Annotated in this window: 60 protein-coding genes and 1 tRNA gene (2 of these 61 running past the window's edge); 39 read left to right on the top strand and 22 right to left on the bottom strand. The window is 67.3% G+C overall.

Annotation, left to right across the window (positions count from 1 at the left end):
• A protein-coding gene (locus ACWZHB_RS23550; protein WP_427904000.1) for an FAD-dependent oxidoreductase crosses the window boundary here: on the bottom strand, window positions 1–387 show its 5' portion. 981 nt of this gene lie to the left of the window's left edge; 387 of the gene's 1,368 nt are visible here — the first part of the coding sequence; it begins with the start codon at window positions 385–387; its stop codon lies beyond the left edge, outside the window.
• 242 nt (window positions 388–629) lie between these two features.
• Here ACWZHB_RS23550 and ACWZHB_RS23555 point away from each other — a divergent pair, with 242 nt between their 5' ends.
• From ACWZHB_RS23555 to ACWZHB_RS23570, 4 genes are read left to right on the top strand one after another with little or no spacing between them, the layout of a single operon-like run.
• Entirely contained in the window at window positions 630–1,412 is a 783-nt protein-coding gene (locus ACWZHB_RS23555) for an IclR family transcriptional regulator (protein ID WP_427904001.1), read from the top strand.
• Window positions 1,409–2,248 carry an HpcH/HpaI aldolase/citrate lyase family protein gene (locus ACWZHB_RS23560; protein ID WP_427904002.1) on the top strand — a complete coding sequence of 280 codons (840 nt, stop codon included), beginning with the start codon at window positions 1,409–1,411 and terminating at the stop codon, window positions 2,246–2,248. The genes ACWZHB_RS23555 and ACWZHB_RS23560 overlap by 4 nt, the downstream gene beginning before the upstream one ends.
• The gene (locus ACWZHB_RS23565; RefSeq protein ID WP_427904003.1) at window positions 2,245–3,084 is read left to right on the top strand and encodes a cyclase family protein; all 840 of its coding nucleotides are present in this window, start codon (window positions 2,245–2,247) and stop codon (window positions 3,082–3,084) included. Before ACWZHB_RS23560 ends, ACWZHB_RS23565 begins: the two co-directional genes overlap by 4 nt.
• A complete protein-coding gene (locus ACWZHB_RS23570; RefSeq protein WP_427904004.1) occupies window positions 3,081–4,508 on the top strand; it encodes an MmgE/PrpD family protein in 1,428 nt (475 codons plus the stop codon). Before ACWZHB_RS23565 ends, ACWZHB_RS23570 begins: the two co-directional genes overlap by 4 nt.
• A gap of 178 nt (window positions 4,509–4,686) precedes the next feature.
• On the opposite strand, the gene ACWZHB_RS23575 is transcribed toward ACWZHB_RS23570, so the two are convergent.
• Complete coding sequence (locus ACWZHB_RS23575; RefSeq protein WP_427904005.1) at window positions 4,687–5,307, bottom strand: alpha/beta fold hydrolase; 621 nt, start codon at window positions 5,305–5,307, stop codon at window positions 4,687–4,689.
• Window positions 5,308–5,393: 86 nt separating this feature from the next.
• Here ACWZHB_RS23575 and ACWZHB_RS23580 point away from each other — a divergent pair, with 86 nt between their 5' ends.
• The gene (locus ACWZHB_RS23580; protein ID WP_427904006.1) at window positions 5,394–6,179 is read left to right on the top strand and encodes a helix-turn-helix domain-containing protein; all 786 of its coding nucleotides are present in this window, start codon (window positions 5,394–5,396) and stop codon (window positions 6,177–6,179) included.
• 114 nt (window positions 6,180–6,293) lie between these two features.
• Here ACWZHB_RS23580 and ACWZHB_RS23585 read toward each other — a convergent pair whose 3' ends face one another.
• Entirely contained in the window at window positions 6,294–6,869 is a 576-nt protein-coding gene (locus ACWZHB_RS23585) for a Fic/DOC family protein (RefSeq protein ID WP_427904007.1), read from the bottom strand.
• Window positions 6,870–7,455: 586 nt separating this feature from the next.
• Here ACWZHB_RS23585 and ACWZHB_RS23590 point away from each other — a divergent pair.
• The 8 genes from ACWZHB_RS23590 to ACWZHB_RS23625 all read left to right on the top strand — a co-directional run bounded on the left by ACWZHB_RS23590 (window position 7,456) and on the right by ACWZHB_RS23625 (window position 15,399).
• Window positions 7,456–8,658, top strand: a complete 1,203-nt coding sequence (locus ACWZHB_RS23590; protein WP_427904008.1) for a transcriptional regulator — start codon at window positions 7,456–7,458, stop codon at window positions 8,656–8,658.
• 87 nt (window positions 8,659–8,745) lie between these two features.
• Entirely contained in the window at window positions 8,746–10,263 is a 1,518-nt protein-coding gene (adh, locus tag ACWZHB_RS23595; protein ID WP_427904009.1) for an aldehyde dehydrogenase, read from the top strand.
• Window positions 10,263–10,640, top strand: coding sequence for a DUF779 domain-containing protein (locus tag ACWZHB_RS23600; protein ID WP_427904010.1), 378 nt, complete (start codon window positions 10,263–10,265; stop codon window positions 10,638–10,640). The genes adh and ACWZHB_RS23600 overlap by 1 nt, the downstream gene beginning before the upstream one ends.
• A gap of 163 nt (window positions 10,641–10,803) precedes the next feature.
• Window positions 10,804–12,231 (top strand): ethanolamine permease, encoded by a 1,428-nt coding sequence (gene eat, locus ACWZHB_RS23605; RefSeq protein ID WP_427904011.1) that lies wholly within the window; start codon window positions 10,804–10,806, stop codon window positions 12,229–12,231.
• 72 nt (window positions 12,232–12,303) lie between these two features.
• On the top strand, window positions 12,304–13,716 hold the full coding sequence (locus tag ACWZHB_RS23610) for an ethanolamine ammonia-lyase subunit EutB (RefSeq protein WP_427904012.1): 1,413 nt from the start codon (window positions 12,304–12,306) through the stop codon (window positions 13,714–13,716).
• 62 nt (window positions 13,717–13,778) lie between these two features.
• Complete coding sequence (eutC, locus tag ACWZHB_RS23615) at window positions 13,779–14,660, top strand: ethanolamine ammonia-lyase subunit EutC (RefSeq protein ID WP_427904013.1); 882 nt, start codon at window positions 13,779–13,781, stop codon at window positions 14,658–14,660.
• A gap of 75 nt (window positions 14,661–14,735) precedes the next feature.
• On the top strand, window positions 14,736–15,134 hold the full coding sequence (locus ACWZHB_RS23620) for an NUDIX hydrolase (RefSeq protein WP_427904014.1): 399 nt from the start codon (window positions 14,736–14,738) through the stop codon (window positions 15,132–15,134).
• Between the two features lie 70 nt (window positions 15,135–15,204).
• Window positions 15,205–15,399: a hypothetical protein gene (locus ACWZHB_RS23625; RefSeq protein ID WP_427904015.1), complete on the top strand. Its 195-nt coding sequence runs from the start codon at window positions 15,205–15,207 to the stop codon at window positions 15,397–15,399.
• Here ACWZHB_RS23625 and ACWZHB_RS23630 read toward each other — a convergent pair.
• Together ACWZHB_RS23630 and mca are read right to left on the bottom strand one after the other, a co-directional pair.
• Entirely contained in the window at window positions 15,396–15,644 is a 249-nt protein-coding gene (locus ACWZHB_RS23630) for a hypothetical protein (protein WP_427904016.1), read from the bottom strand. The genes ACWZHB_RS23625 and ACWZHB_RS23630 overlap by 4 nt on opposite strands.
• Entirely contained in the window at window positions 15,644–16,510 is an 867-nt protein-coding gene (gene mca / locus ACWZHB_RS23635; protein ID WP_427904017.1) for a mycothiol conjugate amidase Mca, read from the bottom strand. The genes ACWZHB_RS23630 and mca overlap by 1 nt, the downstream gene beginning before the upstream one ends.
• 120 nt (window positions 16,511–16,630) lie before the next feature.
• Here mca and ACWZHB_RS23640 point away from each other — a divergent pair, with 120 nt between their 5' ends.
• A complete protein-coding gene (locus tag ACWZHB_RS23640; RefSeq protein ID WP_427904018.1) occupies window positions 16,631–17,092 on the top strand; it encodes a DUF4307 domain-containing protein in 462 nt (153 codons plus the stop codon).
• A gap of 225 nt (window positions 17,093–17,317) precedes the next feature.
• Entirely contained in the window at window positions 17,318–17,809 is a 492-nt protein-coding gene (gene greA, locus ACWZHB_RS23645; RefSeq protein ID WP_056813695.1) for a transcription elongation factor GreA, read from the top strand.
• 90 nt (window positions 17,810–17,899) lie between these two features.
• Here greA and ACWZHB_RS23650 read toward each other — a convergent pair whose 3' ends face one another.
• Complete coding sequence (locus ACWZHB_RS23650) at window positions 17,900–19,042, bottom strand: cystathionine gamma-synthase (protein ID WP_427904019.1); 1,143 nt, start codon at window positions 19,040–19,042, stop codon at window positions 17,900–17,902.
• 98 nt (window positions 19,043–19,140) lie between these two features.
• Here ACWZHB_RS23650 and ACWZHB_RS23655 point away from each other — a divergent pair, with 98 nt between their 5' ends.
• Window positions 19,141–20,322, top strand: a complete 1,182-nt coding sequence (locus ACWZHB_RS23655) for an acyl-CoA dehydrogenase family protein (RefSeq protein ID WP_427904020.1) — start codon at window positions 19,141–19,143, stop codon at window positions 20,320–20,322.
• 1 nt (window position 20,323) lies between these two features.
• Here the strand turns inward: ACWZHB_RS23655 and ACWZHB_RS23660 are convergent, their stop codons facing one another.
• Together ACWZHB_RS23660 and ACWZHB_RS23665 are read right to left on the bottom strand one after the other, a co-directional pair.
• Complete coding sequence (locus tag ACWZHB_RS23660) at window positions 20,324–20,626, bottom strand: hypothetical protein (RefSeq protein WP_427904021.1); 303 nt, start codon at window positions 20,624–20,626, stop codon at window positions 20,324–20,326.
• A 112-nt stretch (window positions 20,627–20,738) separates the two neighbouring features.
• Window positions 20,739–22,040 (bottom strand): NtaA/DmoA family FMN-dependent monooxygenase, encoded by a 1,302-nt coding sequence (locus ACWZHB_RS23665; protein ID WP_427904022.1) that lies wholly within the window; start codon window positions 22,038–22,040, stop codon window positions 20,739–20,741.
• 158 nt (window positions 22,041–22,198) lie between these two features.
• On the opposite strand from ACWZHB_RS23665, the gene ACWZHB_RS23670 reads away from it, so the two are divergent.
• Entirely contained in the window at window positions 22,199–22,543 is a 345-nt protein-coding gene (locus ACWZHB_RS23670) for a DUF6401 family natural product biosynthesis protein (protein ID WP_427904023.1), read from the top strand.
• A gap of 55 nt (window positions 22,544–22,598) precedes the next feature.
• Here ACWZHB_RS23670 and ACWZHB_RS23675 read toward each other — a convergent pair whose 3' ends face one another.
• Entirely contained in the window at window positions 22,599–23,432 is an 834-nt protein-coding gene (locus tag ACWZHB_RS23675) for a mechanosensitive ion channel family protein (protein WP_427904024.1), read from the bottom strand.
• 196 nt (window positions 23,433–23,628) lie between these two features.
• Between ACWZHB_RS23675 and ACWZHB_RS23680 the strand changes: the two genes are divergently transcribed.
• The 3 genes from ACWZHB_RS23680 to erm all read left to right on the top strand — a co-directional run bounded on the left by ACWZHB_RS23680 (window position 23,629) and on the right by erm (window position 26,497).
• A complete protein-coding gene (locus ACWZHB_RS23680) occupies window positions 23,629–24,294 on the top strand; it encodes a TetR/AcrR family transcriptional regulator (RefSeq protein ID WP_427904025.1) in 666 nt (221 codons plus the stop codon).
• The gene (locus ACWZHB_RS23685; RefSeq protein ID WP_427904026.1) at window positions 24,291–25,469 is read left to right on the top strand and encodes an NAD(P)-binding protein; all 1,179 of its coding nucleotides are present in this window, start codon (window positions 24,291–24,293) and stop codon (window positions 25,467–25,469) included. Before ACWZHB_RS23680 ends, ACWZHB_RS23685 begins: the two co-directional genes overlap by 4 nt.
• Before the next feature lie 203 nt (window positions 25,470–25,672).
• Window positions 25,673–26,497, top strand: coding sequence for a 23S ribosomal RNA methyltransferase Erm (gene erm / locus ACWZHB_RS23690; protein ID WP_427904027.1), 825 nt, complete (start codon window positions 25,673–25,675; stop codon window positions 26,495–26,497).
• Window positions 26,498–26,579: 82 nt separating this feature from the next.
• On the opposite strand, the gene ACWZHB_RS23695 is transcribed toward erm, so the two are convergent.
• Complete coding sequence (locus ACWZHB_RS23695; RefSeq protein WP_427904028.1) at window positions 26,580–27,962, bottom strand: cystathionine beta-synthase; 1,383 nt, start codon at window positions 27,960–27,962, stop codon at window positions 26,580–26,582.
• A 160-nt stretch (window positions 27,963–28,122) separates the two neighbouring features.
• Between ACWZHB_RS23695 and ACWZHB_RS23700 the strand changes: the two genes are divergently transcribed.
• Both ACWZHB_RS23700 and ACWZHB_RS23705 read left to right on the top strand, forming a co-directional pair.
• A complete protein-coding gene (locus ACWZHB_RS23700) occupies window positions 28,123–28,992 on the top strand; it encodes an SGNH/GDSL hydrolase family protein (RefSeq protein ID WP_427904029.1) in 870 nt (289 codons plus the stop codon).
• A 62-nt stretch (window positions 28,993–29,054) separates the two neighbouring features.
• Entirely contained in the window at window positions 29,055–30,275 is a 1,221-nt protein-coding gene (locus ACWZHB_RS23705; protein ID WP_427904030.1) for an acetyl-CoA C-acetyltransferase, read from the top strand.
• Between the two features lie 188 nt (window positions 30,276–30,463).
• On the opposite strand, the gene ACWZHB_RS23710 is transcribed toward ACWZHB_RS23705, so the two are convergent.
• The gene (locus ACWZHB_RS23710; RefSeq protein WP_427904031.1) at window positions 30,464–31,321 is read right to left on the bottom strand and encodes a Bax inhibitor-1/YccA family protein; all 858 of its coding nucleotides are present in this window, start codon (window positions 31,319–31,321) and stop codon (window positions 30,464–30,466) included.
• Between the two features lie 141 nt (window positions 31,322–31,462).
• Window positions 31,463–32,611, bottom strand: coding sequence for a class I SAM-dependent methyltransferase (locus ACWZHB_RS23715; protein WP_427904032.1), 1,149 nt, complete (start codon window positions 32,609–32,611; stop codon window positions 31,463–31,465).
• A 402-nt stretch (window positions 32,612–33,013) separates the two neighbouring features.
• Between ACWZHB_RS23715 and ACWZHB_RS23720 the strand changes: the two genes are divergently transcribed.
• From ACWZHB_RS23720 to ACWZHB_RS23760, 9 genes are all read left to right on the top strand, one after another.
• Entirely contained in the window at window positions 33,014–33,595 is a 582-nt protein-coding gene (locus tag ACWZHB_RS23720) for an AMIN-like domain-containing (lipo)protein (protein ID WP_427904033.1), read from the top strand.
• Between the two features lie 24 nt (window positions 33,596–33,619).
• Complete coding sequence (locus ACWZHB_RS23725) at window positions 33,620–34,180, top strand: hypothetical protein (protein WP_427904034.1); 561 nt, start codon at window positions 33,620–33,622, stop codon at window positions 34,178–34,180.
• Between the two features lie 65 nt (window positions 34,181–34,245).
• Window positions 34,246–34,845, top strand: a complete 600-nt coding sequence (locus ACWZHB_RS23730; protein WP_427904035.1) for a DUF305 domain-containing protein — start codon at window positions 34,246–34,248, stop codon at window positions 34,843–34,845.
• A 156-nt stretch (window positions 34,846–35,001) separates the two neighbouring features.
• Complete coding sequence (locus ACWZHB_RS23735) at window positions 35,002–35,541, top strand: hypothetical protein (RefSeq protein ID WP_427904036.1); 540 nt, start codon at window positions 35,002–35,004, stop codon at window positions 35,539–35,541.
• A gap of 81 nt (window positions 35,542–35,622) precedes the next feature.
• Entirely contained in the window at window positions 35,623–36,930 is a 1,308-nt protein-coding gene (locus ACWZHB_RS23740; protein ID WP_427904037.1) for a serine hydrolase domain-containing protein, read from the top strand.
• A gap of 107 nt (window positions 36,931–37,037) precedes the next feature.
• Window positions 37,038–37,769 (top strand): GntR family transcriptional regulator, encoded by a 732-nt coding sequence (locus tag ACWZHB_RS23745; RefSeq protein WP_427904038.1) that lies wholly within the window; start codon window positions 37,038–37,040, stop codon window positions 37,767–37,769.
• A gap of 86 nt (window positions 37,770–37,855) precedes the next feature.
• On the top strand, window positions 37,856–38,128 hold the full coding sequence (locus tag ACWZHB_RS23750; protein ID WP_427904039.1) for a hypothetical protein: 273 nt from the start codon (window positions 37,856–37,858) through the stop codon (window positions 38,126–38,128).
• 148 nt (window positions 38,129–38,276) lie between these two features.
• Window positions 38,277–38,432, top strand: coding sequence for a DUF6131 family protein (locus ACWZHB_RS23755; protein ID WP_427904040.1), 156 nt, complete (start codon window positions 38,277–38,279; stop codon window positions 38,430–38,432).
• Between the two features lie 35 nt (window positions 38,433–38,467).
• Window positions 38,468–38,680 (top strand): hypothetical protein, encoded by a 213-nt coding sequence (locus ACWZHB_RS23760; RefSeq protein ID WP_427904041.1) that lies wholly within the window; start codon window positions 38,468–38,470, stop codon window positions 38,678–38,680.
• Window positions 38,681–38,803: 123 nt separating this feature from the next.
• Here ACWZHB_RS23760 and ACWZHB_RS23765 read toward each other — a convergent pair whose 3' ends face one another.
• Window positions 38,804–39,250 carry an SRPBCC family protein gene (locus ACWZHB_RS23765; protein WP_427904042.1) on the bottom strand — a complete coding sequence of 149 codons (447 nt, stop codon included), beginning with the start codon at window positions 39,248–39,250 and terminating at the stop codon, window positions 38,804–38,806.
• A gap of 164 nt (window positions 39,251–39,414) precedes the next feature.
• Between ACWZHB_RS23765 and ACWZHB_RS23770 the strand changes: the two genes are divergently transcribed.
• From ACWZHB_RS23770 to ACWZHB_RS23780, 3 genes are all read left to right on the top strand, one after another.
• Window positions 39,415–40,902, top strand: a complete 1,488-nt coding sequence (locus ACWZHB_RS23770; RefSeq protein ID WP_427904043.1) for a peptide MFS transporter — start codon at window positions 39,415–39,417, stop codon at window positions 40,900–40,902.
• Window positions 40,903–40,956: 54 nt separating this feature from the next.
• Window positions 40,957–42,468 (top strand): APC family permease, encoded by a 1,512-nt coding sequence (locus ACWZHB_RS23775; protein ID WP_427904044.1) that lies wholly within the window; start codon window positions 40,957–40,959, stop codon window positions 42,466–42,468.
• Between the two features lie 116 nt (window positions 42,469–42,584).
• A tRNA-Leu gene (locus ACWZHB_RS23780) sits at window positions 42,585–42,658 on the top strand.
• Window positions 42,659–42,697: 39 nt separating this feature from the next.
• On the opposite strand, the gene ACWZHB_RS23785 is transcribed toward ACWZHB_RS23780, so the two are convergent.
• Both ACWZHB_RS23785 and ACWZHB_RS23790 read right to left on the bottom strand, forming a co-directional pair.
• Complete coding sequence (locus ACWZHB_RS23785) at window positions 42,698–43,405, bottom strand: histidine phosphatase family protein (protein WP_427904045.1); 708 nt, start codon at window positions 43,403–43,405, stop codon at window positions 42,698–42,700.
• A 229-nt stretch (window positions 43,406–43,634) separates the two neighbouring features.
• Window positions 43,635–44,387 carry an IclR family transcriptional regulator gene (locus ACWZHB_RS23790; RefSeq protein ID WP_427904046.1) on the bottom strand — a complete coding sequence of 251 codons (753 nt, stop codon included), beginning with the start codon at window positions 44,385–44,387 and terminating at the stop codon, window positions 43,635–43,637.
• Window positions 44,388–44,512: 125 nt separating this feature from the next.
• On the opposite strand from ACWZHB_RS23790, the gene ACWZHB_RS23795 reads away from it, so the two are divergent.
• The 3 genes from ACWZHB_RS23795 to ACWZHB_RS23805 all read left to right on the top strand — a co-directional run bounded on the left by ACWZHB_RS23795 (window position 44,513) and on the right by ACWZHB_RS23805 (window position 46,944).
• Window positions 44,513–45,328 (top strand): SDR family NAD(P)-dependent oxidoreductase, encoded by an 816-nt coding sequence (locus ACWZHB_RS23795; protein ID WP_427904047.1) that lies wholly within the window; start codon window positions 44,513–44,515, stop codon window positions 45,326–45,328.
• Window positions 45,329–45,357: 29 nt separating this feature from the next.
• Window positions 45,358–46,272 (top strand): NAD-dependent epimerase/dehydratase family protein, encoded by a 915-nt coding sequence (locus ACWZHB_RS23800; RefSeq protein WP_427904048.1) that lies wholly within the window; start codon window positions 45,358–45,360, stop codon window positions 46,270–46,272.
• A 123-nt stretch (window positions 46,273–46,395) separates the two neighbouring features.
• A complete protein-coding gene (locus ACWZHB_RS23805) occupies window positions 46,396–46,944 on the top strand; it encodes a carboxymuconolactone decarboxylase family protein (protein WP_427904049.1) in 549 nt (182 codons plus the stop codon).
• Window positions 46,945–46,993: 49 nt separating this feature from the next.
• Here ACWZHB_RS23805 and ACWZHB_RS23810 read toward each other — a convergent pair whose 3' ends face one another.
• Genes ACWZHB_RS23810 through ACWZHB_RS23820 form a run of 3 tightly spaced genes read right to left on the bottom strand, consistent with a single transcriptional unit; the run spans window position 46,994 to window position 50,121 of the window.
• Complete coding sequence (locus ACWZHB_RS23810) at window positions 46,994–48,214, bottom strand: acyl-CoA dehydrogenase family protein (protein ID WP_427904050.1); 1,221 nt, start codon at window positions 48,212–48,214, stop codon at window positions 46,994–46,996.
• A 52-nt stretch (window positions 48,215–48,266) separates the two neighbouring features.
• Entirely contained in the window at window positions 48,267–48,845 is a 579-nt protein-coding gene (locus tag ACWZHB_RS23815) for a TetR/AcrR family transcriptional regulator (protein ID WP_427904051.1), read from the bottom strand.
• A 43-nt stretch (window positions 48,846–48,888) separates the two neighbouring features.
• On the bottom strand, window positions 48,889–50,121 hold the full coding sequence (locus ACWZHB_RS23820; protein WP_427904052.1) for a cytochrome P450: 1,233 nt from the start codon (window positions 50,119–50,121) through the stop codon (window positions 48,889–48,891).
• A 96-nt stretch (window positions 50,122–50,217) separates the two neighbouring features.
• Here ACWZHB_RS23820 and ACWZHB_RS23825 point away from each other — a divergent pair, with 96 nt between their 5' ends.
• Together ACWZHB_RS23825 and ACWZHB_RS23830 are read left to right on the top strand one after the other, a co-directional pair.
• Window positions 50,218–50,484, top strand: coding sequence for a YdeI/OmpD-associated family protein (locus tag ACWZHB_RS23825; RefSeq protein ID WP_427904053.1), 267 nt, complete (start codon window positions 50,218–50,220; stop codon window positions 50,482–50,484).
• Window positions 50,485–50,510: 26 nt separating this feature from the next.
• Window positions 50,511–51,530 carry a hypothetical protein gene (locus ACWZHB_RS23830; RefSeq protein WP_427904054.1) on the top strand — a complete coding sequence of 340 codons (1,020 nt, stop codon included), beginning with the start codon at window positions 50,511–50,513 and terminating at the stop codon, window positions 51,528–51,530.
• Between the two features lie 52 nt (window positions 51,531–51,582).
• Here the strand turns inward: ACWZHB_RS23830 and ACWZHB_RS23835 are convergent, their stop codons facing one another.
• The 4 genes in view from ACWZHB_RS23835 to eno are tightly spaced (at most 39 nt apart) and all read right to left on the bottom strand, a layout consistent with a single transcriptional unit that may run on beyond the window.
• Window positions 51,583–52,542: a Ppx/GppA phosphatase family protein gene (locus ACWZHB_RS23835; protein ID WP_427904055.1), complete on the bottom strand. Its 960-nt coding sequence runs from the start codon at window positions 52,540–52,542 to the stop codon at window positions 51,583–51,585.
• A gap of 39 nt (window positions 52,543–52,581) precedes the next feature.
• Window positions 52,582–53,097: a DUF501 domain-containing protein gene (locus tag ACWZHB_RS23840; protein WP_427904056.1), complete on the bottom strand. Its 516-nt coding sequence runs from the start codon at window positions 53,095–53,097 to the stop codon at window positions 52,582–52,584.
• On the bottom strand, window positions 53,094–53,672 hold the full coding sequence (locus tag ACWZHB_RS23845; protein WP_427904057.1) for an FtsB family cell division protein: 579 nt from the start codon (window positions 53,670–53,672) through the stop codon (window positions 53,094–53,096). The genes ACWZHB_RS23840 and ACWZHB_RS23845 overlap by 4 nt, the downstream gene beginning before the upstream one ends.
• 23 nt (window positions 53,673–53,695) lie before the next feature.
• On the bottom strand, window positions 53,696–54,576 hold the 3' portion of the coding sequence (gene eno, locus ACWZHB_RS23850) for a phosphopyruvate hydratase (RefSeq protein ID WP_427904058.1). It continues 406 nt past the right edge of the window; 881 of the gene's 1,287 nt are visible here — the last part of the coding sequence; its start codon lies off the right edge, out of view; its stop codon occupies window positions 53,696–53,698.

Below are 54,576 nucleotides of genomic sequence, written 5' to 3' on the forward strand. Positions count from 1 at the left end.
GCTGTGGCAGCGGTCGGCGGTGTGGCCGGGGTAGCGGAAATCGGTGACCAGTTCGAGTTCGAGGCCCTGATTGTCGGCCAGCCAGGTGACCAGCGACGCGCTCGATTCGGCCAGCGCACGCGCCACCCGCCGGTCGGCGGTAGCTGAGGTTTTGCGGGCGATATCGTCGAGGAACTGGTCCGGGCTGTCCTGCACGCCCGCGGCTTCCTGCCAGCGGGTGCCCGCGGCGGGGATCATCGCGGTGCACATCGAGGTGTTGTTGCCGCGCTGGAAGTGCTCGTCGGCGTCGACCACCAGGACGTTCGCGCCCAGTTCGGCCGCGCGCAGCGCGGCGACCAGTCCGCCGCCCGCACCGGCGACGACGAGATCGAAATCCGGACTGTCCACGCTTCCTCCAAATCGTTCCGTCTAGCGGAACACTAGAATGTGACCCCTTGCACTATGCACGTTGGATGGTTCGCGCACAAGTGCCTGCACAAGGATCTATCTAGCGAAACAGGCATCGAGTCATCAAAATGCGCCTGGACAATCGTTTCGCTAAGCGGTACAACTTGTTTAGCGTTTGGTCGATCTCGTCGCGTGTGACGGTGGTTGGCGGAACACGAATCCCCCCAGAGAACGGAGCCACGATGGAGCCCTCGAGTGGCGGCACCACATCCGCCGCGCGGGCAGCGGAGGTACTGCTCGAGTTCGGTCGCAGGCCGAGCGCGCTCGGCGTCTCGGAGATCGCCCGCTCGACCGGTATGTCCAAGGCCGTCGCCCACCGCATCCTCACCACCTTCGTGGACTGCGGCCTGCTGCTCTACGAGCCCGATACCCGCCGCTACCTGCTCGGCCCGGCCGCCGCGACGCTGGGCGCACGGGCCATGGACATCTCCCCGCTGCGCCGGATGGCTCGCGAGGCGCTGGTGGATCTCCAACGCGCCACCGGCGAGACCGCGACGGTGACCGGCCGCCTGCCGGGCGGGCGCGTCTACCTCGACCAGGTCGAGAGCACCCAGGAGATCAAGATGACCGTGGAGCTCGGCCGTCGGTTCGAACTGCACAGCGGCTCGTCGGGTCGCATCATCCTGGCCCACCTTTCGAAGGAGGAGCAGGAGGACGTGCTGTCCGGCGCGCTGCCGCGGCTCACCGCCACCACCATCGTCGATCCGGACGCGCTCCGCGCCGCCCTGCGGGAAGCCCGCGAACGCGGAGTGTGCCGGTCGACCGGTGAACGGCAGGAGGGCGCCGGTTCGATCGCGGCGCCGGTGTTCGGCGCCGACGGCACGGTGATCGGCTCGGTGTCCGTGTGCGGGCCGAGCTACCGGATGACAGCGGAAGCCTGCGACCGGCACGAGAGCGCGCTCGTCGAAGCGGCCAAGCGGGTTTCGCGCGCCCTCGGCCACCGGTCGGCGGTGACGGCGAAATGATCCCGCGTAGTTGGCTGTACGTGCCGGGACATCGCGCGGACCGCATCGGTAAGGCGATCGACAGCAGGGCCGACGCCGTGGTCATCGACCTCGAGGACGCCGTACCCGTAGGCGCGAAAGACCGGGCCCTCGACAATGCCATCGACGCGCTGCGCGCCGCGCCACCGGACCGCGATATCTGGTTGCGGCTCAATGCCATCGGGTCGCCGTGGCTCGAAGCCGAACTCGCCGCGCTGGCAACCGGGCCCACACCGGCCGGGGCCCGGTTGCCGAAATCCGACGATCCCGAATCGGTGGCGGCCACAGCGCAACGCCTCGACTGCCCGGTGCACGCCATCATCGAATCCGCCGCGGGCCTGCTGGTGGCCCCGCAGATCGCGCGGTGCCATCCGCGGGTCACCGGGATCGCGCTCGGCGAGGCGGATCTCGCCGCCGATCTGCGCGTCGAGCCGTCGGGATTGACTTGGGCGCGTGGCTGGATCGTCACCGCGGCGCGCGCCGCCGGGCTGTCCTCGCCGGTCCAGAGCGTGTGGACGGCTGTGGACGATCCGGCGGCGCTGGCCGAGACCTCGAGGGCCGGGCGCGCCCAGGGGTTCTTCGGCCGATCCGTCATCCACCCCGATCAGATCGACATCGTCAATACGGCCTATACGCCGACGGCGGAGGAACACGACCGAGCGTGCCGGATCATCGACCGCGCGGCCGCGTCCATGGCCGCGGGCGAATCCGCGGTTCTCGACGAGAGCGGCAAATTCATCGACCCCGCCGTGGTCGCGAACGCCCGCGTGGTCCTCGACCGAGCACAGGCCGCAGCAGCAAGAGGAGTGAGAGCATGACCGGACAAACCGTTACCGCGGGCCACGACACGCTGTTGAACGCCGTGGTAGGCGGCGCACTCGACGTGGTCGAGCTCGGACATCCGTATACGACGGGTATGCCGTGTTCCCCCAACCACCCCGGTTTCCGGATGACCCTCATCCGTCGGCACGGCGATATGGTCCGCCCGGACGGCGGTTCGGCCGCCAACGAGATCATCGTGACGGGCGGGCACGTGGGCACCCACGTGGACGCCCTGTCGCACGTCAGCCACTGCGGCAAACTGCACGGCGATATCGATGCCGAGCAAGCGCAACGCGGCGGCCGATTCACCGAGCTCGGCGCGGAGAACATCCCGTTCATGCTGTGCCGTGGACTGCTGCTCGATGTACCGCGGGTGCGCGGTGTCGAGGCGCTCGAGGCCGGTCAGGCCGTCACCGAGCAGGATCTGCGTGACGCCGCCGACGCCGCCGGGGTGACACCGCGGCGCGGGGACGTCGTCCTCATCCGTACCGGCTGGGCTCGCCATTTCGACGATGCGCAGCGCTACCTCGGCCAACAGGACGGGGTCCCCGGCGCCGATGAGAGTGCGGCCGAGTGGCTCGCCGCGGCCGGGGTGGTCGCCGCGGGTGCGGATACCACCGCCTTCGAACACATCCCACCCGGCCAGGGCCACAGCGTGCTGCCCGTCCACCGAATTCTGCTGGTAGAGAATGGAATCCATATCATCGAACACCTGAATCTCGAGCCTGCCAGTGCCCGCGGACTCACCGAGTTCACCTTCGTGATGGCGCCGCTGCGGATCACCGGCGGTACCGGTTCGCCCGTGCGGCCGGTCGCGGTGGTGTCGGCATGAGCGAATCAGGCACTCGGCACGACTTCGAGAACACGGTGGTCGGCCGCCTCGCGGCGCTGGCCGACCGGACCCGCGCCAACGGGCTTTCGGGCGAGCTGCGCAAAGACGTCGCCCGCCGCGTGCTCGATGTTCTCGGCAACTCCCTCGCCGCGCAGGACCAGCCATCGGCCCGTGCCGTCATCGCGGTCGCCCGCGACTGGGCCGGGGCACCCCGGGCCACCGGCATCGGCACCGGGGAACGGTTCCCGGCTGCCACCGCCGCCCTGATCAACGGCACCCTCGCCCATTCGATGGATTTCGACGACACCCACCTGCCGTCGATCCTGCATCCGTCGGCGTCGGTGGTCCCCGCCGCGCTCGCGGTCGGTGAGGCGACCGGTGCCGCGGGTGCCGCCGTGCTCGACGCCGCCGGTGTCGGTATCGAGATCGCGGTCCGCCTCGGCATGGGCGGCTACGACGAGGAACTCGGGAACTCGGAGTTCTTCGAACGGGGCCAGCACGCCACTTCCATCTGCGGCGCCGTCGGCTCGGCCGCCGCCGCGGCCATGCTGTACGGCCTCGACGCCGAGGGCATCGCCGATGCCATGGGTATCGCCGCCAGTTTCGGCGCCGGTCTGCTGGAGGCCAACCGCACCGGCGGCACCGTCAAACGCGCGCACTGCGGCTGGGCCGCGCATTCCGGCGTCACGGCCGCGGAATTCGCCCGGCACGGACTCACCGGCCCGCCCACGGTGATCGAGGGCCGCTTCGGTTTCCTGCACGCCTTCTGCGGCGAGCGGGCCGACACCGCGAAGGTGCTCGACCGGCTCGGCGACCACTGGGAACTGCCCGGCATCTTCTTCAAGCCCTACCCCTGCAACCACTTCACCCACGCGGGCATCGACGCGGCCCGCATCCTGCGCCGTGAGGTGGACCCCGCCGACATCGTGGAGATCGAGCTCGGCGTCCCGAAACCGGTGCTGCGCACCATCGCCGAACCGCCCGCGGCGAAGGCGGCCCCCGAATCCGGATACCACGCGGCGTTCTCGGGCCCGTTCACGGTGGCTCGCGCGCTGCTCGGCGGCTCGGGTCTCGGTGTGGGACATGCCGATTTCACCGACGCCGCCGCGCAGGATCCGCGCACGCTGGAACTCGCGCGGCTGGTGACCAGTCACAGCGACGACCGCTGCGATGAGCTCTACCCCCACCAGTTCCCGGCCGCGCTGCGCGTGCGCACCCGCGACGGTTCCTGGCATCAGGCGCGTGTGGACCACAATCGCGGCGGTCCGGCAAACCCGCTCTCCGACGACGAACTCACCATGAAATTCAACCTCAACGTCGAAGGTCGGCTGACCCCGGAGGCGGCGCGGGCCGTCGTCGGTCATGCGCTCGCGCTCCCCACCGCCGATCCGCTCGACACCCTGATGGCGGCCGTTCGCGGCTGACCGGCGGCACCTCGCCTACCCAGCCGAAATCAACGCGCTCGCAACGACATTCGTCCGCCCTCAGGCCGGATATCGATCAGCCGGATCGAGCATCCCGCGTGATTCGCCCGGCCATGAGGGAGTGCACTGTCTGTGCCCGGTGCTCGCCGCTGTCGACGTGCTCGTCGTAAGCCTGCGATCAGAGCAGCAGACGAGCCAGTTCGGCAGGCCTGGACAGCATCGCCATATGTCCGCCACCCATCTCGACCGGCTCGATCCCCAGCCGGGTGCGGACGAGTTCGCGCAGGAAGTCGGCGGGGAGGAATCGGTCGTCGCGGAGCAGGATGAACCGGGTAGGTACGTCGGGCCAGGCCGTGAGCGGCCATGGTGACTTCATCGGGGTATCGGACTGCCCACGCTCGTACTTCTCGGCCTCGGCCTGCTGCTCAGGCGTGAGCTGGTTGTAGAACACATCGTCATCGCCCGAGGTTTCGTGTCCGGTGGCGGCCCACCAGTCGCCAGGCGCCTCGCCGGGAGACGGAATCATGGCCGATACCAACACCATTCGCGAGACCGGGACCCGATCGCACACGAGCGGCGCGGTGAAACCGCCGAACGAGTGCGCGACCACGACCACGTCCCGGCGTTCGCCGATCGCCTCGACCACGGCGTCGGCGTATTCCGCCAACCCGGCGGTGTCGTCCTCGTTCGGCAGCGACACGGGCACCGCGTCATGACCGAGCCCGCGCAGTTCGTCGGCTACCTGCTGCCAGTAGCCCGCATCGCATCCGGCGCCCGGGATCAGCATGAATGTGCTCATGCACCTTGATACCAAGCACCACCGACAACAACGGTGCGCGGTGCTGTTCGCGGCGCACCCGGCGGCGCGTCGATACCCTGGTGAGGGTGAGCATCAATGCCCGTTCGGAGATTCGCGGTTCGGTTCGGATGCCGACCGCGTGGGCTCGGCCGGGGCACATCGGGTATGTCGGCCCGGATCTGCTGCCCGATACGCATTCGCCGCCGGTCGCGATGCTCACCGTGGGGCTGGACGGGCCGCTGATCGTGCACACCGCCCGCGGTCTGATTCGCACGGGCAGTTCTTTCGCGCCTGCCCGCACCGCCCACCGCGTCGTTGCCACGCAGGGGTGGATCCTGGTGTTGTTCATCGACCCGTCGAGCGCGCCCGCAACCATGATCGCCGACGAGATGACTTCCGCGGAAGGCACTTTCGGTCTCAGCCACCGCCGCGAGCGCGAACTCGTCGAGCTGTGTGGCCAACCCGTCGTCGACCCGGATCTGCTCTACAACCGCGCGATCGCGGGCGCGAACCTCGGCACCGACGCACGCATCGCCAGACTCGCCGCCGCGATCCGTGACCAGCCCGCCAACGCCCTGCGCGCCGACCAGATCGCCGCGAACCTCGGCCTGTCCACCGGCCATTTCCTGCACCTGTTCACCCAGCACTGCGGCACCACGTTCCGTGGCTACCAACGCTGGAACCGCATGGTCTCCGCGATCACCAACGCCGTGAACGGCCACGATCTCACCCGCTCCGCCATCGACGCCGGCTTCGCCACCCCCTCCCACTTCAGCGAATCCTTCCGCGCCATGATCGGCCTGCCCGCCACCACCATGCTCGGAGCAGGCATCCACTTCGACCTCGGCACCGGGGTCGTTCAGCGCGGGTGAGCGCGGCCGAGGTCGTAGCGACAGGTGCGGCGACGGATTCCGCGGCGGCCGCACCCGCTGGTGCGACGAGCCCGGCGATCACAGCGGCGACAACGACAAGCGGATCAGCAAGAGCTAAGTCTGGCGTACCAGCCGGTCCAGCAGATCGCGCATCGGTTCGTTGTCACCACGCAGCGACGCCATCGACCCCTGCACGTTGGCCTCGGGATCAAGGCCTGTCCAGTCGATCATCCAGCCGGCCTCACGAGCGAGTTGGTGGAAGAACGCTCGCTGGGTACGACCGTTCCCCTCACGAAACGGATGGATCGCGTTGACCTCACCGAGATAATGCGTCAGCTTCACGATGAAATCGGTTCGGTCCAACCCGCGCAAATGCCCATCTGCCGCTAGAGAGGCGAAGACCTCTGATGCGTAACTCACGATGTGATGCGGGAGGCAGAACGGATCCGATTTGGCGATGCCGACCGTTCGAACTTCACCGGCCCATGGGTACACGTCAGCGAATATCTCACGATGGAACACACGCAGGTGCTCCAGGTCATAGCGGCCAGGCAGCGGCCTGATTCCCAGGTCCGCGAGCGCAGCCTGACTCAGATCGGCCTCCGCTTGACGTAAGGAAGCGGCGTCGACGATCCCTAGTCGATTACGCAACACTCCCGATTCGGGGTCGAGGTACGGATCCACCGTCACGCTGCGCCGTGCATGCCCCGGATCAGCTCCCGCATGCGTGTGGTGCTGATCTCGCCACGCGCCCACTGCCCCATAACTCCCTCGGCAGCCGGACTCGCCGACGCACCTTCCGCCCTGACCGAAGCCGCAGCCTGGGCCAACGACCGGGACCGTTCCGCAGTCAACTCCTCGAACACCTCGACAGGCACCATCACCGCCTCGGTCTTCCGATGGGATCCGACCCCGATCGGTCGCCGATCACCTTTGCGAAACCGCGCCAAAAGACCAGACAACTGCTCCCGCGCCTCACGCACCGATAGTGTCTCCATGAGAAAAGTGTACACAATTGCATACACAATTGCCCCACTTTTCATGCTTCACGACTACGAATCCATCCTGCCTTACCACCCACGCTGTGGGTGGTTCACGCAGACCTGGCGGAGATGGCCGTGGACGCGCGGCGGCAATCGGCAGCTTGGTAGACGACGAGGAAATCGAGCCTCGCCGTATGGCCGCTCGGGCTGACGAAAGGGCTGTTCAGCGCGCGGAGGTGGGGCATGATGGGGTGTAATCCTCGTTTCGGGCAGTCGAATAGGAAGTCGCGTCGATGGTGCAGCTCACGCTTTCCGCGCAGCGCGCCGCGCTGGAGCGGGAGTGGGCGATGTGGGTGCCGGGCGGGGTGGAGGTTTCGGGGGCGGGCGTGCGGACCGAGGTGGCACAGTCTTGGACGCGGTCGTTGCGGACCGTGGATCCTGGGCGGGATCACGCGCCGGTCAGTGAGACCGATATCGGGCCCCGGTGGGCGGAGTCGCCGTTGCGGGGGCCGGTGACCGAGCTGAAAGAGCAACTGCACAGTGTCGCTGATGACGCGGGGTACGTCGCGGCGGTCACCGACGCTTCGGGGACGATCCTGTGGACCTACGGCGGACCCGTCATGCGCAGGCGGGCCGAGCAGGTGAACTTCGCGCCGGGTGGGCGATGGGACGAGGCGCATATGGGGACCAACGCACTGTCGTTGGCATTGCGCACCGACCAACCGCACACCGTGTTCTCGGCCGAGCATCTTGTCGCGGCACTGCATGGTTGGGTCTGCTATTGCGCGCCGATCCGCGCCGCCGACGGGACCTTGCTCGGTGTGCTCGACCTGTCGACCACCTGGAAACGCTCGCATCCGCTGGCCATGGCCACCGTGCGCACCATGACCAGCGCCATCGAAGCGAAATTGCACGCCGCCGTGCCCGCGCCCGCCGGAATGCGGCTGACCTGCCTCGGCACCGGCCGGTTGATGCGCGACGGTCAGCAGATCCGGTTGCGGCCACGCCACCTCGAGATCCTCACCCTGCTCGCCCTCGACGACGACGGCTACAGCCACGAACGCCTGCACTACGCGGTCTACGGTGATCGCGCGGTCGGCGCGAGCACGCTGAAATCGGAGATGTCGTACCTGCGCCGCGCCACCGGCGGCGACATCACCAGCCGCGTCTACCGCTTCACCACTCCCCTGTCCTGCGACGCCGTCGACGTGCTGCGCGCCATCGAGCGAGGCGATCTCGACACCGCCGTGCGGCTGTATCACGGTCCGCTGCTTCCTGATTCGGACACACCGGGCATCAGCGAATGGCGCGACTACCTCGAAGTCGCCATGCGTAACGCGGTTCTCAACAGCCCGGACGCGAATCACGCACTGACATACGGGGATTCCGCCCCCGATGACATCGCCGTCCACGAACACGCCCTCGCCCTGCTCCCCACTCGCGATGCCCGCCGTGCCGTCGCCACCGCACGCCTACACACCGCTCTTCGCGCCTGATCGGTCCGGCTTCAACGTTTCATCAACCCTTGGCGGGGATAGTGATGGGCGTCACGATTCATCGGAATCAGCGAGGAGCCACCGCACATGATCTACGCCAAGCCGGGCACCGAGGGCAGCGTCGTCAGCTACGCGCCGCGATACGACAATTTCATCGACGGTAAGTGGGTTCCGCCGGTCGAAGGCCGCTATTTCGAGAACACCTCCCCGGTGGACGGGCAGCCGTTCTGCGAGATCGCCCGCTCGAGCGCCGCCGATGTGGAACTGGCGCTCGACGCAGCCCACCGCGCGGCCCCCGCCTGGGGTGAGACCTCGGCCGCCGAGCGCGCCAACATCCTCAACAAGATCGCCGACCGGATCGAGGCCAACCTCGAGGCCCTCGCCGTCGCCGAGACCTGGGACAACGGCAAGCCGGTCCGCGAGACCCTGGCCGCCGACCTCCCCCTCGCGGTCGACCACTTCCGCTACTTCGCCGGGGTGCTGCGCGCACAGGAAGGCGGTATCAGCGAGGTCGACAAGGACACCATCGCCTATCACTTCCATGAGCCGCTCGGCGTTGTCGCGCAGATCATTCCGTGGAACTTCCCGATCCTGATGGCCACCTGGAAGCTGGCGCCCGCCCTCGCCGCGGGCAACGCGGTGGTGCTCAAGCCCGCCGAGCAGACCCCGGCCTCGATCATGAAGGTCGTCGAACTGGTCGCGGATCTACTCCCGCCGGGAGTCCTCAACGTGATCAACGGTTTCGGCGTCGAAGCGGGCAAGCCGCTGGCCTCGAGCCCGCGCGTGGCGAAGGTGGCGTTTACCGGCGAGACCACCACCGGCCGGCTGATCATGCAGTACGCCAGCGAGAACATCATCCCGGTCACCCTCGAGCTGGGTGGCAAGAGCCCCAACATCTTCCTGGCCGATGTGATGGCCGCCGATGACGACTACCTGGACAAGGCGATCGAAGGGTTCGTCATGTTCGCACTCAACCAGGGCGAGGTGTGCACATGTCCGTCGCGCGCGCTGATCGCCTCGTCGATCTACGACGAGTTCATGGCCCGCTGCGTCGAACGCACCAAGGCCATCATCAGCGGCAACCCGCTCGACGAGGCGACCATGATCGGCGCCCAGGCCAGCAACGATCAGTTCGAGAAGATCCTGTCCTACATCGACATCGGCAAGAAGGAAGGCGCCGAGGTGCTCACCGGCGGCGCGGTCCGCAGCGTCGACGGGCTGTCCGACGGCTTCTACATCGAGCCGACGATCTTCAAGGGCACCAACGACATGCGCGTGTTCCAGGAGGAGATCTTCGGCCCCGTCGTCGCGGTCACCACCTTCGACACCACCGAGGAGGCGCTCTCCATCGCCAACGACACCCTCTACGGCCTCGGCGCCGGCGTGTGGACGCGCGACATGAACACCGCCTACCGCCTCGGCCGCGGCATCAAGGCGGGCCGGGTCTGGACCAACTGCTACCACGCCTACCCCGCGCACGCGGCGTTCGGCGGCTACAAGAAGTCCGGCATCGGGCGCGAGAACCACAAGATGATGCTCGATCACTACCAGCAGACCAAGAACCTGCTGGTCAGCTACTCGGCGACGAAGCTCGGCTTCTTCTGATGGTGCAGCGCGTCGACCTCACCGAGAAGGCGGCGGCGCTGCTGCGGGACTTGACCGGGCAGCACGGCCCGGTCATGTTCCACCAGTCCGGTGGGTGCTGCGACGGCAGCTCGCCGATGTGTTACCCGCGTGGCGAGTTCCGGGTGGGCGGGTCGGACGTGCTGCTCGGGTACCTGCCCGGCGACACCCCGTTCTGGATGAGTGCCGATCAGTTCGAGTACTGGAAACACACCCACCTCACCGTCGACGTGGTGCCGGGCCGCGGCGGCGGATTCTCCCTCGAGGCCCCCGAAGGCGTGCGGTTCCTGATCCGCTCACGCCTGTTCACCGACGAGGAATCGGCCGCGCTCGACTCTGCGCCGCCGCCGACCGGGTGATCTGAAACACCCGTAATCAGTTCGTTTCCGCAGGTCAGCGGTGCTCGATACGCACCGCTGACCTGACGGATCCACGGCCGTAACAGTCGTCAATCATTCTTCAACCTTCGACGAGCACCGTGGCCGGTCGAACGCGCATCTGTTTGTTGATGAGAGGCTCCCGATGAGTACAGAAGTCAGCCCCGCCGCAGGCGAGGGCGCACCAGTCGACGACTACCTCGCCAAACGCACCCTGCGCAAGGGCACCGCCGGATGGGTGCTGCTCGCCGGCCTGGGCGTGAGTTACGTGATCTCCGGCGACTTCTCCGGCTGGAACTTCGGTCTCGCCGAAGGCGGATTCGGCGGTCTGCTGATCGCCACCGTCGTGATCGCCGCGATGTATCTGGCGATGGTGCTCGGCATGGCCGAGATGTCCTCGGCGCTGCCAGCGGCGGGCGGCGGCTACACCTTCGCCCGGCGCGCACTCGGGCCATGGGGCGGATTCGCCACCGGCACCGCGATTCTCATCGAATACGCGATCGCGCCCGCCGCCATCGCCACCTTCATCGGCGCCTATGTGGACTCGCTGAACCTGTTCGGGATCACCGACGGCTGGTGGGTGTATCTGGCGGTGTACGCGCTGTTCATCGGCGTCCACCTCACCGGTGCGGGTGAGGCGCTCAAGGCGATGTTCGTGATCACCGGGATCGCGCTCGTCGGCCTGGTGATCTTCGCCTTCGCGGCCGTCGGCAAGTTCGACGCGGCCAACCTGACCAACATCGCGGCCGATCCCGCGGCAACCGGGTCGTCGTCGTTCCTGCCGTTCGGTTACCTCGGCATCTGGGCCGCCATACCCTTCGCGATCTGGTTCTTCCTCGCCGTCGAAGGCGTGCCGCTGGCCGCCGAGGAAGCCAGCGAGCCGGAGAAGAACGTGCCCAAGGGCATCATCGTCGCGATGCTGCTGCTGTGTGTCACCGGCGCGGCGGTGCTGTTCCTGGTGACCGGCGCGCTCGGCGCCCAGAGCGCCTCCGCCTCGGGCAACCCGCTGGTCGAGGCGCTCGGTGACAGCTCGATGGCCAAGGTGGTCAACTACATCGGCCTTGCCGGTCTGGTCGCCAGCTTCTTCTCCATCATCTACGCCTACTCCCGCCAGACCTTCGCACTCTCCCGCGCCGGCTACCTGCCGACCGTCCTGTCGATCACCAACTCCCGCAAGGCGCCGGTGCTGGCGCTGATCGTGCCCGGCATGATCGGCTTCGCCCTCTCGCTCACCGGCAAGGGCGCGATGCTGCTGAACATGGCCGTATTCGGCGCGGCGCTGAGCTACGTGCTGATGATGGTGTCCCACATCGTGCTTCGCGTGCGCGAACCGAACATGCCGCGCCCGTACCGCACGCCCGGCGGCATCGTCACCACGGCGTTCGCACTGGTCATCGCGGCCGCATCGGTCGCGGCGACGTTCCTGGTCGACCAGCAGGCCGCGCTGTGGACGCTCGGTGTGTTCGTCGCCTTCATGGCCTACTTCGCGCTCTACAGTCGCAAACACCTGGTCGCCAAGTCGCCGGACGAGGAGTTCGCGGCGATCGCCAAAGCGGAATCCGAGCTGGAGTAGACCGTCAGGCACCCGGCGGCGTCGCGCATACTGCCGGGCTCCGGTGGCCGTGGAAACTCTCGAAAGGGACCGATGACCTTGTACCGCAGCACAATCGGCGTTACGACCCACACCTTCGACGGGTTGATCGACCTGATGGCGAAAGCCACTCCCCTGCGCAGTGGTGACGAGCTCGCCGGATGCGCGGCGGCCACCGATGCCGAACGTGCCGCCGCGCAGTGGGCGTTGGCCGAGGTGCCGCTGACCACGTTTCTGAGCGACGTACTGGTTCCGTACGAGACCGACGAGGTCACCCGGCTGATCATCGACAGTCACGACCGGTCGGCGTTCGCGCCGATCTCGCATCTGACCGTCGGCGGATTGCGCGACTGGCTGCTCGCTGTCGCCGCTGCCGCCGATTCCGCGGCGACCCTGGCCGCGGTGTCGCCGGGGCTGACACCGGAGATGGTGGCCGCGGTCAGCAAGATCATGCGCAATCAGGATCTGATCGCGGTGGCCAAGGCGGTCGAGGTGACCGCGGGATTCCGCACCACCATCGGCCTGCCCGGCCGGTTGAGCACGCGGTTGCAGCCCAATCATCCGACCGATGATCCGCGCGGGATCGCCGCCGCTACCTTGGACGGACTGCTGCTCGGCTGTGGCGACGCGGTGATCGGGATCAACCCCGCCACCGACTCACCGCAGGCCACCTCGGATCTGCTGCATCTGCTCGACGAGGTGCGCCTTCGCTTCGATATCCCGACCCAGTCCTGCGTGCTCTCCCACGTCACCACGACCATCGGGTTGATCGAGGCCGGGGCGCCGGTGGACCTGGTGTTCCAGTCCGTGGCGGGTACCGAAGGCGCGAATACCGGCTTCGGCGTGAATATCTCGCTGTTGCGGGAGGGGAACGAGGCGGGGCGATCGCTGCGGCGCGGCACCGTCGGCGACAACGTGATGTATCTCGAAACCGGGCAGGGGTCAGCACTGAGCGCGAATGCCCATCTGGGCGTTGGTGATCGGCCGGTGGACCAGCAGACCCTGGAAGCACGCGCCTACGCCGTAGCCCGGGATCTGCGACCGCTGCTGGTGAATACAGTCGTCGGCTTCATCGGACCCGAGTACCTCTACGACGGCAAGCAGATCATCCGGGCCGGGCTCGAAGACCACTTCTGCGGCAAACTGCTCGGCCTGCCGATGGGCGTGGATGTCTGCTACACCAACCACGCCGAGGCCGACCAGGACGACATGGACACCCTGCTCACGCTGCTCGGTGCGGCCGGTTGCGCCTTCGTCATCGCGGTGCCCGGCGCCGACGACGTGATGCTCGGCTACCAGAGCCTGTCGTTCCACGACGCCCTCTACGCCCGCCAGGTCCTGAACCTGCGCCCCGCACCGGAATTCGAGGCCTGGCTGGCGGGCCTGGGCATGCTCGACGCGAACGGCCGTGTGCGACAAGTAGAACCGCTGTCGTCACCTCTGCGCGCACTGACGGCCACCCGGTGACCGCGCCAGGGCCAGCGCCGAAACTATCCACAGTCGGTCACGACCACCGAAGCCTGGAGGCAATGATGCCGAGCACGGACGACGTAGCGGCGTCGCGCGATCCGGCAGGTTCTCCGCACGCCGAGGACGCTGCCGTATCCCCCGCGGGCCGACCATCGGAATCCAATGTCGCCCAGGACTTCTGGCGAGATCTCCGGGACAGCACGCGAGCCAGGATCGGGCTCGGCCGCACCGGCGACGCGCTACCTACGACAGATGTCCTCGCACTGCGCGCCGCCCACGCTGCGGCCCGCGACGCCGTGCACCTTCCGCTGGACGTCGCGACGTTCACCGAGCAGATCGCCACGCTCGGTCTCGGCACTCCGGTCACCGTAGCCAGCAGGGCGGCCGATCGCGCCGAGTACCTGCGCCGCCCCGATCTCGGCAGAGTGCCCGACGACCTCACCCCCGTCACCGCTACCCGCGCGGACATCGGCTTCGTTCTCGCCGACGGGCTGTCCCCCTTGGCACTGTCCGAGCACGCCCCCGGCCTGCTCGCCGCCCTCGCCGGCGAACTCTGCGACCGCTACACCCTGGCACCGCCGGTCATCGCCACCCAGGCCAGAGTGGCGCTGGGCGACCACATCGCCGAAGCCATGGGCGTGCGTACAGTCCTGGTGCTGATCGGCGAGCGCCCCGGCCTGTCGGTCGCCGACAGCCTCGGTATCTACCTCACCCATCTGCCGCGCCCCGGCCGTGCCGACGCCGAACGCAACTGCATCTCCAACATCCACCCGCCCGACGGCCTCGCCTATGCCGACGCCGCCCGGGTGGTGGCAGGTCTGGTCGCGGGGGCCCGCGCACTCGGCCGCTCTGGAGTCGACCTCAAAGACACCTCGCGCGCCGACTCTCTGGCCGCCGCCGAGACTTTGACCGTCGACCCGCCACCGGCACCGACTTCGTGAGCTGACCCAGACACCAGGGTGACGCGGAGCACGTTCGACGTGAGCCGGAGCCGATCGCTCCCTAGAGTGATCCCCATGATCCGCACCGCCGCCCTCGCCCATGTCCGCGACCGCAGGCTGATTCAGACGCGTCCCGAAGGCAAGGATGTCTTCTACATGGCGGGCGGCAAGATCGACCCCGGCGAGACCCCTTTACAGGCGCTACATCGCGAGATCGAGGAAGAACTCGGCGTCGGCCTGGCCGGTGTCGCCGAGTTCGGTGTCTTCGAGGCCGAAGCCTTCGGCCACCGCCGCAACACCGGTCTGCACATGACCTGTTTCCGTGCCGAACTCACCGGCGAACCCCAGGCCACCGGCGAAATCGCCGAATTCCGCTACTTCACCGGCAGCGAATACGAGGCCATGGACCACGTCGCCCCCGGCTCGCTGATGGTCTTCCGGCGTTTGCACGAACTCGACCTCATCGACTGGTAGTTCGCTCCAGCAACGATTCAATCTCGGGCGAAACGAACCCACGACCTGCGACGATCCCATAGCTGTGAACATGACGATGACCACGGCAGCCATGACAGCGTCCGAGCGCCGCGCGGCGCTGCGGCGACTCATCGCCCTGTTCGGCCTGATGAACACGATGATCGAGCTGAGCAACAGTGGCGCGCAGCGCTCGGTGGCCGAACACGCCACCGCCGCACGCGACCTCGTCGGCGAACTCGTCGCCGATCTCGCCGCAGCCCGCTAAGCGGTCGGCTTCGGCGGGTCGGCGGCGTCCTCGGTGATCACGCCCGGCTCGGTGCCCTCGTCGGCCTTCTGATCCGGTTCCGGGTGCTCGGGTTCGAACGTTTCGGGCAGGCCTTTGAGATGCTTGTTCATCGAGCGGACCAGCAGCACCGTGCCTGCCAGCAGGATCAGGATGACCAGCAGGCCGAGCGGGGAGGCCTTGCCGAACTCGGGGCCGGTGGGTTGCTGCGCGAGGTAGACCAACATCACCGGTCAGTGTCCTCGATGCCGGCGAACAGGTCGGTCTCCGGGATAGCGGTGGACACTCTGGTCTTGGCCAATTCGAACTCCTCGGTCGGCCAGAGCCGCTGCTGCATCTCCAACGGGATCGCGAAGAACGCGCCGTTGGGATCGATCTGGGTCGCGTGGGCGCGCAGGGCGTCGTCACGCTGGGGGAAGTATTTCGAGCATTCGATCTGGGTGGTGACCCGGCCCATGATGTCGCCACGCGCCGCCTGGTACTGCTTCATCCGGTCCAGCCACTCCTGCAGCGGGAACGGTTCACCTATGCGCTCGTACTCGTCGGCGAAGGCCTCCAGGCGCTTCATGCTGAAACCGTGGTCGTAGTAGAGCTTGAGCGGTGTCCACGGCTCGCCCGCCTCGGGGAACTTCGTCGGATCGCCCGCGGCCTCGTACGCGGCCATCGACACCTCGTGGCAGCGGATGTGGTCCGGGTGCGGGTAGCCACCGTTCTCGTCGTAGGTGGTGATCACCTGCGGCTTGAACTCGCGGATCACGCGCACCAGCGCCTCGGTGGATTCCTCGAGCGGCACCAGCGCGAAGCAGCCCTCGGGCAGCGGCGGTAGCGGGTCGCCCTCGGGCAGGCCCGAGTCGACGAAGCCCAGCCAGTGCTGGCGCACGCCGAGCGCGTGGGCGGCCGCGGCCATCTCCTCGCGCCGCACTTCGTTGATCCGGTCCAGCACACCGGGGGTGTCCATGGCCGGGTTCAGGATGCTGCCGCGCTCGCCGCCGGTCAACGTCACGACGAGCACCTCGACGCCCTCCGCGGCGTACCTGGCGGTCGTCGCGGCGCCCTTGCTCGATTCGTCGTCGGGGTGGGCGTGCACTGCCATGAGGCGAAGGCCACTCACTTCTCGTTCACCGTCGCTCTCGCTCGCGGGTGTCAGATGTCGTTACCTATAGTTCCATCCGACCCCCTGTTTGTTCCGACCACCCCCGGGAGCGCGAAACCGATGACCGAGCCCGCACCCGACTCCGCCGCGACCTCGGCCGCGGCAGCAGCGCGACACGCCGATCGATACGGTACGAAACCACCTGCGCGTCGCCTGTGGCTGATGGTTTTGCTCGGTGTCGGCGTGGTGGTGGCCGGTTTCGCGGTGGCCTATCTGGGCTTCCAGAAATATGGTCCGAAGGCGGTCGAGACCGAGCAGCTGGGCTATGTGGTCGTCGACGACGCCACCCTGGACGTGCGGATCAAGGTGACCCGCGACAACCCACAGCAGGCAGTGGTCTGCTTCGTGCGCGCGATGGATCGCGACGGCGCCGAGGTGGGCAGGCGCGAAATACTCGTTCCCGGCTCGGACTCGACCAGCGTGCAGGTGAGCACTACGGTGAAGTCATCAGCCCGCGCTTCGGCGGGCGACATCTATGGTTGCAGTGACCAGATTCCGGGCTACCTGCGCACGCCCGCCTAGCCTGACCTGCATATTTATGAGACATGCTAAAATGGTCTGATACACGGTTCCGGGGTTCGGAGCCGTGTTTGCTGCATTGGCGGCCAGCGGTGCTGTTTGTGGGTATCGGGTTCACCCCCAGGATCGCTCCAGCCGTCGGGCTGGTGCATGCCCTCCTTCGGGGGGTCTCGCGCCGGTTTCAGGGAATCCCGGTGCGCCGGGAACAACTACTAGGGAGTGATCGAGATGACCGAGAATGTGACCTGGCTTACCCAGGAGTCGCACGACAGGCTCAAGGGCGAGCTGGACTCGCTCATTGCCAATCGTCCGGTCATTGCCGCCGAGATCAACGAGCGCCGCGAAGAGGGCGACCTCAAGGAGAACGGTGGCTACCACGCCGCGCGTGAAGAGCAGGGTCAGCAGGAGGCGCGTATCCGCCAGCTGCAGGAACTGCTGAACAACGCCAAGGTCGGCGTCGCCCCCACCAAATCCGGTGTGGCACTGCCGGGCTCGGTCGTCACGGTCTACTACGACGGCGACGAGGGCGATACCGAGACCTTCCTGATCGCGACCCGCGAAGAAGGGCTCGGCGCCACCGGCCTCGAGGCCTACTCGCCGAACTCGCCGCTGGGCGGCGCGCTGATCGACGCCAAGGTGGGCGAGACCCGCGAGTACACACTCCCCAACGGCAACACCATGAAGGTCACGCTGGTCAGCGCGGAGCCGTACCACAGCTGAGCGCGCTGAACCCGTACATCTAGAACCCGAACGCAAGCGGCCGCATCCGGAATCCGGATGCGGCCGCTTCGTCATGTGTGTTGGCCCTGCTCAGCTCAGCGCCTGCTCGACATCGGCGAGCAGATCGCTGATGTCCTCGATGCCCACCGAGAGCCGGACCAGGTCGGCGGGGACTTCCAGCGCCGATCCCTCGGTGCTCGCGTGCGTCATCGCGCCGGGATGTTCGATGAGCGATTCGATGCCGCCCAGCGATTCCGCGAGGGTGAAGATCTCGGTCCGCGAGCAGAACTTCAGCGCCGCGTCCCGGCCGCCGACCAGGCGCACCGAGATCATGCCGCCGCTGCGACGCATCTGCTTCTGCGCGATCTCGTAGCCGGGGTGCGTGGGCAGGCCCGGGTAGATGACCTGGGAGATGGCCGGGTGGTTGGTGAGGAACTCCGCGATGACCTCGGCGTTGTCGCAGTGCTTCTCCATGCGCACGGCCAGGGTCTTGATGCCGCGCATCGTGAGGAAGGCGTCGAACGGACCTGGGACAGCGCCCGCGCCGTTCTGCAGGAACGCGAAATCCTTGTCGAGGTCGGCGCTGTTGGTGATCAGCGCGCCACCGACGACATCGGAGTGACCGCCGATGTACTTGGTGGTCGAGTGCAGCACCACATCGGCGCCGAGCAGCAGCGGCTGCTGCAGGTACGGGGTGGCGAAGGTGTTGTCCACGACCAGCTTCGCGTCGGACTCGTGGGCGATATCGGCCAGCGCGGGGATGTCACCGATGCTCAGCAGCGGGTTGGTCGGGGTCTCGATCCACACCAGCTTGGTGTTGGGGCGGATGGCCGCGCGCACCGCGTCGAGGTCGGCGATGTGGGCGGGCGAGTGCTCGATGCCCCACTGGCTGAAGACCTTGTCGATGAGCCGGAAGGTGCCGCCGTAGGCGTCGTCGGGGATCACGATGTGATCGCCGGGGCGCAGCATGGCGCGCAGCGCGCAGTCGGTGGCCGCCATACCCGAGGCGAAGGCCCGCCCGTAACTGCCCGATTCGAGGGCGGCGAGGTTGGCTTCCAGTGCCGTGCGGGTGGGGTTGCCGGTGCGCGCGTACTCGTAGCCACCGCGCATGCCGCCGACGCCGTCCTGGGCGAAGGTCGAGCTCGCGTAGATGGGCACGTTGACCGCACCGGTCTGAGGATCGGGTTCATATCCGGCGTGCACGGCCCTGGTGGAGAATCCCAGCTCACTCATTGCCTCAGACTAGTTGGCTCGCTTCGCGTGCGATCGCTGGGGTATCGGCCTGGTCGAAGTGTCGGATTCGGGCGTGGTACTGCGGTTAAGCTCACGCCATGGTCACTGTCGAAGAGTTGTTCGCCATCGATCCGTTGCTGTCGCAGGAGGAGCGCGAGATCCGCGACACGGTGGCGCGATTCGGGGAACGCAGGCTGCGACCGCACCTGGCCGACTGGTTCGAGCAGGGCACGTTCCCAGCTCGCGAGATCGCGCCGGAACTGGGCAAGCTCGGGTTGCTCGGCATGCACCTGGAGGGCTACGGCTGCGCGGGCTCGTCGGCGACCGCGTACGGGCTCGCCTGCCAGGAGCTCGAAGCGGTCGACTCCGGGGTGCGCAGCATGGTGTCGGTGCAGGGCTCGCTGGCGATGGCGGCGATTCACTTCTTCGGGTCGGAGGAGCAGAAGCAGCAGTACCTGCCCGCGATGGCGGCCGGCGAGGTGATCGGCTGCTTCGGACTCACCGAACCCGACTTCGGGTCCAACCCCGGCGGGATGCGCACGCGGGCGCGTCGCGATGGTGACGACTGGGTGCTGAACGGGTCCAAGATGTGGATCACGAACGGGTCGGTCGCCGATATCGCGATCGTCTGGGCCTACGCGGACGAGCCGGGCGCGGACAAGCCGCGGGTGCGTGGCTTCCTCGTGCCCTCGGGCACACCGGGTTTCACCACTCGCGAGATCCACCGCAAGCTGTCGCTGCGCGCATCGATCACCGCCGCACTCGATTTCGACGACGTCCGCTTGCCCGCCGACGCGGTGCTGCCCGAATCACGCGGGCTGAGTTCGCCGCTGGCCTGTTTGAGCGAAGCGCGGTTCGGCATCATCTTCGGCGCGCTCGGCGCTGCCCGCGACTGCCTCAGCGCGGCGATCGACTACTCCCGCAGCCGCGAGGTATTCGACAAGCCACTCGCGGGCTACCAGCTCACTCAGGCCAAGCTGGCCGATATGGCGCTCGAGCTCGGCAAGGGACAGTTGCTCGCGCTGCACCTGGGCCGGTTGAAGGATCGTCACGAGATCACCGGCGAGCAGATCAGTGCGGGCAAGCTGAACAGCACTCGCGAGGCAATCAAGATTGCTCGCGAATGCCGAACCATCTTGGGCGCCAATGGGATCACCCTCGACTACCCGGTGCTGCGGCACGCCAACAACCTGGAGTCGGTGCTGACCTACGAGGGCACCGCCGAGGTGCACCAGCTGGTCATCGGCAAGGCGCTCACCGACGCGAACGCGTTCCGGTAGGTCAGGTACCGGCCGGTCTCGGCCTGATCATGCCGCCGGCGAAGGCCGCGGCGAGCACGACGATCACCACCGTGAGGACGGTCAGCGCGATGGGCACGGTGATCGCTGTGGGAATGCCGAGCACGGTCAGACCGGCCACACTGCCGCAACCCCAGATGATCGCGGCGGTGAGACGTCCGAGTACTGGCGCGTAGGGCGAGCGCCGCCACGCCTCGGCGATCCTCGTCTGCGCCGAATACCCTGCGCTAGCAGCGATAACCGGGCTCATGCCGAACAGTTGTACGGCCGGGTCGGTGACCTGCACTGCGGATCCCTTCGCTCGCCGAGCTGGTTTGCCGAAAGTTGTCTCGGAACGGTTATACCCATTCAGAGTCCATCGGGCGCCCGGTTCGCGCAACTCCGCGCTGTCGTGTCGGCTACGCCCTGGCCGCCGCGGTCGGCGCGGGCAGTTCCAGGTTCTCCCGGTAGGTCGCGCCCAGATAGTCGGTATCGAGCAGATTCCTGCGACGCAGTTCGGGCAGCAGACCGTTGACGACGAAATCGTGGGTGCGCTCGTCGGTGAGCCCGCCGAGGGAGATCACGTCGAGCACATTCGCCCGATAGCGCTCCTCGATCGCGTCGGCCAGCTGTTCGGGCGTGCCCGCAACGGCCCAGTGGCCGGTGTCCTTGGCGGCGATGACGAGTTCGCGCAGCGTCGCGCCGGACGCGGCGAGCTTGCCGAAGATCTCGACGCGGCCGCGGCGCCGGTGGACCGAGCCCAGTTGCGGTAGAAGGGTTTCCGGGATGGGCTTGTCCAGTGGCAGGTCGGACAAATCGATGTCGCCGCCGAGCATGTCGGCCAGCTGACGGCGCCCCGCCTCGAAATCGGTGGCTTCGGCCGCCTCGCGAACCAGCCGGCGGGCCTGCTCCTCCGTCGCGCCATAGGTGGCGTGCAAGGAACTGAAGATGAGCGGAAGTCCGTCCGGTCTGCCCAATTCGGTAGCACGGGTGCGGATCTTCTTCGTGTAGGTGATCGCATCCTCCAGCGTCGGCAGCGAGGTGAACACCACCTCCGCGAATCGCGCACCGAACTCGACCCCGCCCGCGGATTGACCGGCCTGGAACTGGACCGGCCTGCCCTGGGGCAGCGGTGGAATGTTCAGCGGACCACGCACCGAGAAATACTGTCCGACATGGCCGATCGGCCGCACGAGCGATTCGTCCAGTGCCACAACACCATTGCTGTCCTGCCGCAGCGCACCCGGCTGCCAGCTGTCGAACAACGCGTTGACCACTTCCAGCGACTCGGTGGCGCGAGCGTAGCGCTGCTCCGGGCTCGGCAGGTCCTCATCGCCGTAGTTCTCCTCCCCCAGCGAGGAGGTCACCGCGTTCCACGCCGCGCGGCCGTTGCTGATGTGGTCGAGCGTGCCGAACAACCTGGCCAGATTGTAGGGATGGTGGAAGGTGGTGGTGACCGTGGCGATGAGGCCCACATCGGTGGTCACCGCGCTGAGGGCGGCGAGCTGGATCAGCGGTTCCTGCGCACCGATGGCGCCCTGGGCACCGAAGCTGAGCAGGTCCGCCGCGAAGAGCGCACCGATCTTGTTGGCCTGCGCGATCCGGGCGATCCGTACCGCTTCGTCGAGGGTCGATCGGGTCGGGTCGAGCGCCGCCGCGTACACGTCGCGCGATCCGCTGACCCCGGTGACGGTCTTCAATTTCCGACGTTCGCTGCCCATGTTCGACAGTCCAGCAGAACACCTGGACAGCGACCATGGTTGCGCTCACCGGAATTCGATCGCGCGTGCTCGATGTTGCGTCATATTCGCCAGGCCATGAGTTTGATCTTGAAACAATCCAATTTCAGCATCACCGTATAGATTGCTATCATATTGTGATGTTTGCGCCAGGTCGCGCGTTGCTCGAACTTTCGGCGCAACGACAAATACAGCAGTTGAACACCGAGTTCGGAGCACCCGCGGCGGTCGTCGCCGCGGCGGTGCCCGCGTTGTCGGCGCAGTTGGATCAGCATGCCGCCGCGGTGCGCGACATTCTCGAGCTCGGCGTCGAGGATTCGGCCCGGGTGCCGCTCATCGTGCTGCTCGCCGGTTATGTCCGCGGACTACTCGATCATTTCGCCGAGCGGGCCGACGGATTCTTCGCAGGCGCGCCGGACAACTGGCACGATGCCGATTGGCTGCAGTTGCGCCTTGCCGCGGTGTGCGCGTACGCCGACGACTGAGAACGACGACGGCGCCCCGCCTCCCGCAGGCTGACGGTGCGCCGACGCCGGTTGGTCATCTAGCCGTTTCGCCACCCCAGCCGGGCTCGGTTTCCGTGGCGCTCGCGCCGGGCGTGGCCCATGCCTGCTGGGTCGTGCTCGGTGCCACCCGCTCACCCTGACGCTCGGCATCCTCGCGTCCACGCTGGTAGGCCTGGGCATGCCCCTTCATCGCGGGCATCTCCGATTCCAGATTGCCGAGCCAGTTGCTCCAGCGCTGTTCCATGGGCCGCACCAGGCCGCCGCCGACACCGACCACCAGGATGCCGCCGATGGTGGCGAGCACGGCGATCAGGATCGGCGTGGTCACCGAGGTCGCGACACCGATCTGGTTCAGCGCGGCGATGATGCCGATGCCCCAGATGAACACCGCCGCGATCCGGCCGAGCATGGTCCCGTAGGACAGCCCGCCGAGCACATTGGAGACGAGGTCGCTCACCGCGTGCGCGATGGCCGCGGCGATCACCACGATCACGATCGCGATCACGGCCTTGGGCAGCCATGCCACGATGCTGGTGAGCAGCGCACTGACCGGGTTCGGCCCGAATACCGCGAAACCGATCTGTAGCGCGATCAACAGAATCGCGTAATAGGCGATCTTGGCGATAATGTCGGAAGCGTCATATTTACTGCGGGACAGCATTTTCCGCAGATCGCCGCGTTCGACGAGCTTGTCGAATCCGACGCGCTCCAGCACCGCGTTCACGATCTTGGCGACCACCTTCGCGATGATCCAGCCGACAAGAAGAATGGCGATGAACGCCACCGCTTTGGGGACGAACTGCGCGACCGAACTCCACGCGTCGGTCAAGCCCTGCTGGAAATCTATCGCAACGACGGAGGTATCCACGGCCAGTCCTTTCGCTCGCTCTTGCTGATCAGGGCGGCTGAATTGCCGAAGCACCTGTTCGTGGTGTTTACCCAGGTAATACTCATCGAATCGGTCGAGTAGCGATAAATTTGCTCACGGCCGGTCAGCGGCACAGTGACCCACTACTCACCGCAGGGGTCTTGTGTTCGTCGCACACTCGAGTCACCGTGAGTAAGTGGTTACTTACAGCGAGTCGCCTACGTCGCGGGAGCGGATCCTGACCGAGGCCTTGCGCCTGTTCGGGGAACAGGGCTTCGCCAAGACCTCGGTCGCGCAGATCGAGCGGGCGGCCGGGCTCTCCGGCGGGTCCGGCGCGCTGTACCGGCACTTCAAGTCCAAGGACGAGTTGCTGGTGGCCGCGGTGGACACGCGGCTGAGCGATCGCGGCGAGTGGGACCAGTTCCTGGCGCCCACGTTCTCCGTCGCGGCGGCGCTCGAGGCGATCACGCCGTCGGGCAGCACCGTCGACAAGATCGTCGCGCTGTGCGGGATCGGCTTGGCGCGTCTGGATCACGATCGCGACGTCACCCGAATTCTGTTGCGGGACAATTCGATCCCCACTTCCCTGCTGGAGGTCTTCCGGCAGCAGGAGTACGCGGTGGTGATGTCGGCGGTCACCCGCGGGCTGGTCGAGCTCGCCGGGGACCGGGCCGGTGAGCAGGACTGGGACGCCACCGCGGCGGTCCTGGTCGGCGCGCTCGCCCACTTCTGGATGATTCGCGACATCTTCGACGGCGACCACCCGGCCGACGTCGACACCGACCGATACCTACGAGCTACCGCAGAGTTGATCGCCGCCCGGCTCGACTGGGCGGTTCCCGAAGGAGAGGACCGAGGATGAACACACCCATCACCGTGGTCGGAGGCGGACTGGCCGGACTCACGGCCGCGATCGCCGCCGCCGAAACCGGCGTGCCGGTCCAGCTTTTCGAAGCGCACAAGGCGCTGGGCGGACGTGGTCGCGCGACGCCACCACCGCACGTCGCCCACGAAGGCGCGCATGTCTTCTACGCCGACGGCCCGCATTACACCTGGTTGAAGGAGCGCGGTTTCGTGGCCGGCCTCGGCTGGCCGGGGCTCGCCGACGCCACGAGACTCGGGTTCCGCACGGACGGCACGATCCGCCGCGTGCCTCCGCTCGGGATGTTGCGCGCGCAGTCACGCAAGTGGTTGCAGGCCCCGGTCGACGTCGACTTCCACACCTGGGCCGCCGGTCGCTGGGGTGAGCGCACGGCCACCCAGGTCGCCAACGCGATCAGCGTGGTCACCTACGACGCGAACACCGGCAGGCTCTCCGCCGCCTTCGTCTGGGATCTGTTCCAGCGGGCACTCGGCCCCGCCGTCCCCGCGGTGCGCTGGGTGCGCGGTGGCTGGCAGCAGACGATGGATCGCATGGCCGCGCGCGCGACCGAACTCGGGGTGCGCATCGAAACCGGTTCGCGGGTCACCGAATTGCCCGCCGGTGGACCGGTCATCGTCGCCACCGACCTCGACTCCGCCCGTCGCCTGCTCGGCGACGACACCCTGCACGGCACCAGCGGTTTCGCGGCGCTTCTCGACCTCGGCGTCATCAAAGACCGCCGAGACCGCAGCATCGTCTTCGACCTGGACCAGGGCGGCTTCCACGAGAGCTACACCATGCAGGACGACACCATCGCTCCCGCAGGCGAATCCCTGTACCAACTCCAGATGCCGCTGCGCGACAACGAATCCCGCGACTCCGCTCACGAGCGCCTCGAACAGTTCGCCGATGCCACCATCCCGGACTGGCGCTCCCGCAACACCTTCCACCGCACCGCCACCTCGAAAGGCCGGACCGGCGCACTCGATCTACCCGGAACCACCTGGCGTGACCGGCACGCCATCGATCGAGGCGACGGCATCTATCTGGCGGGCGACATGGTCGCCGCACCCGGCATGCGCGGTGAGATCTCCATCAACAGCGCGATCCGCGCCGCCGCATCGGCGGTCGCCGAGGTACGGGCCCGTAGCCGCGCGCGCACCGGACCCGCCTGATCACCGGCCGAACCGAAATCCGGTTGCGCCGCGGCTCCCCGCATTCCTAGAGTTCGTTCCCATGTCGTGCAACTACTTCATTCGCCTCCGCTACAGCCGGGCTCGGGCCCGCTAGCGGACGCGGATAACTTCATCGGCGTCCACCGGCGCGCCCAGGGCCCTTCGAGCCTCCATCAACTCGAAGACCCGAAGGGGCAACTGCCGTGGCGCAGGATCATTCACACCGAAACTATTCACACACTCAGCGCAAGGTCACCGCTCAGCGCGGTGGCCGTACCGCCCGTGACCACGCGAGAAGGACACTGTCACAGAACTTTCTGGTGAATCAGGCCGCAGTCGACTCGATCGTGACGGTCGCCGAACCGACGGGGACCGTCCTCGAGCCCGGTGCGGGTGCGGGCATTCTCACGCGTGCCATTGCCCGCCGGGGCGCACAGGTCACCGCGTACGAGATCGATCCACTCCTCGCGGCCAAGCTCTCGGCGCAAACGCGTTCCGAGAACGGAATCCGGGTTGTCCGTGGTGATTTCACCAAGGCCAAGGCTCCCCGCGAGCCGTTCGCCGTGGTGGGCAACATCCCGTACTCGGTGACCGCCGAGATCGTCGACTGGTGCCTGACCGCCCCCACCCTCACCTCGGCGACCCTGCTCACCCAACGCGAATACGCCCGCAAACGCACCGGCGACTACGGCCGCTGGAGCCTGCTGACCGCATCGACCTGGCCCTGGTTCGCCTGGGAACTCCGCGGGCAGGTACCCCGCCACCACTTCCGCCCGATCCCCTCGGTCGACTCGGCGATCCTGCGAATCACCCGACGGGCGCAACCCCTTGTCCCCCACCGGGATTCCTACACGGAGCTGGTGCGGGCCGCGTTCTCCGGAGTCGGCGGTACGGTCCGCGCGTCCCTGCGCACCCGCTACCAGGGTGTGGACGACGCGATGGCGACAGCGGGGATCGCACCCGGCACTGTGGTCGCCTACGTCCATCCGGAGCAATGGGTGGCACTGCATTCAGCACTCGACCGCTGACCCGAGCGGCGCCACAAACCAGCTGAGCGGCTCCCACATCAGGTGTGGGAGCCGCTCAGCGGTGTCTCGCGAGGCCTCGGCGTCAGATGGAGCCGGTGCTGAGGAAGCCGAGTAGATCGTGCCGGGTGATGACGCCGACCGGCTTGCCGTCTTCGACGACCATCAGCGCGTCGGAATCCGACAGGGCCTTGGTGGCGGTCGAGATGGGTTCGCCCGAGCCGATCAGCGGGAAGGACGGGCTCATGTGCTGGGCGACGGAGTCGGTGAGGTTGGCGCGGCCTTCGAAGACGGCCGAGAGCAGGTCGCGTTCGGTGACGCTGCCCGCGACCTCGCCTGCCATGACCGGCGGCTCGGCGCCGACGACGGGCATCTGGGAGACGCCGTATTCGCGCAGGATCTCGATGGCGTCGCGCAGGGTTTCCGACGGGTGGGTGTGCACCAGGTCGGGCAGGGCGCCGGACTTGCCGCGCAGCACGTCGCCGACCAGCGGTTCCGGGCCCGCTTCGAGGGGAGTCTGGAGGAAGCCGTAGGAGCTCATCCACTTGTCGTTGAAGATCTTCGACAGGTAGCCGCGGCCACCGTCGGGCAGCAGCACGACCACCACGGCATCGGGATCGCGACGGGCGACCTCGATCGCGGCGACCACGGCCATGCCGCAGGAACCGCCGACCAGCAGGCCTTCCTCGCGAGCCAGGCGCCGGGTCATCTCGAAGGAGTCGGCGTCGGAGACGGCGATGATCTCATCGGGGATCGACGCGTCGTAGGCGCTCGGCCAGAAGTCCTCACCGACACCCTCGACCAGGTACGGGCGACCGGTGCCGCCGGAGTACACCGAGCCTTCGGGATCGGCGCCGATGATCTTCACCTTGCCGCCGGATACCTCCTTGAGGTAGCGGCCGGTGCCGGAGATCGTGCCGCCGGTGCCGACACCCGCGACGAAGTGGGTGACCTTGCCTTCGGTGTCGGCCCAGATCTCGGGGCCGGTGGTCTCGTAGTGGCTGTCGGGGCCACCCGGGTTGGAGTACTGGTTGGGCTTCCAGGCGCCCTCGATCTCGCGGACCAGGCGATCGGAGACGTTGTAGTAGCTGTCGGGGTGCTCCGGCGGCACGGCGGTCGGGCAGACCACGACCTCGGCGCCGTAAGCACGCAACACGTTGCGCTTGTCCTCGCTGACCTTGTCCGGGCACACGAACACGCACTTGTACCCGCGCTGCTGCGCGACCAGCGCCAGGCCGACACCGGTATTGCCCGAGGTCGGCTCGACGATCGTGCCACCCGGCTTCAGCAGTCCGTCCTGCTCGGCGGCGTCGATCATCTTGACCGCGATCCGGTCCTTGGAGCTGCCGCCCGGGTTCAGGTATTCGACCTTCGCGGCCACCAGGCCCGCGTTGGAGCCGACCACCGAGTTCAGCCGAACAAGGGGCGTGTTGCCGATGAGGTCAACCACATGATCCGCGATGCGCATAGCTCCATCGTTGCAGAACCCCCGATCTCGCGAGTAGATGGGTAACTCGTCGAGCACGGGCCAACTCACACCTCCGAACCCCCGGCCGCGTGCGGACCGGTGCGGCACCCGGGTCCGGCCACCGGCCCGGAGAGGCGGATCAGTCGTAGAATTTTTGAATGTGAGCGCACCTCGAATCAGCTGGCGGACCGCGGTCGTTACCGGAGCGACGACGGTGCTCGCCGGATCGAGCGCCGGAACGGTCTCCTGGGCGACGTATCGATTGCTGATGACCCAAGCCGGTGCGGCGCGCGCCGTGATCGGTCGCGACACCTCCAAGCCGCCCGAGGCCGACGGCGTGTACGCGCCAGGGGCGACCGTTCCCGAGCCGTGGCGCAAGACGACGCCGGTCGACCTGCACTTGATGATCTTCGGCGATTCCACCGCGGCCGGGCTCGGTTGCCTCGGCGCCACCGATGTCCCCGGCGTGCGGCTGGCCCGCGGGCTCGCCGAGGCCACCGGCATGCGAATCCGATTGAGCACCAAGGCGATCTCGGGTGCCACATCGAAGGGCCTGGCCGGACAGGTCGACGCGATGTTCGTCGCGGGCCCGCCGCCGGACGCCGCGGTGATCCTGGTCGGCGCCAACGACATCACCAAGAAGCACTCCATCCGGGCCTCGGCGCGCAGGCTCGCGGCGGCCGTCTCGCGGCTGCGTGAGGCCGACGCATTGGTCGTGGTCGGCACCTGCCCGAACCTCGGCACCGTCACCGCGATCCAGCAGCCGCTGCGCACGATCGTCGCGAACTGGAGCGTGCGGCTGGCCAAGGCGCAGACGGTCGCGACCACCATCGCGGGCGGCATCGCGGTGCCGATGGGCTCGCCACTTGTCGCCTCGGAGTTCCGGGCATCGCCCGAGATCCTGTTCGCCACCGACGGATTCCACCCATCCGCGGCGGGCTACGAATTGGCGGCAGCGCAGCTGCTTCCGGTGTTGATCGCGCAGGTGCGCGACCGCCCTGCCCTTCCGGTCGCGCAACTGGAGACGTAGATTCGAAGGATGACCGGCAGCTAAACAGCCGTTCACGTCGAACAATGCGAAAAGGAGTCCTCATGCCCGAGGCCGTCATCGTCAGCACCGCCCGTTCCCCCATCGGCCGTGCCGTCAAGGGTTCACTGGCGGGAATGCGCCCGGACGACCTGACCACGCAGATGGTTCGTGCCGCGCTGGCCAAGGTGCCTTCGCTGGATCCGACGCAGATCGACGACATCATCCTTGGCACCGGCTCCCCCGCCGGCGAGGGCGGCTTCGGCATGGGCCGCATGATCGCCATCGAGCTCGGCCTCGATGTCGTCCCCGGCACCACCGTGCAGCGCTACTGTGCGTCGTCGGTGCAGACCACCCGGATGGCCTTCCACGCGATCAAGGCAGGCGAGGGTGACGTATTCATCTCCGCCGGCGTGGAGACCGTGTCGCGCTACGCCCGTGGCTCGGCCGACAGCTCGCCCGACACCCGGAACACCATCTTCGACGAGGCCGTCGCCCGTACCGCCAAGGCCGCCGAAGGTGGCGCGGGCGTGTGGCACGACCCGCGTCAGGACGGTCTGCTCCCCGACGCCTACATCGCGATGGGCCAGACCGCCGAGAACGTCGCGTCGCTGACCGGCATCTCGCGCGAAGACCAGGACCACTGGGGCGTGCGCTCGCAGAACCGTGCCGAAGCGGCCATCAAGGCCGGCTTCTTCGAGCGGGAGATCACCCCGGTGACGCTGCCCGACGGCACCATCGTGAGCAAGGACGACGGCCCGCGCGCCGGCGTCACCTACGAGGCGGTCAGCCAGCTCAAGCCGGTGTTCCGTCCCGACGGCACCGTCACCGCCGGTAACTGCTGCGCGCTCAACGACGGCGCCGCGGCGCTGGTCATCATGAGCGACACCAAGGCCAAGGAGCTGGGCCTGACCCCGCTGGCCCGCATCGTGTCGACCGGTGTCTCGGGCCTGTCGCCCGAGATCATGGGCCTCGGCCCGGTCGAGGCCGTCAAGCGCGCGCTGGCGATCGCGGGCAAGTCGGTCTCCGACATCGACCTGTTCGAGATCAACGAGGCCTTCGCCGTGCAGGTGCTCGGCTCGGCGCGTGAGCTGAAGATCGACGAGGACAAGCTCAACGTCTCGGGCGGCGCGATCGCGCTGGGTCACCCGTTCGGCATGACCGGTGCGCGCATCACCACTACCCTGCTGAACAACCTGCAGACCTACGACAAGCAGTTCGGCGTGGAGACCATGTGCGTCGGCGGCGGCCAGGGCATGGCACTGGTCATCGAGCGCCTCAGCTGAGATAGGCTCCTCCGCCTCTCCGCGACTTATGGCCAGACTCGGGTGCCGCGAGACATCTGTGGCGGCCAGACTCCGGAGGCGGCCAGGTTAGCTGGTACCCGGTGAGTTACCCATGTACTCGCTGGACATAGTCGAGCGGCTCCCCACAGTTCGTAGGGAGCCGCTCGATTTGTTTTTGTGCTTCTGGATCAATCCCGCTGGAAGTAGCTCAGCAGGCGGAGGATCTCGATGTAGAGCCAGACCAGGGTGATGGTGAGGCCGAGGGCGACGCCCCAGGCGGCCTTCTCGGGGGCCTGGGCGCGGATCAGCTGGTCGGCGGCGTCGAAGTCCAGCAGGAAGCTGAACGCGGCGATGGCGATGCAGACCAGGCTGAACACGATCGCCAGCGGGCCGCCGTCGCGCAGGCCGAAGCCGCCGTCGGTGAAGAAGCTCGCGATCAGGTTGCCGACCATCAGCACCAGCACGCCGACCATGGCGCCGATCAGCATGCGGGTGAAGCGCGGGGTCACGCGGATGGCGCCGGTCTTGTAGACGACGAGCATGCCCGCGAACACGCCGAACGTGCCGAGCACCGCCTGGCCGATCAGGGCGCTACCGCCGACACCGCCGAAGGTGACGTCGGTGAACATCAGCGACAGCGCGCCGAGGAACAGGCCTTCGAAGGCCGCGTAGGACAGCACGATGGCGGGGTTGTCCATCTTGCGGCCGAAGGTCGCGATCAGGACCAGCACCAGGCCGATGATGCCGCCGCCGATGACGAACAGCGGCGCCAGCGACGGGTTCGCCGTCGACAGCGCGTAGGAGGCGATCGCCGAGACGGTGAGCACCGCGAGGGTGATGCCCGTCTTGGTGACCACGTCGTCGATGGTCATCGCACGGGTGGCGGGGGCCTGCTGGAATTGCTGGCCGTACTGCTGCCCGTACTCGCCGTACTGCTGGTTACCGACCTGACCCGCGCCGGCTACGCCCGAACCGAAGTTCGCGTAACCGCCGACACCCTCCTGGCGGGGAAGGTTCTTGAACACCGGATTCGATGAGGTACGCACCGTGCGCCTTTCTTGTAGCTACAAAAAGCTCCAACTGCCCTGTTCAACGCGCCACGATCGGACAAAGTTCCCAGCGATCCGGTTTTTGGACCGCACCACCGCCCGTTCGGACAATTCGGACTCTACCGCTTTCGGGTCGCCCTATCGTTGTACGTCGCGCAGACCACGAACGGACCGCGTGACCGTGAACTTCTGGTTCCGCCCGATCACATCGGTGCGGCCAACCATCCGCTCCACCACGCCGCGATAGTTCAGGTGCGAGTTGTACACGGTCCACAGCTCGCCGCCAGGCCGGAGCACCCGCCCGGTCTCGACGAACATCTTGATCGCCGAGCCGGTGTGCACGGCCGCCCCGACGTGGAACGGCGGATTGCACAGCACCAGGTCAGCGCTGTTGTCGGCGGCCGAGGACATGGCGTCGTCGCGCACCACCGTCACCCGGTCGGCCACGCCGTTGGCTTCGGCGGTAGCCCTGGCCGAGGCCACCGCGGCAGCGGACTGGTCGGTGCCTACCACCCTGATGTGCGGGCGCGATTTGGCCAGCGCGACCGCGAGAATGCCGGTGCCACAACCGAGATCGACGGCGTCGCGCGCGTCGGGCTTCATCCGGTCCATGTGTTCGAGCAGGAAGCGGGTGCCGATGTCGAGGCGCGATCCCGAGAACGCCGCACCGAACGCGACGACATCGCCGTCGATCTCGATCACGTGTTCACGCACCGGAAATCGCGATTCCCCCACCGGCAGCGGTTCGCTGACCATGAGCACGCGCGACTTCTGCCTGCCCCGGCCCGCACGGACCCGCGCGAAGGATTCGGCGAGCACCTCGTTCATGGCGGGCGTGAGGTATTTGTCGCGACCGCCCGCGAACACCACCACGTCGCCGGCGGCGTAGCGGGCGATGGCCTCGGCGATCTCGGCGACACCCGAGAGCATCCGCGGCAATCGCATCAGGACCACGCGCGCGCCGGTGAGCAGGTCAGCGTCGAGGGCGTGGGTGGTGTAGCGATCGGTGAGCCCGAGGGTCTTGGCATTGGCCGCGAGGGCCGATTCGCCGGTGATTAGGTCCTGGTGCACGCGCAGCCCGGCGAGACCGCGCCGCGCGGCGACGCCGAGGGTGAGCGCGCCGTACGCGTCGCCGATCACCGCAACCTCGCCGCTACCCGCGGTCGCGAGGGTGTCCGCGGCGGTGTCGAGGATCAGCCGGTCGGCGGCGTCGACGGCATAGAGGTTCGGCGCTTCCACATCCGGGTACCGGCGTAGTCGATCGAATACGTCCTCAACACTGTCCACCCGGCAAGTGTGCTAGATCGTTGCCCCACCGTCACATCCGGGCCCGGTATCGGCGGCTCGGGTCGCTCACAACGGGGGGTCGTGGGATGTATTCCGCTGAACAATAACGGGTCTCATCGATTTGCGACGTCCTTGCAGATCGCCTCGAATTCGCGGAATCGACGAATCCCGTTGTTCCCCAATGCTTTGGTCGCGGCCCGCGATTCCCGCGCGTCACGTCCGATCATCGCAGGTGGCGCTAACTTCCGATCTGGTACGCGTTCACCGAAAATCCGGGCTGCGACCTGCGCGCATCGACCGGAACAGCTCCCATTTCCGAGCCGCCAGCAAACTTTCCGTAGCCCGAACACACCCCGCCTTCCTGCGCCCACCACACCATCGTCCGTGCGTACCATCAGCCTCATGCGCAACGCCCTCGTGTTCGTGCTGATCGCCGCGGCTGCGGTTTCGATGTCCGGCTGCGGCACCGACGACGCACCGGCCACGGCGCCGCCGGCAACGACGAGCACCACCAGCACCTTCGCCGACGCCACCGGCGAGGTACCCACCGACGCGGGCCCGAAGTCCGGCGCGGCTTCGCCGGGTGCGGCGCTGACGGTGAGCGATATCCGGATCGGCCATCAGCCGGGCTTCGACCGGGTGGTCTTCGCGCTCGGCGGCACAGGCTCTCCCGGGTGGCAGGTGTCCTACACCGATCGCGCGGTGCAGGACGGCAGCGGCAAAACCGTCGACGTGGCGGGCCGAGCGATCCTCGAGGTGCGCATCCTCGGCTCCGCGTACCCGTTCGACTCGGTCGTCCCCCCGTTCGCGGGGCCGGATCCGGTGACCGATCCGAGCGCACCGGCCATCACCGGCGTCTACAAGAAGCTGGTCTACGAGGGCGTCACCCAGTCGTTCATCGGCATCGACGCCGATCAGCCACCGTTCGCCGTCACAACCTTGGCCGATCCGCCGCGCCTGGTCGTCGACATCGCCACCCAGTGATTCCTACCCCTACCCGGTATCGTGATGGCGATCGCTAGACTGGTCGTCGTGATGGACCAGCATCCGCCCGCGCGCGCACCCGGCATTGCCAGGGCGCTCGCCGTGCTGATGCTGCTGGCCGGAATCGTCGCCATGCACTCCGCGGTCTTCGGCACCGCCCATGCGAGCGACGGTGCGCACGGTCACGATGCGCCGGCCGCCGCGATCGCCCCGTCCGACCACCCGGAACCACCTTCCGCCGCGACCGACAGCCACGACGTGGTTCTCGCGGCAGCGCCGTCCGACCACTCCGCCAAGGGCTCCCCCGCCTTCGCCGGAGCACCGCCCGCCTCGACGCCCATCGCCGCTCCGTCCGACCCGCACACCGGCTGCGGCGCGGCAGGCTGCGATGAGCACGCTGCCGTCCACGGCTGCGTTTTCGTTCTCGTCGCACTCGCCATCGCACTGACCCTGGTCCTGCTCTACCGCCTCGGCGACACCGCCCGAACCGCCCGGCTCGCCTCGAAGGTATGGCGCGGCAGACGGACGCGCCCACCACCGTGGACCGTCCTCACCCTTTCCCAACTGGCGATTCTGCGGATCTGACAGGCGCGGCACAGCTCGTGCCTCGCCAGTGTCGACACCCCACCAGAATCCCCAGGAGGATCACCATGTCCATCAGTCGTATCCACGTTCTCGTCGCCGCGGCCGCCACCGTCTTGTTCGCGGCCGGTTGTAGCGACGACAGCACCACCACCCATCCGACCGAGCACGCCACCTCGACAACGACCAGCGCCACCGCGAGCACCGACTTCAACGACGCCGACGTCAGCTTCCTGCAGATGATGTACCCGCATCACGCACAGGCCGTCGACATGGCGAAGATGGTGCCGAGCCGCACCCAGAACCAGCAGCTCATCGCACTGGCCGCGCAGGTGGAGAAGGCCCAGGCGCCGGAGATGCAGCAGATCACCGACCTGCTCACCGGCTTCGGCAAACCCGCGCCGAGCGCGACGGAAGGCCACGGCGGGCACGACATGCCCGGCATGATGACCGACGCGCAGATGAGCAGCCTGGAAGCCGCGAGCGGCGCCGATTTCGACAAGCAGTGGCTGGAGATGATGATCGCCCATCACGAGGGCGCCGTCGACATGGCTCAGGTCGAACTGAACGGCGGGGTGAACCCGGCATCCAGGCAGCTCGCGACCAAGATCGTGGCTGATCAGGAAGCCGAAATCGCCACCATGCGCGGCATGCTGGGGCAGAACTGATCGAGTGCGGCGCCGGGCCCGGCAGCCCGGCGCCGCGCCGGAAGTTCGTCATCGAAATCGCCACCGTGACCTGACATCACCCGGAACCAGCCAGTACGGTCGATATGTTCGGCTCCGGCCCAACCGGTGCCTGCAATCTCGAGGCAGGAGAGAGAAATGCGAGTACTGGAACGGCTGGGACTCGGGACCGCGATCGCGGCGACCGTGACCGGAGTGATCTTCATCGGCGCCTGCTCCAAGCAGGTGCCGGGCACCGCCGAGGTCAACCAGGGCGAGCTCGCCTCGTATACCTCCGAGGTGGCGGCCTCGTCGGCGGCGGCATCGTCGTCGCGGGCGGCGAAGATCGAGGCGGCCAACGACACCGCGTGCGACGGCCTTCGCTCGGCCAACAAGACCTCGGTCGGCTCGTTCAACGCCTACATCGAGGCCTCCAACGATCAGGCGCCCGATGCCGACGCCAAGGCCACCGAGGCGGTCACCACTCTGCGCAACAGTGCCAAGGATCTGGATCGCCGGATCACCGGCGATGTGATCCCCGATCTGGCCGAGCCGCTGCGCGACTACGTCGCCAAGACCAACATCCTCGCCGACACCCTCGAGCGCAGGGCGGCCACCGACGAACTCAACGGTGTGATCGACACCTTCAACGCGTCCAAGGACATCGCGATCGGGGTGTGCACGCCGTACGGCAGCTGATCGCTCGTAACAAGAACGTGACCGTTCACGATTCCCCTCCCGACACCACTGGAGGGTTACGTGCACTATCCGAAATATGTTGTGGCAGCGACGATTACCGCACTGACCCTACTTTTGGGGGCTTGGCATTCCGGCCCGGCGGATGCCGACCCGGTCACCGCGAAACAGTGCGAGGTCACCACCGGCCGTACCCCGCAGTCCGCGACACCGGCCGAAGCCGCGCTCGACCCCGCCGTGCTCGCCACGGCGATGGCGCGCGCCACCGACGTGACCCGGTTCAATATCCAGCTGTATCGCAACAACTGCCTGATCGCGACCGGCCCACGCAATGCCGAATCCGGCGGGGTGGCGTGGAATCTGTGGAGTGGGACCAAGAGCGTCGTCGCCCTGGTCGCCGGGGCGGCCGTCGACGAGGGACGGCTCCGGATCGACGAGCCGATCGGCCGCTATCTGCCGCCGGGTCTCGGCGACGCCGCGCACCGTGAGATCACCGTGCGCAACCTGCTCACCGAGTCCTCCGGCATGGAGGTCGCCGTTGCCGCCGAGGGCGCGACCGGGCTGGCGCAGCTCGATCCCAATGTCGTCGCGCAGGCACTCGCGATGCCGATCGAGCGCCCGCAGGGCACGATGTTCCGCTACAGCCAGCGCGCGGTCGACCTGCTCGTGTATGTCATCGGGCAGGCAGTCGGCGAAGACTTCCAGGCCTTCGCCCAGCGAAAGCTGTTCGACCCGTTGGGCATCGCCCGCGGCGACTACTACTGGGCCCGCGACCGCGCCGGAAACACCTACGGCCACGCGCATTTGGTGCTGCCGCCGGACGACTTCGCGAAACTCGGTCTGCTCGTAGGTAATCGGGGGCACTGGAACGCTCAGCAGGTGATCTCCGAGGACTACATGCGGGCTGCGGTATCGCCATCGGCGAGCATGCCCTGCTACGGATTCCTGTTCGTGCTCAACGGCGCACCGTGTCGCCTCGAGTTTCCCGGACTGCCCGACGACGCGGTGAAGATGTCGGGCATGCTGCGCAACGACAGCTTCATCGTGCCAAGCCTGGGCCTGGTGCTGAACTGGACCGGTGTCGCGACGGTGGGCGCCTCGACCACTTACACCCACGACGTGCTGCGCACACTCGTCTCGGCGTTCCGCGACCAGCAGATCCCCGATCCCGGTCCGTATCGGGAACGTCCCGACGTGAGCGTGACCGACCCGATGATCGCCCGGCCCGACGCCTTCTTCGGCACCCTCGGCGTCGGCCCGTACGCCTACCCCGGCTGCAACTTCCTCGACTGCCTCGGCGAGACGCCGAAGGCCCCGTTCGCTGATTCGCCGCCGGGATGCGTCATCCTGGGATGCATCGGCACCGACCCACGTACGCCGGGCATCCGCTGAGGCGTGGCAGATCTCTGGGCTCCGAGGCGCCGGTCGCGTACTCTCGAATCAACCGGATAGGACCAGTAGGGACCGGTCGGCCTACCAGGAAAAAGGAGCCACTGGCGATGCCCGCACCGCTGCGCGACAGCGCAGTGCCCAAACACGAACAGCTACGCGCGATTCTGCTGCAGAAGTGCACGCGCGAGCTACAGCCCGGCGATCTGCTGACCAGCGAACGAAACCTGATGCAGGACTACGGCGTCAGCCGGATCACGGTGCGCGAGGCCGTCGGTCAGCTGGTCAACGAAGGGTATCTGGTCCGGGTTCGCGGCAAAGGCACCTTCGTCGCGCACCGGCCCGTGCAATCGCGGTTGCACCTGGCCTCGTTCACCGAGGAGATGCGCGCGCTCGGCCACCATCCGACCACCCTGGTGCTCGTCGCCGAGGAAGCGATCGCGCCCGAGGCCACCGCCCGCGCGCTGCGCCTGCCCCAGGGCGTGCTCGCCTATCACGTGCGCCGATTGCGGCTGGCCGACGAGGATCCGATCAGCGTCGACGATGCCTGGTTCAATCCCGAACTCGTCCCCGGCCTGATCTCACACGACCTCACCAGTTCGATCTACCGGACCACCGCCGATCGCTACGGCAGGCCGATCGAACGAGCCGTGCAGACGGTCGACGCCCAGGCCGCGGAGGCCGGTGTCGCGGCCCTGCTCGGGGTCAAGAAGGGCGGTCCCGTACTGCACTTCGACCGCGTCTCGTTCAGCGCGGAGCTGCCCATCGAACACACCCAGAGCTGGTACCGCGCCGACCGCTATCGCGTGCAGATGGAAGTGGGTCAGCGGCCGCAGGCCTAGCGGAACCAAGCCGATCTGGTGTGAAATCAACATGTTTCAGTTACCGTCTGGGGGCTATCACAGCGAAGCTCTCGGAGGTATCACCCATGTCCATCCGTCAATCCACCGCCGCCAGGGCAGGCCTGCTGGCCGTGCTCGCCGCGGGAACCCTGCTCGGCACCGCGGGCACCGCGAACGCGATCGGCGGCGCCGACTGGGACCTGTTCCCCTCGGGTTCGGTCCAGATCGGTCCGCCCACCGGCAGTTCGATGGGCTCGGTCGACGCGGGCAGCGGCACCGGCTCGTTCGACGCCGACCTCGGCTCCAGCGCGCCCCCGCCCTCGTCGGGCTCGGCCGTGCTGCCGATCTTCGCCCGCTGACCCGTCCCTGAGCCGCCGTGCTCGACCACGGCGGCTCAGACCCATCCTCTGCGGCACAACCTGTTTCGGATCGGGAAAACCGGGCATGCGGCCAGTGTGGATGCCTACCGGTATTCCACAGTCCCGACACCGAACAAGGTGAGCTCTGATGATTCTTCTCGGCGCAGTTCTTCTCATAGCCGGACTCGTATTCGGCATATCCCTTCTCAGCACGGTGGGGGTCATCCTCCTAGTGGTCGGCCTCGTGCTGGCCTTGATCGGCAGCACCGGGCGCGCTGTCGGCGGCCGTCGGCACTACTACTGATCATGCGCAGAATCCGTCGAACTAGAGGAAAAGCCATGTCAGGCAGTAGCTCTCGCATCATTTCGATCGTCGTGCTGGTGTGGTTACTGATCGGCATCCTGGCCGCGGGCCAACGCGGCTATTACACCGAACGCGACCAGAATTGCGCGACCCTCGGCACCATCGCGGTGACGATAATCGCGGGCCCATTGAACTACGTGGGCGCCAATCCGAAGGTCGACAACTGCGACCTACCCCAGCCGAGCTGATGGATCCGCCGTGGCCGAGCTGTTGGGCCACGGCGTCAATCCGGCTGACGCGGCCAGTGCTTGCTGCGACCGGGAATTCCATTCAGCTGATTTCGGCGCGAAATCCTCGGCATTTCGATCGAGTCATTCATTCTGCGAACGTGCCCGGATCAAATCGGCCAACCGATCCAGGGATTCCTGATTGCGAGCCGCGAAGAGCAGATCCTGGGCCACCCCGGGAATCAGCTGCGCGGGTCCGCGGGCAGCGCGCTCGACCATCCGGATCGTCGTGTGTCCCGGAGATTGTTCCACCAGCGTGAGCGTGATCCACGCCGAGCCGACCGACCACAGCCGCGCCTCCAATTCGAGCCGGTGCGGCGGCTCGATCGCGCGCACCTCGGTGGTATCGCTGATCAGGACCGGCCACAGCCCGAAGCGGTAGTGGATGCGGCTGCCGACGGCGGGCCAGTCCGGGTCGACCTTGCCGATGTGGGAGGCACCGACCACCCAGCTCGCGTAGAGCCAGCCGTCGGCCAGGGTCGCGAACGCCCGGTCGGGCCGCACGGGCACGGTCACCTCGGCTGTCAGCACGTCTGATTTCCTCGTCCGTCGCGGGATCCTCCTCACCCCAGCGTAATTCGTCTCGGCGACCGCCGCCGGACGTGTTCGCACCGGCCCACCGGGCGCGGCACGCCGAAGCCGCGATGATGCGGGAAAATTGCTGTCCACCGTTTCGGCGTGGGATCGTTGCCGTCATGTCCACGGAAGAAACACGGCTCGGCGACCCGCCGGACCCCGCCGACGCGGCGGCCGAACACACCCTGTTCGGTCATCCCATCGGCTTGACCAACCTGTTCGGCGTCGAGCTGTGGGAGCGTTTCTCCTTCTACGGCATGCTCACCATCCTGGGCTACTACCTGTACTACTCCACCGCCGAGGGCGGCCTCGGCATCGCCCAGAGCACCGCGCTCGGCATCGTCGGCGCGTACGGCGGCCTCGTCTACCTGTCCACCGTGCTCGGCGGCTGGATTGCCGACCGGGTGCTGGGGATGGAGCGGACGGTCTTCTACGGCGGTGTCGTGGTCGTGGCCGGACATCTCGCGCTGGCGGTATTGCCTGGGCTGGCCGGCGTCGGCGTCGGCCTCGTGCTCGTCGCGCTGGGTAGCGGCGGGTTGAAGGCGAACGCGTCGTCGTTGCTCGGCACCCTCTACGCCCCGACGGACGCGCGGGTCGACGGTGGCTTCACGCTGTTCTATCTCGGCATCAATATCGGCGCGTTCTGCGGCCCGCTGCTCACCGGCCTGTTGCAGCGCGAGTGGGGTTTCCATGTCGGCTTCGGGGCCGCGGCGATCGGCATGGCGCTCGGCCTGGCCCAGTACGTGATCTTCCGCCGCAATCTCGGAACCCACGGGCGCGAGGTGCCCAATCCCATCACCCGCCGCGAACTCACCCCGATACTGATCGGGGTCGCGGTCGCCGCGGTCGTGGTGCTGGTCGCCGTGCTGACGAAGCTGGTCACCCTCGAGAATCTCTCCGATGTCACCACCGGCGTCATCGTGGTCGCCTCGATCGTCTACTTCGCGGTGATGCTGCGCAGCGCCAAGGTGACCCAGGTCGAGCGGACCAGGGTTGTCGCGTTCATTCCGTTGTTCCTCGCCAACGCGGTGTTCTGGTCGCTGTTCCAGCAGATGTTCACCATGCTCGCGGTGTATTCCGACGAGCGCGTCGACTGGCGGATCTTCGGCTGGGAGGCCCCCGCCAGCTGGATCGGTTCGGTCGAACCGGTGTGGATCATCGCGCTCTCGCCGCTGTTCGCGCTGATGTGGACCAAGCTCGGCAATCGCGCGCCGAGCACGCCGATCAAGTTCGCGCTCGGCGTGATCGGCATGGGCATCGCGTTCTGGTTGTTCGCGCTGCTCAGCGGGTTCGACGGCAAGACAGTGCCGGTCCTCGCGGTCTTCGTGATCCTGGGCGGCTTCGCCGTCTCGGAGCTGTTGCTCTCGCCCATCGGACTCGCGGTGACCACACATCTCGCGCCCGCCGCGTTCCGCTCGCAGATGATGGCGCTGTATTTCTTCTCCGTCGGTATCGGCACGTCGATGGCGGGCACGCTGGCCCGCTTCTACAGCCCAGACAGCGAGACCGCCTACTTCGGGTTCAGCGGTGGCGCCGCCATCGTGGCCGGTCTCGTCGTCGTCGCGTGTGCGCCCTGGATCAAGCGTCGTATGCAGGGCGTGCACTGACCTGATTTCCGGGTAATCCCCGATTACGATTTTCGCAGCAGAAGGAGAAATACCGTGCCGACACCGCAGGACGCTCCAGGGGTGGGCCGATCGCCCAGCCGAGGCAGCGGGTTGTTCCGCACCAAATCCGTCGAGCAGTCGATTCTCGATACCGATGATCCCGATTCCAAACTCCGCAAAGATCTGACAGCCTGGGATCTCACGATCTTCGGTGTGGCCGTTGTCGTCGGCGCGGGCATCTTCACGTTGACCGCACGCACCGCGGGCAATATCGCGGGGCCGTCGGTATCGCTGGCATTCGTTTTCGCGGCCATCGCCTGTGGTCTCACCGCGGTCTGTTATGCGGAATTCGCATCGACCGTGCCCGTCGCCGGTAGTGCGTACACCTATTCCTATGCCACCTTCGGTGAATTGGTGGCGTGGATCATCGGCTGGGATCTGATCCTGGAATTCGCGCTCGCCGCGTCGGTGGTCGCGAAGGGCTGGTCGCAGTATCTCGGCACGGTATTCGGATTCGATTCCGCCACTGTGCAATTCGGGTCGATCACGTTCGACTGGGGCGCGGTGCTGTTGCTCGCGGTGCTCGGTGTGCTGCTCGCCGTCGGCACCAAGGTGTCCTCGCGGGTGTCGGCGGTCGCGGTGGCGATCAAGCTGGCCGTCATCGCGCTGGTGCTCGTGCTCGGCATCACCTACTTCAAGGCCTCCAACCTGAGCCCGTACATCCCGCCGTCGCAGCCTGCCGAGGAAAGCGCCAGCGGGCTGCACCAGACGCTGTTCCAGTTCGTCACCGGTGCGGGTGACACCAGCTTCGGCTGGTACGGCCTGCTCGCCGCGGCGAGCATCGTGTTCTTCGCGTTCATCGGTTTCGACGTCGTGGCGACCGCCGCCGAGGAGACCAAGAACCCGCAGAAGGCGGTGCCGCGCGGCATCCTCGGTTCACTGCTGATCGTCACCGTGCTCTACGTGGCGGTGACGCTGGTGCTCACCGGCATGGTGCCCTACACCGATCTGGCGGGCGAGAACGCCACGCTGGCAACGGCATTCGAGATCCACGGCGTGGACTGGGCCAAGAACGTCATCTCCATCGGCGCCCTGGCCGGCCTCACCACCGTGGTGATGGTGCTGTTCCTCGGACAGACCCGCGTGCTGTTCGCGATGTCGCGCGACGGCCTGCTGCCCCGCTGGCTCGCCCACACCGGCAAGCGCGGCACGCCGGTGCGCCTGACCGTGATCGTCGGCGTGGTCTGCTGCGTGCTGGCCGGTTTCGTCGATTTCGGCACGCTGGAAGAAATGGTCAACATCGGCACGCTGTTCGCCTTCGTGCTGGTGTCGGTCGGCGTCCTCATCCTGCGCCGCACCCGCCCCGACCTGCCCCGAGGCTTCCGCGTCCCCCTGGTTCCGCTGATCCCCATCCTGGCCGTCGGGTCCTGCCTGTGGCTGATGGTGAACCTCTCGGTGGAAACCTGGCTGCGCTTCGTGATCTGGATGGCCCTCGGCTTCGCCGTCTACTTCGCCTATGGCCGCCGCCACTCGATCCTCGGCAAAAAGGCCGCGAGTGGCGACTGACCAGCCCCTTCGATGACATGATCGGTCCCGGCGTGGTCCGTTCCGACACGCCGGGCCGACCTTGTCGACCAACAGGATTCCGGTACACCCGTACGATTCGCTACGCTATCCGGGACGCCCCTATAGCCCAATTGGCAGAGGCAGCGGACTTAAAATCCGCACAGTCAGGGTTCGAGTCCCTGTGGGGGCACATATTGCGTCGGTGACATCCGGGGCGCGGGAGGGTGGGTCAGCCCAGGTCCGGGTGGCCGACCCACTCGACAATCGTCCAGCCCTTCTGCGGGCTGCCCTTCAGAACGACGCGGCCGCCGTTGCGCATCGGATCGGTGCCGAGTTTGTTCTTGTCGGCGTTGTCGGCGTTCATCATCGACCAGAACATGATGGTGCCGCCGTGCGAGAAGATCACCGGGCTGGCGCAGCCGCGGCGCTGCACATCGAGCAGTGCCTGATCGACGCGGCCGTCGAACTCGTTGCCGTCGATGGAGCCTGGGATCCGGGCGTTCAGGTCGCCGGAGAGCCACTTGATCGGCGCCTGTAGGTACCCGGACAGCGCCTCGGCCTCCGGGGTGCCCTCGTACTGGCCTGCCTCGATCTCCCGGAAACCGGGCTGAATGTCGAGGCTCAGGTCCTGCTTGGCGACGGTCGGTGCCGCGGTCTGCTCGGTACGCACCATGTTGGACGCGAAGGCGCAGTCGTAGTTCTTGTCGGCCAGCTGGATGGCCAGATTGTCTGCCTGTGTCCGGCCGCGTGCGGTCAGGTCGGGTCCGGGCACCTTGGTGTCGACCAGGCCGGAGGTGTTACCGAGCGACTCGGCATGGCGCACCAGGGTGATGACCATCTCGCCGCTGCTGCCGGAGCTGCTGCCGGAGCTGCCGAGGTCGATATCGGCGGACGCGACGCCGGTGGTAGCGGTGGTGGCCGCGACCGCGGCCGCCATGACCGCAATGGACAATCTAAAAGATCGGATTCGCATGGGTGGAAATGCCTTTCATCGTGGCGAACGCCAATTCAGGTATGCCGAAGAACCGGAATTCGGAGTGTCGCGTCTCACACAGAAGCAGCTATTCGCCCGAAACAAATGCCGGGTTTCCCATTCATCGGGATCTTTCGCGCACTTGACCGCGCGCCGGCGGATCATGGCTGAACTGGCTGCTGGGAGAACGTGGCTACGCGCCCACCCGGTTGTGCCGATACCGGGGAGAGCGGGCCGCCCGCGTGCCCTGCCGGGGAGCGTGCACCCGGTGCCAGATGTCGGCTGCCGCGGTCTGCACCGCCAGCCTCAGCTGCTTGTCGGGGCCGATCTTGGTGGCCGAACCGAAAACCGAGACGGCGGCGGCGCCTTCGTGGTCTATCTGCCCGATCGGGGCGGCGGCGCAGCTGAAGCCCTTCATGCACTGCTCGCGCCCGAAGGCGATGCGGGATTCACGCACACGCTGGATGTCCGGCGAGCCGACGCGGGCTGACCCGTCGACAGCCAGCAACGCTTTCCCGATCGTCGACGAATGCGCGGGGATGCGGCTACCCACTCGTGACCTGATGCTGGGAACGAGTTCCCCACCGACTTTCTCGAGGTACACCACATCGGCGCCGTCGAGTACGCCCAGGTGCACGATGCATCCTGTCGTCTGATGCAACCAGCGCAGGCTGGGCAGCGCGGCCCGGCGTAGCGAGTTCTGCTGGGCGGCTGTCGCCCCCAGTTCGATCATGCGCATGCCCAGCTGGTAGTTCATGTGGTCACGGTGTACCCACTGGAGCGCGACCAGTTGCTCCAGCATGCGGTGCACAGAGGATCGTGGCAGTCCGGTGGCGGCGACGATCTGCGACAGGTTGAGACAGTCCGCGCCATCGAACGCGTCGAGGATCAGTGCGGCTCGCTGCAGAACTCCGGTCGGTGCGTCGCCGGAACTGTGTGGTCGCATCCGGGCTCCTTCGGTTCGCGAGAATTCCCGTCATGGGTAGCACATCGCGCTCACGCGCCGACGAGTTCTTCCACCTGCCGGGATAATGGCTGTCGGCCCGCTGGCGGACATTCTGTAATCGGTCCATGCCCCATCTCATGCCCTTCACTCCCGGCGCCATGCTGGCCGGTCGGCGCGCGGTCGTCACCGGTGGCGGCGCGGCTATCGGTGCCGCGATCGCACGGGCGTTCGCCGCGCACGGCGCCGACGTTCTTGTCGCAGATCTCGAACCGAACGGTTCGCTCGAGTTCGACAGCTCGGCAGGCGGCTCGATCACAGCGCTCGAGTGGGACGTGCGGGCGACGACGTGCCCACCCGAAATCGTCGAGCACCGTCCCGATGTCCTGGTCAACAATGTCGGTCACTACCTACGGCCGCCGCACACGTTCGCCACCAACGCGCCTTCGTTGTGGGACGACCTGCACGAGATCAACTTCGCCCATGTCCTGCGTCTGACGCAGGAGTTGCTGCCGGGCATGATCGAGCGGCGAGGCGGCTCGATCATCAACCTCACCACCGTGGAGGCCCACCGGGCGATTCCCGGCCACACCGTGTACTCCGCGTACAAGGCGGCGCTGACCCAGTTCACCCGGTCGCTGGCCGCGGAGGTCGGCCCCTCCGGTATCCGGGTCAACGCGATCGCTCCGGACCTCATCGAATCGGTGCAGGTGCCCTACGCGACGCTCATCCCAGAGGAGGACCGGCCGCTGTGGCCGAACTGGTCGCCGCTCGGCGGCCCCGGGCAGCCCGACGATGTCGCCGGGGTCGCGCTCTTTCTCGCCTCCGATCTGTCCCGCTTCGTCACCGGCGGCACCGTCCACGTCGACGGGGGCACCCACGCCGCCGGCGGCTGGGTGCCGCGCGGTTCCGGCGGCTGGACCAACCGCCCCCGCAATCCCTGACCCGCGAAACCACCGAAAGGCACCTCACCATGAAGATTCTGATCATCGGCGGCACGGGCATGATCGGCGCGCACGCCGCGCTCCACCTGCGTGCGCAAGGCGACGACGTCACCGTGGCGGCTCGAAGTTCGGTACCCGACGATTCGCCGGTCGCCGACTTTCCGCTCCTGACGGGCGATTACACCGTGCCCTCGTTCACCCGTGCGCAACTGTCGGGGTTCGACGGCATCGTCTTCGCCGCCGGGCAGGACGTACGGCACAAGAAGTCCGAGGACGAAGACCGAACGTTCTGGGAGAACACCCAGAGCGTCGGCGTGCCACGCTTCGCCGCGCTCGCCAAGGAGGCTGGCGTTGGCCGCTTCGTGCAGGTCGGGAGCTATTACCACCAGCTGCGACCAGACCTCGCGGCCGGCAACCCCTACATCACGGCTCGGCAAGCGGCCGACGAAGGCGCCCGTGCGCTCGCGGACGAATCGTTCACCGTCTCCACCCTCAATCCGCCGTCGATCATCGGTGCGGTGCCGGGCGCGTCAGCCCGGCGCTATCGGCGGATGATCTCCTGGGCGGCCGGAAACGAGCCGGACATCCCCGACTTCGCCCCGATCGGTGGAACCAACTTCATGTCCGCCGCGTCGCTCGCGCAGGCCATCTCGGGTGCCCTGCGCAACGCGACACCGGGCACCGCGTATCTCGTCGGCGACCAGAACCTTTCCTACCGGGAGTTCTTCCAGATGGTCGTCGACGCCGCGGGCGGCAAGCGTGTGATCACCGAACGCGACGAGGAACACCCCCTGCTTCCGGACGGCGCCATCATCCAAGGCCGCGGCAAAACGCTGGCCTACGAACCCGACGCGGACGAGACGCGGCTGCTGGGTTACGCCCGCGCCGACTGCACGCGGGCGGTCACCGCGCTCGTTGATGTGGTCGTCGCCGCCTCGCACTGAAACCGTCCCCCGAACGGACTGTGATCCGACCCATCATTCAGGGGCTGCCGAGCCCTGGGGTTTCGCTGTCTCCCGGCGTAGGTTCCTAGATAAGCGAACCGTCGACACGAAGAGGTGTTTTCGATGCGGGTGGCCAAGCGAATTCGGGCGTACGCCAAGGTTATCGGGCAGGCTCGGCGGAATCGGGGTGACCTGGCGGGGTGGCTCGGGCGGCGGCCGCAGATCGGGGTGGCGACCGTGGCTTATGAGACGGCGTTATTGTTCAGCAACCGGCTCGATCCTCGGCTCAAAGAGTTGGCTGAGCTGAAGACGGCGGGGCTGGTGGCCTGTCAGTTCTGTCTCGATATCGCTTCGGCGCTGGCGCATACGTCCGGGTTGACCGAGAAGCAGCTCACCGATCTGCACTGGTATCAGACCAGTGACGCATATACCGAGCTGGAGAAGTTGGTGATCGCGTTCGCGGAGGCGATGACGGTTACTCCGGCGGTCGATATCGACGAATTGCGCGAAACCCTGCTCACCCATCTGTCGAAGGCGCAGCTGGCCGAGTTGGCGGCGAGTATCGCGTGGGAGAACCAGCGGGCCCGGCTCAACCAAGGTCTCGGTGTGCAGCCGACCGGGATGGCCGATGGGCTGGCGTGCGCGATGCCGGAACCACGGCGGGCCCAGTAAAAGGACGCGTTCTCCGGGAGTGTGCGCGGCTCCCGGAGAATCTGGCGTATTACCCGGCGATCAGGCCCTTGGCGATGTGGGTGACCTGGATTTCGTTGCTACCGGCGTAGATCATCAGTGACTTGGCGTCGCGGGCGAGTTGTTCGACCTTGTACTCGGCCATGTACCCGTTGCCGCCGAACAGCTGCACAGCCTCCATCGCGACCTCGGTGGCGGCGCGGGAGGAGTACAGCTTCATCGCCGAGGCCTCGGCGAGGGTTACCTTGTCGCCCGCGGCGGTGCGCTCGATGGCGTTGAACACCATGTTCTGCACATTGATTCGCGCGATCTCCATCTCGGCCAGCTTGAGCTGGATGAGCTGGAACTGCGCGATCTCCTTGCCCCACAGCTTGCGGGACTTGGCGTAATCGACGCAGAGGCGGTGACATTCGTTGATGATGCCGAGCGCCAGCGAGGCGATGCCGATGCGTTCGGCCGCGAAAGACTCCTTGGCACTGTCCTTTCCGTCGCCCTTGGCCGGGTTCTCGGTTTCGCCGAGCAACCGGTCGGGGGTGATGCGGACGTTCTCGAAGAACAGTTCGCCGGTGGGCGAGGAGTTCATGCCCATCTTCTTGAACGGGGGGCTCTGCGCGAAACCGGGCATGCCCTTGTCCAGCACGAACGTCAGCACCTTGCGATCGCGGCGGTCGGTGCCGTCCTCTTCGTCCAGCTTGGCGTAGACGACGGTCACGTCGGCATACGGGCCGTTGGTGATGAAGGTCTTGCGGCCGTTGAGGATGTAGTCCTCGCCGTCACGGCGGACGTAGGACTTCATGCCGCCGAACGCGTCCGAGCCCGAATCGGGTTCGGTGATCGCCCAGGCGCCGACCTTCGCCATGGTGACCAGCTCCGGCAGCCAGCGCTTCTTCTGCGCGAGGGTGCCGCGGCTGCGGATGGTGCCCACGGCGAGACCGAGGCTCACCCCCATCGACGCCACCAGACCGAGGCTCACACCGGCGAGCTCGCTGTTGAGGACGACACCCATGCTGCCCGCGCCGCTGAAGCCCGGCTTACCCGAGCCGGCGGTACCAGCCTCTTCGCGGGCGAGCGCCTTCTCGAGCCCTTCGCGCGCCATCTCGTCGAGCCCGAAGGTGGCGTACAGCTTGCGGATGATGTCGAACGGCGGCAGCGCCCCGCTCTCCAGCTGGTCGACGTGCGGGGTGACCTCCTTGGCGATGAAGCCGCGCACAGCGTCGCGGAACATCAGGTCTTCGTCTGACCACTGGTACATATCTGGACTCCCGAGGGATCGCCGGAACTTTCCCTCGAATATAGAACACGTTCTAGTTCGGTGCGACGAAGGTCCGGGTGACGACCGGCGCGACGAACTCTTCGAGCATGGCGCGTTCGTCGGCGGCGTCACGGCCGGGCGCCGAGAGCAGCGAGACGATGATGCGCGTGAGCCAGCGGGCCAGGCGGCTGCGCTCCGGGTCGGTGAGGTCCGTGGGCGCGAAGATGGTCGCGGCCATGGATTCGATGACGTCGGAGTCCTGGCTGATGCGGCCCGCCGTGCCGGAGTCGGCAGGGCGGAACCAGGCGATGAGCAGGGGGTTGGCGCGAACCTCCTCGACCGCGCCGAGCATCGCGGCGATGATCCGTTCACCCGGGTCGGTGATGTCGCGAAACCGCTCGTCGAGCTGGGCGACGATGCGACGGGTCTCGCGGTGCACGAACGCGAGACGCACCGCGTGCCGGTTGTCGAAGTAGCGGTACAGGGTGGCGCGAGAACACCCGGCGGCCTTGGCGATCTCGGCCATCCCGACCGCGGCCACCCCGTGTTCGGCGAACAGTTCGGCGGCCGCGTCGATGATGCGTTCGGCGGCCAGGTCGGCCCGGTCGGTGGCCAGCCAGTCACCGCTCATACTGTTCCCTCTCGACATGCCGCGTGGTGACGCGAGCTACCGCTCATGCCGCGCGGAACGGCACCGAGACGGGCCAGCGCACGTAATTGCCCTGCGACCATTGCACCGCATCGAGGTCCACGGTGAAATCCGGGCACCGGGAGAGCAGTTCCTCGAGCGCCACCCGCGCCTGCATGCGGGCGGCGGCCGCACCGAGGCAGTGGTGGTGTCCGTGGCTGAAGGTGAGGATGCGCTTGGGGTTACGGCGAATGTCGAGTTCGGCCGCGGTGGCACCGAATTCGCGCTCGTCGCGGTTGGCGGAGCCGTAGAGCAGCAGCACACGGCGGCCGGCCGGGATGGTGGTGTCGTGCAGTTCGACGTCGCGGGTGGTGGTGCGGGCCAGCCCCTGCACCGGGGAGGTCATCCGCAGGAACTCCTCGATGGAATCCGGGATGAGCGACGGGTCGTCGGCGAGCTGTCTGCGCTGGTCAGGGTTGGCGGTGAGGAGCTGAACCGCGCCGCCCAGATTGCCGGTGGTGGTGTCGTTGCCGCCGGTGATCATCGTGAACGCGAAGCCGAGAATCGCGATCAGGCCGTCGTTGTCGCCCTCGGCGCCGAGGCCGGAGGCCAGCAGGTGCGAGATGGTGTCGTCGCCCGGCTCCACGCGACGGCGGGCGATCAGTTCGGTGAAGTAGCCGACCAGTTCGCCGACAGCCGCGAAGGCGTTCTGGTCGCCCGCGGCGATCCCGGCGCCCGCGACGGCGCCACCGACGATGTTCTCGGTCCACTCGTCGAATTTGCCGTGATCGTGTTCGGGAACCCCGAGGTAGTGCGCTACCACCATGGTGGGCAGTGGCTTCAACAGCTCTTTGACGATATCGCCGCCACCCGCCGCGCGCAGTCGCTCGATGCGTTCGACGACGAACCTGCGCACTGCGGGCTCGACCGAATTCACTTGGCGCGGAGTGAATCCCGGCGACACTCGGCGGCGGAAATCGGTGTGCTCCGGCGGGTCCATGAAGACGAACGGCCGGACGCCACCGAACCCGGCCGCGGCCAGGTCGACGTAGTCGACGGTCAAACCAGAGGCCGAGGAGAAGGTCTCGGGGTCGCGGGCGGCCGCCCACACATCGGGGTGCCGGGACAGCACGTAGAAGTCATCGGATTCCCGCCCGTCGGGGATTACCCGATGGACCGGATCATGCTCGCGCAGTGCGGAATACATGGACCAGGGATCGCGCCAAGTGTCTCCGGAGCGAAGTTCGAACCGCACCGAATGAGACGTCGTTGTACTCATGACTCTATGGTGAGACACATGTGGTTGTTTGTCTAGTTTCGCCGCGGATCTTCCCGGTAACCGCAGGTCGAGCAACATGCGCGCTACCGTGGACTGATGAGCAGTCGACAAGTCTCCGGTGGTGTGGTGCACGAGTTGCCGACGGATCTGCGTGCGGCACTGCTCGCGAACTCGGCGGCGCTCACCGCCTGGCAGGACATCACCCCGCTGGCCCGCAACGAATTCATCTGCTGGGTCGAGGACGCGAAACAGGACGCGACCCGTGCACGGCGGATTCGGCGCACCCAGGAGGAGCTGGAAGAAGGTCAGCGACGCCCGTGCTGCTGGCCTGGCTGCAAGCATCGCGAGCGCACCGGCAGCTGAGCGGACCCGCCTGCCACCATCGAGGCATGGATTCCGGGGAGGATTTCGGCAGCTGGGGAGCCGCGTTCATCTGGGCACTGCTCGCTTGGACGATCGGCGCGCCACTGTGGTTGTGGACCGGCGAGGACGCCTGGCTGATAATCCTGGTACTCCCCGGCATCGGCCTCACCGGCGTCGGCCGTGGCGTCGTGTGGGTGGCGCTGGCCACCCTGTCCAGTCGCGGAACCCTCGTCGCCGGATGGTTTTTCGTGTCGGTCGCCGTCGCGGACGCGGTGGCGATCTCGGTGTGGAAGCTGTCGCCGTCGGGGTGGACGTGGCCGGTCGCCGCTATGGGGGCGCTCGTTCTCGGCGCGGTGACCTATCTCGCGGTCGCCTCGGAGGTGGCAGGCGGCTGGCTGTTCGAGCACGGTGCCGCGCTGCAGCGCGTTGAAGCGGAGATCGCCTGGACGACAGCACATCCGGATGAGACATCGGGCGTCGATCGGTCGTCGATGTACGGCTCGCGGTCCACGCTCGGGCTCCGGCTACCACCGTTCGCGTTCGGGGCCTACCAGCTCAACAACAAGCTCGGCGGCTATCACGCCAGGATGGCACGTCGGTACTGGATCAGCGCCGAGACCGACATGGCTTTGCTGCACGCGGCGGAATCGTCGGCGGCGTACCGCGAGATGGTCAGCGGGCCGCTGGGGTACGCGAAGATGGTCGACTTGGCGCAGTCGCTCTACGAGGAGGCGTTCTACCTCGACCAACTCCAGCGCAGGCGCGAAGCCGTCGACGTTCGGACCGAGGAGATCGACGTGCGCCGTCAGCTCGTCCGCCGCTTCGACAAGCGGTTTCCGAAGCTGGTCGCGAAAGCCACCCGGCCGCGGGCGAAAACCGAGACGAAGCAGAAGGTGGTGGCGGTCCAGTTGTTCGGGCAGGGGTTGACGGCGTCGCTCGTCACCACGCTGACCACCCAGGCCACCGGACTGACGGCATTGGAGCGGACGGCCGAGGCGGCCGAGCTTCGCGCCGAAGCCGAGGCGCTCGCGGCCGCCGACCTCTGACACGGTGCGCCCGCGCCGGGGGCTGCGGCGTCGTCGACCGACGAGAACGACGTCAGGCCGCGGTGTTCACGATCGACATGGCGATGCCGTCGAGAATGTCGTGTTCGCTGACGATGAGTTCGGAAACTCCCGCACGGCTGGACAATTCGTCGGCGAGGACTTCGGTGATCACCGCGCCGCCGCCGATCACGTCGACGCGGCCGGGGTGCATCGGGCCGAGGGCTGCGCGTTCGTCGTGGTTCATGGCGATCAGGCGGTCGCAGACCTGGTGGACCTCGGCGAGGCTGAGGCGGGTCAGATGTACCCGCGCGGAGTCGTATTCGGGGAGGTCGAGGGCTACGGCGGTGATGGTGGTCATCGTGCCTGCCACGCCGACCCAGGTGTGGACCTTGTCCACGGGGACCTTCTCGAATGCCTCGTCGAGTTTCTGCTGGGCGAATTCTCTTGCGGCAGCGACCTGATCGGCGGTCGGTGGGTTGCCTGCCAGACAGCGTTCGGTGATGCGGACGCAGCCGATGTCGGCGGAATGGGCCGCCTGGACGCCGTTTTCGTCGCCGACGACCAGTTCGGTCGAGCCGCCGCCGAGGTCGACGACCACGAAAGGCCCTGCGTCAGCGGACAATTCGCCGACGGCACCGGCGAACGACAGCCGGGCTTCTTCGTCGCCGGTGATCACCTCGGCGACCGCATCCGGCACTGCACGACCGAGTTCGGTGCCGGTCATCGAGAAGAAGTCGTCGCGATTGGCGGCGTCGCGGGTGGCGGAGGTGGCGACCATGCGGACGCGCGAAACACCCTGCGCCACCATCACATCGACGTAATCGGCCAGCGCCAGGCGCGTGCGTTCGATGGCTTCGGGCGCGAGACGGCCGGTGGCGTCCACACCCTGACCGAGCCGCACGATGCGCATCTCCCGGTGCACGTCGGTGAGCGAGCCGTCGGCGCCCACCTCGGCGATCAGCAGGCGGATCGAGTTGGTGCCGCAGTCCACTGCGGCGATGCGCTCACTCATGGCGTTCCTCCAGGTCTCGTGCGCCGGGCACTCCCGCGATTATGCCTGCTCGCCAGGTGCGGCGGGCCAGTCGGCCGGGATCGCGGTCCCGCGGAAGCCGGCGGCGGCCGCCAGCGCGACAGCCTCGTCACCGAAGGGGTTCAGTCCGGGCCCCTTGGCGAGGGAGTGCGCGATCAGTACGTGCAGGCACTTCACCCGGTCCGGCATGCCGCCCCCGGTGAAATCGGTGCCGAGGGACTCGATCTCGTTGCGTTCGGCCAGGTAGCTCTCGTGCGCACGACGGTAGGCGGCCGCGAGGTCAGGATCGGTGGCGAGGCGTTCGGTCATCTCGCGCATCACTCCGGCCGACTCCTGCCTGCTCGCCTCGGCGGTGAGGCGGGGATCGGTCAGGTAGTAGAGCGTGGGGAACGGGGTGCCGTCGGGCAGGCGGGGCGCGGTCTTCACCACGGCGGGCAGGCCGTCGGGGGTGCGGTAGGCGACTTCGAGCACACCGCGAGGCTCGCGGCCCAACTGCTTCGCGATGATCTCGAGGTCGCTGGCGTTCGGTGTCGTCACCGTGGTCCTTCCGGGGCTGGTTCGGAGATGCTGCGCCACAGGTCGGTGTACCAGGGGTCGGGCGCCGCTGATCGGGTACTCATCGGCGGCGGCGCCGGTGCTTCGATGCCGGGAATCTGCACGATGTAGGGGGTTTCGCCGGGCATCACCAGACGCAGACGGTCGCGCGCTTCGGAACGGATATAAGCCGGATCCTGTTGTTGCGCACGACGATCACGCAAACCCGCGAGGTCGGCCTCGAGTTCGGTCCGCTGTTTGGCCAGGGCGACGGCCTCGGCGCGCTGACTGAAGTAGGTGCGCGTCGGCACCGCCAACGTCAGCGCGAGACCACACAGTACCGCCGCCAGGATCACCGCTTTGCCGGTCGAGAGACCGAGGATGGTGTGCTCGTTGTGGTCGAGCTTGCCGCTCGCCTTGCGCTTCGCGCCCGCGGTTTCCGGGCGACGGCGCGTCGGCCGTTTGGCCGCGGTGGGGCGGCCCGGCGTGTCGAGACTGGGGCGGGAGCGCGCGGCCCGCGACGTACGCCTGTCACCTCGTCCACCCGGACTGGTTCCACGCGCACGTCGCTCGGTCATTCGCTACCGCCCCTGTACTGCCTTCAGAATTCGCCGGTGAAACGCGGGAAGGCCACGTCACCCGCGTAGCGTGCCGAATCACCGAGGGCGTCCTCGATGCGCAGCAGCTGGTTGTACTTGGCGACCCGCTCGGAACGCGCGGGAGCACCGGTCTTGATCTGGCCCGAACCGACGGCGACCGCGAGGTCGGCGATGGTGGTGTCCTCGGTCTCGCCCGAACGGTGCGACATCATGGTCTTGTACCCGTTGCGGTGCGCCAGCTCGACAGCGTCGAGGGTCTCGGTGAGCGTGCCGATCTGGTTGACCTTCACCAGCAGCGCATTCGCGGCGCCCTTGGCGATGCCCTCTTCGAGGCGCTCGGGGTTGGTGACGAACAGGTCGTCGCCGACCAGCTGCACCTTGTCACCGATGGCGTCGGTGAGTGCCACCCAGCCGTCCCAGTCGTCTTCCGACAGCGGGTCCTCGATGGAGACCAGCGGGTACCGGGTGAGCAGGTCCGCGTAGAACTCGCCCATCTCGGCGGCGGTGCGGACCTTGCCCTCGAACTTGTAACCCGAACCCTCGGTGTGGAATTCGGTGGCGGCCACGTCGAGAGCCAGCGCGATATCGGTACCGAGCTTGTAGCCGGCGCGCTCGATGGCGGCGCTGATCAGGTCGAGCGCTTCCACGGTGCCCGCGACGTCGGGAGCGAAGCCGCCCTCGTCACCGAGACCGGTGGCCAGGCCCTTTTCCTTCAGCACGGCCTTGAGCGTGTGGTACACCTCGGTGCCCCAGCGCAGCGCCTCGCGGAAGGTGGGTGCGCCGATCGGGGCGATCATGAATTCCTGCACGTCCACGCCGGTGTCGGCATGCGCGCCACCGTTGAGGATGTTCATCATGGGCACCGGAAGCACGTGGGCGTTCG

This window comes from Nocardia sp. FBN12 (assembly GCF_054031145.1).

Coding starts and splice junctions, on each gene's coding strand:
- ACWZHB_RS23830 (WP_427904054.1), top strand. CDS start 50,511: ATGGATTCCGGGGAGGATTTCGGCAGCTGGGGAGCCGCGTTCATCTGG.
- ACWZHB_RS23610 (WP_427904012.1), top strand. CDS start 12,304: ATGACCTTGTACCGCAGCACAATCGGCGTTACGACCCACACCTTCGAC.
- ACWZHB_RS23805 (WP_427904049.1), top strand. CDS start 46,396: ATGCGGGTGGCCAAGCGAATTCGGGCGTACGCCAAGGTTATCGGGCAG.
- ACWZHB_RS23755 (WP_427904040.1), top strand. CDS start 38,277: ATGATTCTTCTCGGCGCAGTTCTTCTCATAGCCGGACTCGTATTCGGC.
- ACWZHB_RS23555 (WP_427904001.1), top strand. CDS start 630: ATGGAGCCCTCGAGTGGCGGCACCACATCCGCCGCGCGGGCAGCGGAG.
- ACWZHB_RS23845 (WP_427904057.1), bottom strand. CDS start 53,672: ATGACCGAGCGACGTGCGCGTGGAACCAGTCCGGGTGGACGAGGTGAC.
- ACWZHB_RS23825 (WP_427904053.1), top strand. CDS start 50,218: ATGAGCAGTCGACAAGTCTCCGGTGGTGTGGTGCACGAGTTGCCGACG.
- ACWZHB_RS23790 (WP_427904046.1), bottom strand. CDS start 44,387: ATGCGACCACACAGTTCCGGCGACGCACCGACCGGAGTTCTGCAGCGA.
- eutC (WP_427904013.1), top strand. CDS start 13,779: ATGATGCCGAGCACGGACGACGTAGCGGCGTCGCGCGATCCGGCAGGT.
- ACWZHB_RS23750 (WP_427904039.1), top strand. CDS start 37,856: ATGTCCATCCGTCAATCCACCGCCGCCAGGGCAGGCCTGCTGGCCGTG.
- ACWZHB_RS23625 (WP_427904015.1), top strand. CDS start 15,205: ATGACGATGACCACGGCAGCCATGACAGCGTCCGAGCGCCGCGCGGCG.
- ACWZHB_RS23800 (WP_427904048.1), top strand. CDS start 45,358: ATGAAGATTCTGATCATCGGCGGCACGGGCATGATCGGCGCGCACGCC.
- ACWZHB_RS23600 (WP_427904010.1), top strand. CDS start 10,263: ATGGTGCAGCGCGTCGACCTCACCGAGAAGGCGGCGGCGCTGCTGCGG.
- ACWZHB_RS23795 (WP_427904047.1), top strand. CDS start 44,513: ATGCCCCATCTCATGCCCTTCACTCCCGGCGCCATGCTGGCCGGTCGG.
- ACWZHB_RS23695 (WP_427904028.1), bottom strand. CDS start 27,962: ATGCGCATCGCGGATCATGTGGTTGACCTCATCGGCAACACGCCCCTT.
- ACWZHB_RS23570 (WP_427904004.1), top strand. CDS start 3,081: ATGAGCGAATCAGGCACTCGGCACGACTTCGAGAACACGGTGGTCGGC.
- ACWZHB_RS23565 (WP_427904003.1), top strand. CDS start 2,245: ATGACCGGACAAACCGTTACCGCGGGCCACGACACGCTGTTGAACGCC.
- ACWZHB_RS23685 (WP_427904026.1), top strand. CDS start 24,291: ATGAACACACCCATCACCGTGGTCGGAGGCGGACTGGCCGGACTCACG.
- ACWZHB_RS23820 (WP_427904052.1), bottom strand. CDS start 50,121: ATGAGTACAACGACGTCTCATTCGGTGCGGTTCGAACTTCGCTCCGGA.
- ACWZHB_RS23665 (WP_427904022.1), bottom strand. CDS start 22,040: ATGGGCAGCGAACGTCGGAAATTGAAGACCGTCACCGGGGTCAGCGGA.
- ACWZHB_RS23590 (WP_427904008.1), top strand. CDS start 7,456: ATGGTGCAGCTCACGCTTTCCGCGCAGCGCGCCGCGCTGGAGCGGGAG.
- ACWZHB_RS23620 (WP_427904014.1), top strand. CDS start 14,736: ATGATCCGCACCGCCGCCCTCGCCCATGTCCGCGACCGCAGGCTGATT.
- ACWZHB_RS23730 (WP_427904035.1), top strand. CDS start 34,246: ATGTCCATCAGTCGTATCCACGTTCTCGTCGCCGCGGCCGCCACCGTC.
- ACWZHB_RS23815 (WP_427904051.1), bottom strand. CDS start 48,845: ATGAGCGGTGACTGGCTGGCCACCGACCGGGCCGACCTGGCCGCCGAA.
- ACWZHB_RS23745 (WP_427904038.1), top strand. CDS start 37,038: ATGCCCGCACCGCTGCGCGACAGCGCAGTGCCCAAACACGAACAGCTA.
- ACWZHB_RS23725 (WP_427904034.1), top strand. CDS start 33,620: ATGGCGATCGCTAGACTGGTCGTCGTGATGGACCAGCATCCGCCCGCG.
- greA (WP_056813695.1), top strand. CDS start 17,318: ATGACCGAGAATGTGACCTGGCTTACCCAGGAGTCGCACGACAGGCTC.
- ACWZHB_RS23720 (WP_427904033.1), top strand. CDS start 33,014: ATGCGCAACGCCCTCGTGTTCGTGCTGATCGCCGCGGCTGCGGTTTCG.
- ACWZHB_RS23760 (WP_427904041.1), top strand. CDS start 38,468: ATGTCAGGCAGTAGCTCTCGCATCATTTCGATCGTCGTGCTGGTGTGG.
- ACWZHB_RS23770 (WP_427904043.1), top strand. CDS start 39,415: ATGTCCACGGAAGAAACACGGCTCGGCGACCCGCCGGACCCCGCCGAC.
- mca (WP_427904017.1), bottom strand. CDS start 16,510: ATGGCAGTGCACGCCCACCCCGACGACGAATCGAGCAAGGGCGCCGCG.
- ACWZHB_RS23655 (WP_427904020.1), top strand. CDS start 19,141: ATGGTCACTGTCGAAGAGTTGTTCGCCATCGATCCGTTGCTGTCGCAG.
- ACWZHB_RS23670 (WP_427904023.1), top strand. CDS start 22,199: ATGTTTGCGCCAGGTCGCGCGTTGCTCGAACTTTCGGCGCAACGACAA.
- ACWZHB_RS23630 (WP_427904016.1), bottom strand. CDS start 15,644: ATGTTGGTCTACCTCGCGCAGCAACCCACCGGCCCCGAGTTCGGCAAG.
- ACWZHB_RS23575 (WP_427904005.1), bottom strand. CDS start 5,307: ATGAGCACATTCATGCTGATCCCGGGCGCCGGATGCGATGCGGGCTAC.
- ACWZHB_RS23560 (WP_427904002.1), top strand. CDS start 1,409: ATGATCCCGCGTAGTTGGCTGTACGTGCCGGGACATCGCGCGGACCGC.
- adh (WP_427904009.1), top strand. CDS start 8,746: ATGATCTACGCCAAGCCGGGCACCGAGGGCAGCGTCGTCAGCTACGCG.
- ACWZHB_RS23650 (WP_427904019.1), bottom strand. CDS start 19,042: ATGAGTGAGCTGGGATTCTCCACCAGGGCCGTGCACGCCGGATATGAA.
- ACWZHB_RS23735 (WP_427904036.1), top strand. CDS start 35,002: ATGCGAGTACTGGAACGGCTGGGACTCGGGACCGCGATCGCGGCGACC.
- eat (WP_427904011.1), top strand. CDS start 10,804: ATGAGTACAGAAGTCAGCCCCGCCGCAGGCGAGGGCGCACCAGTCGAC.
- ACWZHB_RS23810 (WP_427904050.1), bottom strand. CDS start 48,214: ATGTACCAGTGGTCAGACGAAGACCTGATGTTCCGCGACGCTGTGCGC.
- ACWZHB_RS23705 (WP_427904030.1), top strand. CDS start 29,055: ATGCCCGAGGCCGTCATCGTCAGCACCGCCCGTTCCCCCATCGGCCGT.
- ACWZHB_RS23835 (WP_427904055.1), bottom strand. CDS start 52,542: ATGAGTGAGCGCATCGCCGCAGTGGACTGCGGCACCAACTCGATCCGC.
- ACWZHB_RS23785 (WP_427904045.1), bottom strand. CDS start 43,405: ATGGCGGCCGCGGTCGCGGCCACCACCGCTACCACCGGCGTCGCGTCC.
- ACWZHB_RS23640 (WP_427904018.1), top strand. CDS start 16,631: ATGACCGAGCCCGCACCCGACTCCGCCGCGACCTCGGCCGCGGCAGCA.